The sequence below is a fragment of the Chryseobacterium sp. P1-3 genome, assembly GCF_000738495.1.
Classification (GTDB): domain Bacteria; phylum Bacteroidota; class Bacteroidia; order Flavobacteriales; family Weeksellaceae; genus Chryseobacterium; species Chryseobacterium gallinarum.
In genome coordinates, this window is sequence record NZ_JPEQ01000007.1 from 1 (window position 1) to 57671 (window position 57671).

Sequence of the window (57671 nt, forward strand, 5' to 3'; positions counted from 1 at the left end):
AAGAATTGCTAACCGCTGTGACTAATCACGAAGATAATAAATTTTGAAAGCACTTCACAACGCTCCATTGAGCCGTAAAAAATACAGGTACGCTGTGACTAATCACGAAGATAATAAATTTTGAAAGCACTTCACAACAATTCGTAGAAGATGATTTACAGCAGTTATGCTGTGACTAATCACGAAGATAATAAATTTTGAAAGCACTTCACAACTTGCTATTAAAGGTTTAACCGAACAAACAAGCTGTGACTAATCACGAAGATAATAAATTTTGAAAGCACTTCACAACCATCAGAAATGGCAAATACTGTACTTTCACGCTGTGACTAATCACGAAGATAATAAATTTTGAAAGCACTTCACAACGCAGGTATTATAGACGCTTTGTCAGAGTTTGCTGTGACTAATCACGAAGATAATAAATTTTGAAAGCACTTCACAACAAGTCTGACATTATTGTTATGATATAAACTGCTGTGACTAATCACGAAGATAATAAATTTTGAAAGCACTTCACAACGTAAACGTAAAAAGCTTCTCGCATTGGCAGGCTGTGACTAATCACGAAGATAATAAATTTTGAAAGCACTTCACAACAACTCTGTCAATATTCATAGTATTTTCTGTGTTGTGGTTAATCACAAAGTTAGTGATTTCAACCCAATAAAGTCCCCAGCTTAAAGCAAGGGACTTAACTCTTGCTGATACATTCGAATTATTCTCTGTTTTTAACAAGTACCCAGCCGTTGTACCTGACTGAGGTGTTGGCATTGTTATTTTCATTCCATGAGATTGTGTACCAATAGGTGGCGGTAGGAAGCTTCTTGCCAAATGCGGTGCCGTCCCATTTGAAGTTTCTTATTTTACCGGCCTCATAAAGCTTATTTCCATACCGGTCATAAACTTCAAAAATAAGGTTTCTCTTGTAAGCCAGGGCTGAATAATCAATATTATCATTTTTACCATCTTCGTTTGGAGTAATGGCATTTATCAGGTTAGGAACTGTAATTTCTGCTGCTACGGGAACGCAGTTGTATTGATCTTTTATATAGAAGATATGTTGTCCTCTCGTAAGATTCGTGAAAATATTGACATCCTGCCACTTACCGGTCTGGTCTGCAGCGTACTGATACGGCGGAGTCCCTCCGGTGGCATTGATTGTCGCTGTATTATTGACAATGTCAATTGATCTGATAACAGGATTAGGAGAAGCATGGACTTTTACCGTTTGTTTAGTGGTACATTCTCCAGATTTTAAATTAACCCAATATGTACCAACCCCTACATTGGTGATCTGCTGGGTTGTGGCTCCGGTACTCCATAAATAGGCATTGAAGCCGGGACCGGCATCAAGACTGGTTTTATCCTCAATACAGATTGTTTTATCAATCAATACAGATGAAGTTTTGGGTGGGATAACCTCTAAAGTTACTTTTGCTATCGAAAAACATCCGTTACTGTTGGTGACCCTGATGTAAATTGTGCTATTGGAGGCAATATACGAAGCAGGATTTGCAGTAATTTCATACGTTCCGTTCGTGGCATCTGCCAGTGATGGAAAATACCGTTTGGTAACTCCTGTCTCAGATGTTACATTGGCTGTTGTAAGATTAAAAGAAGCTGTAGAAGGGTTATTTTCAATATAACATGATTTCACGGTAGTATCATTGACTTTCGGAAGGCTGCTTACCGTTACAGTAGTTGGCTGGCTGATTGCATTGCATTGTGAGTTTAAGACAGAGCCCTGAGGTCCTGCTTTAAACCTGATTAAATAATTACCGGCAGGTAACCCCGCAGAATTGAATGTGTAATTAGGATTATGAGTCGGCGTTCCCTGGTCTATCCATGTTGTTCCACCATCACTGCTATATTGCCACTGGTATTCCACAGGGTTGTATGAGCTTCCCGTAAGGGTGGCCGTAAAATCTACAGTAGCATTCTTGTTTGGACACAACGTGGTGCTGGAGCCGGGTAGTGCCTGCATGGTGGCCGGAATACAGGGTTGTACAGTAATGTCATCAATCGCCAGGTCATTACCACAGCCATTACCAACAGAGTTGTTGACAAACTGAAGTTTTACGGATGAGCTGGAAGCATTGTTGAAAATAATAGAATATTGTGTCCAGGTTTGATTGGTCGGAATATTTCCTGTGGCCGAAGTACCCAGCGTGTTACCTGTGGCCGGATCAATTGCCCGGAGTGTAACGTTGGGATATTGATATCCTGTACCGCAGGTGCCGGGAGGGTTAACATTGAGAATCCAAACAGCTAATTTTAAAGTAGTGTTTGGACAAAGGTTGCTCATTGTATATTCAAAAAAAATGGTAGCTGCTGTAGACGGTGCATTAATCAGCATCATCAGCCCATTGGGATTCCCGGTATGATCAGCGGAATTTAAAAAACCATTGCCTCCTGTACTTGGCGTTTTTACCAATCCGGAATAGCCATCCGCCAAAGCGCCTCCACCGGGAGGGCCTGCCGTACCTACAAAAATAGTTGAGGTAGTGGCGCCTGGAGCATAAGTGGATAATGGACCATACCATTTATCAGTTGCGTTGCCCTGTCCGAAAGTTTGATTCACAATCGGGGGTCCCCATGTTCCGGCACAGGTTGGAGGAGCTTGCGCATTAAGTTGCAAAACGCTAAAAATCGAAAATAAGAAAACCAATATAGAACCGGCTTTCTTTCCTGAAAGTAATGTTTTCTTCATATCTTAAAGTGTGTTTTTTTAATGGATATTATATCATAATGGTTATGTATTTAATTGATTTAATATCGAAATTTTAATACTTAATTAAAAGTTGTAGTAAATTTTCAAGGAAGTTGATGTTTTTAGTTTTTATTTATGTTTTTATTATTTATTTTAGTTAATTATTTGAAATTTAATTGTATTTAAAGTGTTTTGTTTGTGAATTTACATAAAAATAATGATATTTTTTAATTAATTATCTTTTTGAAACTTCTATGTCAGGATGGTGATTTTAAATGAAAATAGATTTAATTAGAAAGTAAAAAGAAATAAAAATTTCATTTCTTGATATATGTTAAGATATCGGACAATAGCTTTCTCTATTTTTGTACCCGAAAACAACAAAAATTTCGATAAACTTTTAAAACAATTTAATAATATGAAAAAAACTTAGTGTAATTGCATTAGTAGGAGTAGGATTGCTGGCAGCATCATGTAATAGCAAAGAAAAAATCAGATACGGCTGTAGCTACAGAACAGGCTGTTGCAGAAAGCAAAGGTGAGGTATTGGCTGTAGATACAACGGCTTCAGTAGTAAACTGGAAAGCCTTCCACAAAGGTGGTTTCGCGCCTCGTTGGGGAACTTTAAATATAAAAACAGGTGATCTAAGTATCGAAGGCGGGCAGGTTACCGCTGGAAATTTTACTATTGATATGACCTCAATTAAAGTAGATCCGGCTTCAGTAACAGAAAAAGATAAAAAGCCTGCAGATCTTGAAGCCCACCTGAAAAACCCTGACTTCTTTGATGTAGAGAAAAATCCTGTTTCCGACTTTAAAATTACCAGCGTAGCCGATTTAAAAGAAGCTCCTAAAGATGCAGTTGCAGGAGCAAACAAAACAGTAAGCGGAAACCTTACACTATCAGGAAAAACAATGAATGTAAGCTTCCCGGCTAAAGTAGATGTGGCAGATAATACAGCAGCTATTCAGGCTAAATTTACAGTGAACAGAGCAGATTGGGGAATCAAATTCGGAACGTCAGAAGCAGATCCTGCTGAATGGATGATCAGCAAAGACATCGAAATTGCAATTGATGTAAAAGCTAAAAAATAAGGTATTAAACAAAATAAGTTATAAACCCTTAATAACAATTGAGCTGCCCTATGAGGCGGCTCTTTTACTTTTTCAGATTCATGACTAAATTAAGTAGACAAAAATCAATTCAATTCCCATGAATCCTGAATACGGACACCGTATTCACTTCCAAGGTACAAAGGATTTCCATGTTTTTCAGACCAGAATCCATCGAGGATATCTTTACTCAGGCAACGGTATACGGCAACTCCTTTGTAGATTTTGGAATCGTCTCCTTCATAATTGAAATTAATGACTAAAATATGGTCTTTGTAAAATCCTGTACCGTTTTGGATGTGATTTCCAATAATCCACCGGGCAATAATACGGTTGTTTTCATCAACGGATAATGTTAATATGCCGCGGTAAGTAGCTTCGGAAGTGTCTTCCTGATTGCTTCCCTCAATAGAAAAGGTTCCGGCCAGATCATGTATTGTCATTGGTTTATTGTATGGAGAAGCAAAATTAAAAAATTCCTGCTCATAGTAACATGCAATCGTGTCAATATCTGAAACATCTCTGAGGGAACTTTTCATTAAAAACTTTATTTTTGCTGCAAATTAATTGTAGATGATTCCTTTTCTGCTGATCGCTAACTTTATTACATTCGGGGTTTTTGGATTTGACAAATGGCAAGCCAGGAAACACCAGTGGAGAGTTTCTGAAAATGCCCTTTTAGGACTTTCATTCATCGGACTGTTAGGAGCAGCTTCGGGAATGATTATTTTTAACCATAAAGTTTCCAAAAAATCATTTCTTGTGAAATTTGTTCTCGTTACCGTCATTGATGTTGTACTGCTTTACAGGCTGATAAGACATTAATGAGTACTGGCTAGAGCCTTTTTGATGTATCTTAACTTTTTTTTAGCAATCTATAACAGGCAGGCGGCATTATTTTTTCTGTGCTATTAAGATAACACCTTAAATCATAATATCATGTCAAAAAAGATTGCAATTCTGGCCACGAATGGCTTTGAGGAAAGTGAACTTCAATCACCAAAAGAGTATCTGGAACAACAGGGGTGGACTGCGCACATTGTAAGTCCAACTTCCGGGACAATAAAATCCTGGGCTGAAAAAGATTGGGGAAAAGAATATAACGTAGACAAAACCCTGGATGAAGCATCTGCTTCTGACTATGATGCACTGGTACTTCCGGGAGGAGTAATTAATCCGGATCAATTGAGAACCAATGATCAGGCTTTATCATTTGTGAAAGATTTCTTTATACAGAATAAACCTGTTGCAGCGATTTGTCACGGACCTCAGGTTTTAATCAATGCAGAAGTTGTCAACGGCAGAAATATGACTTCAGTAAAGTCAATCAGCAAAGACCTTATCAATGCCGGAGCCCATTGGGAAGATAAGGAAGTTGTTGTTGACAATGGATTGGTAACAAGCAGAACGCCCAAAGACCTTCCGGCCTTCAACGCCAAAATGGTAGAGGAGTTCAAAGAAGGAAAACATGCGGAACAAGGCGTATAGCCCACGCTGAAATAATAAAGCCCGGATATCAGATCCGGGCTTTTTATATTAATTTTTATCCATTGTCTGAACAGGCCCTTGAAAATGAACCGTACCACATTTTTATTTTTAATAATGAATGTGATATATTGGTGCAGGAATTATATTGAAACAAAGTACAATTGAACATTCTGCAGAACCAGATGTAGCTCGTTTTTTTCAATATCCCAAAGTAGCCGTATCTAAAATTCTCATTATGAAATTGTTAAATATTGCATAAACTTTTTAATTAATTCATTTAAAATCACTATTTTTGCACCCGTAAAAATCCTATATGCAAAACATTAGAAATATTGCGATTATCGCACACGTTGACCACGGGAAGACGACCTTGGTTGACAAAATCATCCACGCTACCAACATTTTCAGAGAAAATCAGGAGAGTGGAGAATTAATTATGGATAATAATGATCTTGAAAGAGAAAGAGGGATCACCATCTTATCCAAAAATATTTCTGTTACCTATAAAGACACTAAAATTAACGTAATTGATACTCCTGGTCACGCCGATTTCGGTGGGGAAGTAGAAAGAGTATTAAAAATGGCGGATGGAGTTATTTTGTTGGTGGACGCGTTCGAAGGGCCAATGCCACAAACAAGATTCGTACTTCAGAAAGCTTTGGAACTGGGACTAAGACCACTTGTGGTTATCAATAAAGTAGACAAACCAAACTGCCGTCCGGACGAAGTTCACGATCAGGTATTTGATTTGTTCTTTAACCTTGAAGCTACCGAAGAACAACTGGATTTCCCAACTTTCTACGGTTCTTCCAAACAAGGCTGGTTCAATACTTCATTAGAACAGACTGAAGATATTTTGCCGTTATTAGATGGTATCTTACAATATGTACCTGCCCCAACTGTAACTGAAGGGAATCTTCAGATGCAGATTACTTCCCTTGATTACTCTTCTTTCTTAGGAAGAATTGCAATCGGAAAAGTAACCAGGGGGGAGCTTAAAGAATCCCAATGGATCGGTCTTGCCCAGGCAGATGGTAAAATCATAAAAGGAAAAGTAAAAGAACTTTACGTTTTTGAAGGATTAGGAAAGAAAAAAGTAACCGAGGTACAGGCAGGAGATATCTGTGCTGTAGTAGGTTTCGATGCATTCCAGATCGGTGATTCTTTCGTAGATCTTGAAAACCCTGAACCATTGGAAAGAACGGCTATTGATGAGCCTACCCTGAACATGACGTTCTCTATCAACAATTCACCTTTCTTTGGTAAAGACGGTAAATATGTAACTTCTAACCACCTGAAAGAAAGATTAACAAAAGAATTGGAGAAAAACCTGGCATTAAGAGTCCAGCAGACTGATGATGCCAATACTTTCCTGGTATTCGGTAGAGGTATTCTTCACTTATCCGTTTTGATTGAAACAATGAGAAGAGAAGGGTACGAAATGACCATCGGACAACCGCAGGTTATCTTAAGAGAAATCGACGGGGTAAGCTGTGAGCCTTACGAATCTTTAGTAGTAGACGTTCCTGAAGAATATGCATCAAGAGTTATCGATCTGGCAACACAGAGAAAAGGTGACCTTCATATTATGGAAACCAAAGGAGAAATGCAGCACATGGAATTCGAAATTCCTTCAAGAGGTCTGATCGGATTACGTTCCCAGATGCTGACTGCTACTGCAGGGGAAGCTATTATGGCGCACCGTTTCACGGAATATAAGCCTTTCAAAGGAGCTATTCCGGGAAGAAACAACGGGGTATTGATCAGCAAAACCACAGGTCCTGCTACAGAATATTCTATTAATAAACTACAGGATAGAGGTAAATTCTTTGTTGATCCGGGTGAGGAAATTTACACAGGAATGATCGTTGGAGAACAAAATAAACCAGGGGATCTTGTGGTAAACATTGTTGAAGCAAAACAGCTGAACAACATGCGTGCAGCCGGAAAAGATAAAGACACCGGTGTTGCGCCAAAAATCCTTTTCTCTCTTGAAGAATGTATGGAATATATCCAGGCTGATGAAGCTATTGAGGTTACTCCGAATTTCATCAGGATGAGAAAGAAAATCCTTTCCGAAGAAGAAAGAAAAAGAGTGGAAAGATCTGCAAAAGCATAATAAAACTCTATATATAAAATCAAAGCCTCGATTTTCGAGGCTTTTTTCTAATCTATCATATATTTTGTTTATTTTTCAAAAGAATATTCAAAATATTAAAATATAATTTAAAGTAGTTTTGCGGCTATGAAAATGAATACATTAAAACTTATCGTTTTATTGGGAGTTGGTGCATCGTATAGTGTTTCGTGTTCTACCCAGAGCGCAGTTTCGAAGACACCTCCCGCTAACAAGACAACAAAACCTATCAACAATACCACCCAACCCAAACCTTCTGTAACGGCAACAAAACCAGCGCCAGGCGTACCACCTGCAGCAGATGAAGTCTTCAGAACAAATCTTCCTGAAATTAAAAGGGAATTCCGTGGAGCATGGATTGCGAGTGTTGCCAATATCAACTGGCCTTCAAGAAACGACCTTACCGTAGACCAGCAGAAAGCAGAAGCCATCAATATGCTTGAAATGCTGAAAAATAACAATTTTAACGCCGCTATTTTTCAGATCAGACCCTCTGCTGACGCATTGTACACCAGTAATATTGAACCCTGGTCTTACTTCCTGACCGGGGAAACCGGAACCGCTCCTTATCCCAATTATGATCCGTTACAGTTTTGGATTGAAGAAGCCCACAAAAGGGGACTGGAACTTCACGTCTGGCTGAATCCATACCGCGCCCACCATACCAATGGAGGCTCTGTAAATAACCTTTCCATGGTTAATAAGCTGTCTGATATTGTGGTAAGATTGAAGAATGGTATGTATTGGTTTGATCCTGCTAATCCTAAAACACAAGGTCATGTTTCCAATGTGGTAAAAGATATTGTTAAAAGATATGATATCGATGCAATTCATTTTGACGATTATTTTTATCCCTATGCTACTTATAACAAAGGAGCTGATTTTCCTGACAATGCAACCTGGAATGCCTATGTAAACAGTGGTGGAACACTGTCCAGGGCAGACTGGAGAAGAGATAATGTGAATAGGTTTGTGGAGCGTATCTACAAAGAAATTCATGCAGAAAAAAGCCATGTAAAGTTTGGAATCAGCCCGTTTGGAATCTGGAAACCGGGATATCCGGCAGGAATTGTGGGATCTTCACAATATGACGAGCTGTATGCTGATGCAAAATTATGGTTAAATAAAGGATGGGTAGACTATTTCTCACCCCAGCTATATTGGCCGATTGATTCGAAAGGTCAGAGCTTCGAGGCCTTGTTAAGCTGGTGGCAATCTGAAAATACAATGAACCGCCATCTGTGGCCCGGGTTAAATACCGTAGAAATAAAAGTATCCGATCGCCCAACGGAAATTAAAAATCAGATTGAAATTTCAAGAAATGTTCTGAAAAAGGATGCCGGAGAAATTCATTGGAGCATTGCAGGGCTTACCAGGAATCCCAATATGCTTCCTGTCCTGAAAAACAGCGTGTACAGTGAAAAAGCATTAATTCCGAAGACCCCGTGGATTAAGGCTGTTCCTTTGCAGACACCTACCTTGTTTATAGCAGATAACGGAAGTTTTGCACAAACAAACTGGAGCTCCGGGAATATGAGTAATGTTTTCCAGTGGGTTCTTTTCAAACAGTACAATGGAGTATGGGAAACGGAAATTTTAACCCTGGATACTCTTTCAAAGGATATCCCTAAGTTTAAAGACGGAAAAAAACTGAATGCAGTTGCTATTAAAGCTATTGACAGATTAGGAAATGAAAGTGATTATATGGCGAGAAAGATTAAATAATTTCAGATCATTCATTAGATAACGCAATCAGTAGTACTATCTATAAAATAAAACCGGTCCTTTCGGGACCGGTTTTATTTTAGAATAACTATAAATTATTAGTTTAATATGTTGAAAATCAGCATTGTTTTAAAGTATTCTGCCTCTTTTTATATAAAAAAATAAGCTTATCGGAATCATTTTTGCTTAGTTAACACCATAATCACCAAAATATAAACATTATGAATACTAAAAGACTTTCCGAAAACATGGAAAAAGCACTTAGTGACCAGATGAACAAGGAAATTCATGCCTCACACGTTTTTTTTATCTTATGGAATCTGGGCTGATGATAAAGGATATCAGGGAATTGCCAATTTCCTTTACCGCCATGCTCAGGAAGAAAGAAACCACTCAATTAAATTCATGGAATATATTTTAAACAGAGGGGGGAAACCAAAAGTAGAAGCTATCCCGGCTCCTCCGGCTGATCCTGAAAACCTTACCGCCTGTTTTGATGGGGTTTTTAAACATGAAGTTGACAATACAACTGCCATTTACAGAATTGTAGATCTCTCTATGGAAGAGAAAGACTGGGCAACCTGGAATTTCATGCAGTGGTTCGTACAAGAGCAGATTGAAGAAGAAACATTAGCCCAGAATCTGATTGATAAATTAAAAATCGCAGGTGGTGACAGAGCTACAGACGAATCTTTATTCACGTTAGATAAAACTTTACAGGACGCACCGAATGACGTTCCGCTGGCTCAGGAAGCCACAGGAGATAACCCATAAAACTCAGCGGATACAATCAGACCGTTTAAAATCTGCCGGAATGCCGGCAGATTTTTTTATTATGAAACTCCCTTAAAAATCACTATCTTTGCGCACTCGTAATTCAATGTTCAGTATGCAATGGCAAAGTAACCGGAACTTTGAATTACCCTAAATCTTAAACTTTGAATTTTACAATATGAAATGTGGAATCGTAGGCCTGCCAAATGTAGGTAAATCAACTCTTTTTAACTGTCTGAGCAATGCAAAAGCTCAATCGGCAAACTATCCTTTCTGTACTATTGAACCTAACCTGGGAACAGTTTCCGTACCGGATCAGAGACTATTTGAACTGGAAAAAATTGTAAAACCAGAAAGAGTATTGCCCGCTGTAGTTGAAATCGTTGATATTGCAGGTCTTGTAAAGGGAGCCAGCAAAGGAGAGGGACTAGGAAATCAGTTTTTAGCGAATATCCGTGAGTGTGAGGCTATCATCCATGTTTTAAGATGTTTTGACAACGGAAATATTGTTCACGTTGAAGGTTCTGTAGATCCTTTAAGAGATAAAGAAATCATTGATATCGAATTACAGCTGAAAGACCTTGAAACAGTAGGAAAAGCTGTTGAAAAAGCTAAAAAGTTCATTAAGTCCGGAAAGAAAGAAGATATCTTAACATATGAAACGCTTCAAAATCTGCAAAAATTCCTTGAAGACGGGAAAAATGCCAGAGAATTTGCTGTAGATGATTTGACAAAGTCAATTATCGGCGAAGTTCAGTTGTTGACTAACAAGCCGGTCCTTTACGTTTGTAACGTAGATGAAAACTCCATCAAGAACGGAAACGAATGGGTGGGAAAGATTGAAGAAATGGCAAAAAACGAAGGCGCTGAAGTAGTTGTTTTGGCAGCGCAGATTGAAGCCGATATCAATGAACTGGAAACTTACGAAGAAAGAGAAATTTTCCTTGACGAACTAGGCCTTACAGAACCGGGAGTCAACCGTCTGATCAGAAAAGCTTATGATCTGTTAAAACTTCAGACATATTTTACGGCCGGAGTAAAAGAAGTAAGAGCATGGACGATAGGGCAAGGGTGGACGGCTCCCCAGGCAGCCGGTGTGATCCACACTGACTTTGAAAAAGGTTTCATCCGTGCAGAGGTGATCAAATATAATGATTATATCCAGTATGGTTCTGAGGTAAAAGTAAAAGAAGCCGGAAAACTTTCTGTGGAAGGTAAAGAATATATCGTTCAGGACGGAGACATTATGCACTTCAGATTCAACGTATAAAAGAAAATATTAAAGTTAGTTATAGTTAAAAAACGTTCCCATATATTTTGGGAGCGTTTTTTTATTGAAGAGCGCCCCTTGCTTTAAGATCCTGTCCAAATAAAAACGCTTCCCGGAGGAAGCGTTTAATATAGTTGTAAACTTATTCAACATCAATGATAGGCTGACATTGTGGTTCCGCACAGCTTAAAGAAATCTTGCTGCACTCTAATGTAGGCAGCCAGCACATTTCTTTTCCACCGGTAATGACTCTTAGTTGTTTTTTATTTAACTTTTTTCCGTGGTTTACATTTTTATTTTCCATTGTTTCAAGATCTTTAATTACATTAATCCAATATAGGTCCCACTATAAGCCTGCATCGACGTTCTGCGCAAGCATCACTGATTTCTGTACAAAAACCGGTTGAAGGATCAACGCATAATCTTAATCCTCCGGTAATAACTTTAAGTTCTTTCTTGTTTAATTTTTTGCCTTTGTTCAAATTTTGATTTTTCATACTAATCGATTTAATGTTGTTATTGATTTATAATTAAGGTCTGCATATTTTTTGACCGCAAAACGGAGAGATCATCGTACAGCCATTGGCATCTGCATGAGATTCACAGGGCCCAGGATAAGGTTCACAAGGTTCGGGAGCCATACAGTCGTACATTCCGCCGGTAATTGTTTTCAGTTCTTTTTTGTTGAGCTTTTTGCCGGTTTTTGTAATCTGGTTTTTCATTGTTTTGGTTTTTAGATAGTTAATGGTGTCTAATGTAGTTAAAATAATTAAAAACATGTCACTTTTTTATAGAAAAAAATGAATATTTGTTTCATTTTTATGTGATTCCAACTTTTGTATATTTGAATTTTACAAATCATTTGTTTATGGAAAAAATTGTGCATACTTCATTGGAAGATTTTTACAGGGAAATGGCAGCCAAGCTGGGTAAAGATCTGGAAAGTATTTTTCCAAAGGGGCTTCATAAAGATATCGGACACTTTAATGTATTTGATATTGCCCAAACTATTGAAAAAGTAAAAAACACTTCCGAAATGCCCTACAATAGGAGGAAATATTATAAAATCAGTTTTATCAAAGGAAAAAACAGGGCAGAGTATGCAGATAAGGTGATTTCCATACAACAAAATGCATTGCTGTTTGCCACCCCTAAGGTTCCGTACCACTGGATTCCGGAAGACCCGCAGCAGTCAGGCAGTTTTTGTGTGTTTACAGAAGACTTTTTTATTAAAGATAAATCCTATAATAGTCTGGAAGACCTGCCTATTTTTCAACCCGGAAATGTGCCGGTATTTGAGATTGATGATGCCCTTGCAGATGAAATAGAAATATTATTTACCAAGATCAAAAAGGAAATCGATTCAGATTATATTTTTAAATATGACCTGATCAGGAATTATGTACTGGAGCTGATCCATTATGGTCAGAAACTACAGCCCGCCACCCAGCTATCAACTGTCAATGATGCTTCTATGCGGGTTGTTTCTTTATTTATAGAACTACTGGAAAGGCAGTTTCCCATTGAATCTTTAGAACAGAGGCTGCAGCTGAAAACAGCAAAAGACTATTCAGACAGGCTTGCCGTCCACGTTAACTACCTTAATAAAAGGCTGAAAGAAAGCACGGGAAAAACGACTACAGAACTGATCAGTGAACGTATTATCCAGGAAGCAAAAATACTGTTAAAGCAAACCAGGTGGAATGTATCTGAGATTTCTTATGCTTTGGGCTTTGAGGAAATCGCTCATTTTTCCAACTTCTTTAAGAGAAAAACTTCATTTACCCCGCTGGAATTCAGATCATGATTTGATTTATGCAAATTTCAGATTGATTCAAGCAAACAAATCCGCCTGAAAATATCCCAACTTTGTCACATCAAAAAATCAAATAAAATGACCACAAAAACAAATATTGCACTGGTTACGGGAGGTAACCGTGGTTTAGGAAAGAATTCTGCAGTTAAAATCGCCCAAAAAGGCCTGGATGTTATTATTACCTATAGAAGCAATAAGGACGAAGCGGAAGCCGTAGTGGAGGAGATCAGGAAAATGGGGAGAAATGCAGTTGCTTTTCAGCTGGATACAAAAAATATTAAAAGCTTCGATGCATTTGTGAAAGAAGTGACGGATTATTTACAGCAAAATACAGGAAACTCCCGGATTGATTATCTTATCAACAATGCAGGAACTGCTTTATATTCACCGATTACAGAAGTTACGGAAGAACAGCTTGATGATATGGTGGATATTCACTTCAAAGGGGTATTCTTCCTGACACAAAAATTATTGCCCGTAATGAATGACGGAGGAGGTATTATTAATATTTCTTCAGGATTGGCAAGGTTTGCAACTCCGGGATCATCTGTTTATGGCTCTGTAAAAGCAGGGGTGGAAATGCTGACGAAATATATGGCCAAAGAGTTAGGAGAAAGGAAAATAAAAGCCAATGTCATTGCTCCCGGCGCAATTGAAACCGACTTTGGTGGCGGAAGAGTAAGGGATAATAAAGAAATCAATGCCGTAGTGGCAGGGGCTACCGCCTTGGGAAGGGTAGGACTTCCGGATGATATCGGTGGCGTGGTGGCATTCTTATGTACTGAGGATGCACGATGGATCAACGGACAACGAATTGAAGTTTCAGGAGGAATGTTTCTGTAAAATTCCGGAGTCCATCTTTTACTAAACAAAAGAACCAGCCGGTTTAGGTTGGTTCTTTTTATTCAATTATAAACTTCCTGGATCCGGAAGGATAATGGGACCATCAGGATCAACAGGTTCTACAGGTACAGGAAGCTGACATTTTTCTTCTCTGCATCCCGGCCCTATAAACTTGCAATAGCCGGAAGAAGTAGCACAAGGATAAGTGCCAAGTCCTCCGTAGATAAATCTTAATTGTTTTTTGCTTAATTTTTTTCTTTTTTCCATGGTTATTTATTTTGATGATTACAATTATATTCTCCTTGCCTGCGAGTTGTTTTTATGTTTTGACTGTGCACAGGATTTTCCCAAAAGAATAGATGCTAATATAAAAAATATTTATGATAAGTCACATGTTGAGGACTTTTTAGTTTGAAAAATCATCATGACAGAGCAAACTATAATTTTCATGGAAAAATTTTCAATATAAAGTTGTTAAACTTTTGAAAGATTTTCAATAGCCTTTTCCAGGGTTTCCTGTTTTTTAGCAAAACAAAGTCTGATCACATTTTCGTTGACTTTATTTTTGTAAAAAGATGAAAAAGGAACGGTAGCTACTTTATGCTGTACAGTAAGCTCCGTTGCAAAATCAAAATCATTCTTTTCTGAAATAGCCGTGTATTTCACTGCCTGGAAATAGGTTCCTTCGCAGTCCAGCAGCTCAAAAGAAGTTCCGGAAAGCCCTTTTCTCAGAAAGTCCCTTTTTTCCTGGAAAAACTGATTAAGGTGATTATAGTGGTCTTCATTCTTCATATATTCTGCCAGGGCAAGCTGAATGGGAGTATTTACACAAAAAACATTAAACTGGTGGACCTTCCTGAATTCAGCTGTTAAATTTTCAGGGGCAGCACAATAGCCCACTTTCCAGCCTGTCACATGAAAAAGTTTCCCGAAAGAAGCTACAAGAAGGCTTCTCTCTTTAAGTTCAGGATATTTGCAAATGCTCAGGTGTTTTTTCCCGTCAAAAACAATATTTTCGTATACTTCATCACTTAAAATAAGAATAGAAGTTCCTTTTACCAACTGGATCAGCTCCTGCAGGTCACTTTCTTTCAAAATCCTTCCTGAAGGATTGTTAGGATTATTGAGAATGATCATTTTGGTTTTATCACTGACCAGTTTTTTTTACAGACACCCAATCGATGGTATAATCAGGTGCTTTCATTTCAAAAAACGTTTTTACAATGCCTCCGAAAAGCTCTACGGTAGGCTCATAACAATCGTAGGCAGGCTCGAAGATAATGACTTCATCGTCCTTTTTTATGAATGCTGCAATGGCTGTAAAAATAGCCTGTGTACCTCCGGCAGTCACTGTGATCTCTGAATCCGGATGATACGTTGCCTTATGGCTGTTTTCTATTTTTCTGGCAATTTCCTCTTTCAGCCCGATCATACCTCCCAAAGGAGCATACTGGTTGAATCCTTTCCTGATAAAATGATCTACATGATTCAGCAATTCCATATCCGGCATGAAATCAGGAAAGCCCTGAGACAGATTGATGGCTTCATTTTCATTGGCGAGCTGTGTCATCTGACTGAAAATCGTGGTTCCCACATTGGAAAGTTTTGATAAAGGAAGTTGTATCATACAATAGGTTTTATTACAGCCGAATTTAATGAAATATTCAAAACCATTTGATTGTATCAGAAAATAAAACTGCGGTTTTTAATAATTTATAGCCTTCCGTTAATCCATCTGCTCAACTCTCGTTAAAAAATCATTCTTCTTACGCACAGAAACATCCAGTACAGAATTATCTGTCATCACTACCTGCCCCCCTTTACCTTTTATATATTCTTTCAGATGCGTAAGATTGATAAGATGCTTATGATGAATTCTGAAAAAATTATGCTCGGTCAGGAATTCCTCAAACTCATGCAGGGTTTTGGAGACCAGGATTTTAGTTTTATCAATCAGGTAGAACGTGGTATAGCTGCTGTCAGCTTCACAGCGTATAATATCATCAATATCAGTGAGCTTGAATCCTTGCAGGGTAGGGAGGCTGATCTTATTTCTTCCGGAAGAAGAACTTATGGCAGTTTTTGTTTTGGCAATGTTTTCCAGTGTTTTATGTACTGCAACAATAAAATCTATTTTCCTGATGGGTTTCAGCAGGTAATCTGCCGCTCCGTTTTTTATAGCCTGAATGGCAAAATTCTCAAATGCTGTAATGAAAATAATCTGTGATCTGATTTCCCTGAATTTTGAAAGTAAATCAAATGCGGTTCCGTCTTTAAGCTGTACATCCAGAAAAAGGATATCCGGAGAATGCCTGGAGAGATAAATATATGCCTCCTCTACACTGGATGCGAGAAAGCTGATCTGGATTTCAGGAAACTCGTTTTGTAGCAAAAGCGAAATATAATCTCTTCCGTCCTGTTCATCATCAATGATGCATGCTTGTATTTTAGTTTTCATAAGGCGTAATATAGAGTTTGATTTGAGTTCCGTGTTTAGATTCCTGTTCAGGAAAGCTTTTGATCTCCAGTGTGATATGAGTCTCAAAAAGTTGTTTAAATGTTTCAATCCTCTTTTGAGATAACCTGACCCCAAATGAACCGGTCTTTGTAATGGATTGATTGACACTGTTTATACCCACTCCGTTATCTTCAATCGTGATACAAAGCGAAGCATTGATATAATCGAAAAAAAATCCCGATTTTTCCTTTTCTGTCCGTGATGCTGGCAATACCATGCTTAATGGCATTTTCCACAAAGGGTTGTATCAGCAATGAAGGAATGACCCAGTTTTCATTCACGGTCTCCGAGACTTTTATAGTGTATTCAAACTGTTCTTTTAAACGTAATTTTTCCATATTCAGGTATAAAGAAAGATATTCTACTTCTTCTTTGACCGGCATAAATGTTTTTTCAGAATAGTACAGGGTTTTCCTGATCATCTGGGAGAAAATATTAAGGTAATTTTCCGTCTCTTCATAATCTTTTTTATACAGCAGGAATTGGATGGAATTCAGGCAGTTGTAAATAAAATGCGGATTAATCTGGGCTTTAATGGCCTGAAGTTCGAGTTCTGCAATTTTCTTTTCATAATATAATGTTTCCAGCTTTTTGTTCCGTTTCTTCTGAAAATACCAGTTAATGAGGATGAAAAGGAGAGCCGTTCCGCACACTATAAGCAACGTTCTGAACCACCATGTCTGCCAGAACTGAGGTTTGATTTCGAAATACAATTCTGTAGGGATAGTTGCCTGCCTACCATTATAGCCCAATCCGAAAACTTTTAATACATATTCGCCCGGTGGAACAGAGTTTAAAATGATTTTGGGAGAGCTGCTGATCAGCCAGCTTTCACCCAGTCCTTCCACTTTATATTTATAACGTATTTTCCCCTGTGATACATAATCCGGGAAACTTAAATTAAACATGATATCATTTTCGGGAGCCTGGCTGATAAACTTTTGATTGACATTGAAAAACTCTTTATGCCCGATCATCACAGAATTAATAATGGCTTTTTTCTCAATCAGCTTTTGTTGCATAAGGAGATCTTTAACAGATAAAATGCCCAGTCCTTTAGAAGTACCTACATAGATGGTGTCATTCTTTATAACACAGCCTGCGACTAAATTAGAAGGCAGTCCGTCCGGCTGGGTAAAATTATTGATTCTGAAACGGGATCCTGTGATTTCAACTCTGCTGAGTCCCGAATTGGTGCTTGCCCAGAAAACCTTTTCATTTTCAACTTCTATTTTTTTGATTTGATTGGTAGGCAAACCTGTATTTTCGCTTAATTTATGCAGGATTTTATGATTGGTGAAAATAATAATTCCATTCCGGTTGGTAGCACCTACATATACGGTACTGCTTAGTTTTTTCAGATCTGTAAAATAATAATCTTCCAGGAACAATTTTTTTTTCTTTTGTCTTAGTATTGAATTTATACAGGTCTTTAAAACTGCCGGCAAAAAGACTGTCCTTGTCATAGGGTAAAGCTGTATACACTCTTTCCTGCCTGATCATTTCAGTATATTGACGGCTGGGATAGTGATAGGAGGTAAGTCCTTCAGAAGAGCAAATGAGAATGGAATTATTGGTATAAGGGACAATACTTTTAAGGTTAAAATCCCCTAAAATCTGCTTTTGCCCTGTAGCCATATTGTATTGTACAAGACTTCTGCTGAGACCGAAGAAGACCATATTACTATCTGAAACAATGGCTTTGTGTTCAATTTTTCTGTTTTCTTCAAATACAAGGTCCCTGATTGTATGGGAATTGTAAATACCGGCTTTAGATTCGTTGTATCCCAGGAGTATGTTATTATCATTTTTCGAAATGGCTGTAATATAGGCAGAATTATTTCGGACAGGCAGATGAACATAGCTCTTCAAAAACTTCTCTGTGATGAAATAAACACCATTATTCCTGGTAGAAAACCAGGTGTTGTTATCTCTGTCAACCATAAGATGGTTAATGATATTTCCGGAAAGAAATGATATGGGAGTGGTCAGTTTCTTATGATCCTTTAAGGTTTCCCTGAAATATAATGCACCTCCTTCTTCTATGCAAAGCCATATCCTGTAATTTTTATCAACAATAACCTGATGAATATTTTCTTTGACAGAATAAGTTTGAATTTTCTTAAAAATAAATTTGTTGCAGAGCTGGTAGATCGTAATTTTTCTTTTCTCTTTAAATATAAAAAAATCGTCTTTTCTGTAGAGTGTCACTTCTTTTCCCAAAGGAATATTGCACGTTGTTTTCTTACCGGTAAAAATATCATAAGCCAGAATGTTTTCTTTACTATTATTCTTATTGGATAAATAAAGCAGATGGGTCGCAGGGTCTAAAGTAAGGGCATAATAAATATCTGAAGAATTGCGAGTGTTGAAATGCAAAGGGATTGTTGTAACTTTTTCATTTTTAAAGACATAAATATTTTCGGGATTATAGCTGGTAAAAATATAAATCGACTGATGATCATAAGAATAGTTGGCATTATACTTAAAATGTATTTTTCTGAGCTCTTTATTGGAATCTGAGTTTATGATTTGACCATTTTTCAGATAAGCAAAATCATTTAAAAAAGGAAATATAAAGATTTCACCATTGTCAAGGGGAAGAGAGGATAGGATTTCAAGGTTCTTTAAACCACTTTTTTTACTGTATTGTATAAATTCTTTTCCATCAAACCTGAAGAATCCGTTATCGCTTCCCACCCAGATAAAGCCATTGTGGTCCTGGCTCAGATTATAGGTATACGAATTATTCAATCCACTCTCTTCACCGTAATTAACCAATCCTGGAATTTGTGGGAAAAAGAACGGACTGAGAAAAATTAATAATAAAAATGAAATAAATAAGGTTGATTTTTTCACTTTTTATTGATATAATCATGTAAATATATAATTTGTACTGATAATATTACAAAGTATTATGATAAATATTAATAAAAAACGGATTGAAAAAAACGGATAATTTTGTATTTTTGTATGTTTGCTGAAATCATATATGTCACAAGAAATAAATCCAACCTATTCCGAAGATAATATCAGAACCCTGGATTGGCAGGAACATATCCGTCTGCGCCCCGGCATGTACATCGGGAAGCTGGGCGATGGCTCCTCTGCTGATGACGGGATTTATATTTTGCTTAAAGAAATCCTGGACAACTCTATCGATGAGTTCAGGATGAAAGCAGGTAAAAGAATTGAAATAAAACTGGACGACGGTAAAGTTACCATCCGCGATTTTGGACGTGGAATTCCGCTGGGAAAAGTAGTGGATGCTGTTTCCAAAATGAATACCGGGGGTAAATACGACAGTAAGGCCTTCAAAAAATCCGTAGGATTGAACGGGGTCGGTACCAAAGCCGTAAACGCACTTTCAGATTATTTCCGGGTGCGCTCTTTCCGTGACGGAAAAATGAAAGCGGCTGAGTTCTCCCGGGGGATTATCAAAGAAAACTTTGATGAAAAAGATACCTCGGACAGAAACGGTACCGAAATTTCATTCATCCCTGACGGAGAAATATTCCTGCACTTTAAATACAGAAAAGAGTATATCGAAAGAATGCTCCGGAATTATGCGTACCTGAATCCGGGATTGAAGATTCTCTTCAACGGAGAAACCTATTATTCGGAAAATGGGCTTAAAGACCTTTTGGAAGAAGAACTGGAAAGCGATATCCTTTATCCTATCGTTCATTTGAAGGATGACGATATTGAAGTGGCCATTACCCATTCTGATAAATCGCAGACAGAAACCTATTTTTCATTTGTAAATGGACAGAATACCACTCAGGGGGGAACTCACCTTAATGCCTTCCGCGAGGCTTACGTAAAAACCATCCGTGAGTTTTTTAATAAAAAATTTTGATGCATCCGATATCAGGAAATCTATTATTGCAGCTATTTCCATCAACGTGGAAGAACCGGTTTTTGAATCTCAGACAAAAACAAAGTTAGGTTCCAACGATATGGGCCCTAATGGTCCTACTGTAAGAACCTTCATTATTGATTTCCTGAAAAGCAAACTGGATAATTTTCTTCATAAAAACCCGGAAATTGCAGAAGCCATTCAAAGGAAGATCCTGATCTCGGAAAGAGAAAGAAAGGAACTATCCGGAATTCAAAAACTGGCAAGAGAGAGAGCCAAAAAAGTATCCCTTCATAATAAAAAAACTGCGTGACTGCAGACAGCATTATAACGATCAGAAAGCCGAAAGAAAGGGCGATACCCAAATATTTATAACAGAGGGAGATTCTGCATCCGGTTCAATTACAAAATCCAGGGACGTGGAAACACAGGCCGTATTTTCACTAAAAGGAAAGCCGCTAAATTGCTATGGGCTTACTAAAAAAGTGGTGTATGAAAATGAAGAATTTAATCTTCTTCAGGCAGCCCTGAATATCGAAGAAAGTCTGGAGGATCTCAGATACAATCAGGTGATTATTGCTACCGATGCCGATGTAGACGGAATGCACATCCGCCTGCTGATGATCACCTTCTTCCTGCAGTTTTTTCCTGACCTGATCAAGAACAACCATCTTTATATTCTTCAGACCCCGCTTTTCAGGGTCAGAAATAAAAAAGAAACACGATACTGCTATACGGAAGCAGAGAGAATAAAAGCCCTGAATGAGCTCGGAAAAAATCCTGAGATTACCCGGTTCAAAGGACTGGGAGAGATTTCTCCCGATGAATTCAAACACTTTATCGGCAAGGATATCCGTTTGGAACCTGTAGTGATAGGAAAAGATCAGACTATTGATCAGCTTCTGGAGTTCTATATGGGTAAAAATACACCGGACAGACAAACCTTTATCCTGGAAAATCTGGTGGTGGAAGATCCGGATATTGATAAAAAGGAAATTTTAGATGAAGTAGCCGGTTGATAAACAAAAGAATCAAATGAGACTAAGTAACCGTAACAAAGCATCAGTTTATAATTTTATAAACACCGTATTGATGATGATGGTCGTATTGGGAATATTAGGATTTCTGGCTAACGAATATAGATTTAATGTATTGGAAAGTGAAAGCTATTTATTAATTATTATTCCCGTTTTAATGCTCATTCTTTTTCATCTGAACGGGCGCCAGATTTTTGAATACGACAGCGATGGGGAAGCATTGAACTTTAAGAACAGGAATATTATCCCTTTTCTGAATAAACCCCTTCACGATGAATTTCCAAAATATAAACTGATCAAATATGATATCATAAGTATCTTCTTTATCAAAAGACTATACATCACCGTTTCAAGTAAGACTAATGGTTCTACCATGCTGAAGTACCAGATTTCTTATCTGACACAAAAAGAAGTAAACGATTTAAAACTCTCTCTGAACAAAGTAGTGAAAGCTAATAAGGAGAAAAAAGATTAAAAAAACAGATGACGACAGAAGAATATTCGCATGAGAGTGAAAGCTTAAAGAAAGTTTCGGGTCTCTATAAAGACTGGTTCCTGGATTATGCTTCTTATGTAATTCTAGATAGAGCCATTCCTTCAGTATATGATGGCTTAAAACCGGTTCAGAGAAGAATCATGCACTCTATGCGTGAATTGGAAGACGGCCGCTACAATAAAGTAGCCAATATCGTGGGAAATACCATGAAATATCATCCTCACGGTGATGCTTCAATTACTGATGCAATGGTGCAGATCGGGCAAAAAGAATTACTGATCGATACCCAGGGAAACTGGGGAAATATCTATACCGGTGACTCTGCTGCTGCTGCGAGATATATTGAAGCAAGGTTAACACCCTTTGCGCTGGAAGTAGTCTTTAATCCAAAAACAACGGAATGGGCTAAATCTTACGATGGCCGGAATAATGAGCCCATCGACCTTCCCGTAAAATTCCCGCTGCTTCTGGCTCAGGGAGTGGAAGGAATCGGGGTAGGACTTTCTACCAAGATACTCCCGCATAATTTTAACGAGCTGATCAATGCCTCTGTAGCCTATCTGAAAGGAAAAAAATTCGAGCTCTTTCCCGATTTTCTGACGGCGGGATATCTGGATGTTTCCGAGTATAATGACGGTCATAGAGGAGGAAAAGTAAGGGCCAGGGCTAAAATTACCCAAACAGATAAGCATACACTGGTTATTTCCGAGCTGCCTTATTCCAAGACAACGAGTGACCTCATTGATTCTATCTTAAAAGCCAATGAGAAAGGGAAAATCAAAATCAAAAAAATTGAAGACAATACTTCAGATAAGGTTGAAATCCTGATTCATATTCATAATGATGTTTCTCCGGATAAAACCATTGATGCCCTTTATGCCTTTACAGACTGCCAGGTAACAATTTCTCCGAATGCATGTGTAATTGTAGGAGATAAGCCTATGTTTATGTCTGTTTCCGAAATTCTGAAAATGAATACGGATCATACTGTTTCTTTACTGAAAAAAAGAACTTGAGATAGAGCTTCATGAACTTCAGGAAAACTGGCATTTTTCTTCATTGGAAAGGATTTTTATCGAAAACAGGATTTATCACGATATTGAAGAAGTAAAAACATGGGAAGAAGTCCTGAAAACCATTGATGAAGGTTTAAAACCACACACCGGACACCTTTTGAGAGAAGTCACGGAAGAAGATATCCTGAAACTTACTGAGATCAGGATCAAAAGGATATCAAGATTCGATCTGGATAAATTTAAAGAGAATATCGCGGCTCTTGAAGGTAAAATAGAACAGGTAAAACATAACCTGGCCAATCTGATAGCTTATGCCATTGATTATTACTTAAATATCCAGAAGAAATACGGAAAAGATAAACAAAGAAGAACCGAACTTAGAATTTTTGATACCATTGATGCTACCAAAGTAGCCGTTGCCAATGAAAAATTCTATGCCAATTTTGAAGAAGGCTTCATAGGAACTTCGTTAAAAAAAGATCAATATCTGTTCGACTGCTCCGATATAGACGATATCATTACATTCCGGAAAGACGGCAGCATGAAAGTGGTAAAAGTGGAAGCCAAAACATTTATCGGGAAAGATATCCTCCATGTAGCGGTCTGGAAGAAAAATGACAAAAGAACGGTGTATAATATGATCTACCGGGAAGGCCGGGAAGGACCTTATTATATGAAACGTTTCTCTGTAACCGGAGTAACCCGGAATACGGACTATCCTTTAGCTTCCGATAAAAAAGGATCCGAAACATTATACTTCTCTGCCAATCCCAACGGAGAAGCAGAAACGGTAACAGTATTATTAAAGCCCAACCCAAGAATCAGGAAGAATAAAATGGAGATCAATTTTTCCGATCTCGCCATCAAAGGACGTGATTCCAAAGGAAATCTCGTAACAAAATACGCGGTAAAGAAAGTAGATCTGAAAGAAGAAGGAGTTTCTACCCTGGCTCCAAGAAGAATATGGTTTGATGATACCGTAAGAAGGCTGAATGCAGATGCAAGAGGTACCTTATTGGGAAGTTTCAAAGGCGATGATAAAATCCTTACCATCAATACCAATGGAGAAGTAAAACTGGTTTCTTTTGATCTGGGGAACCGTTTTGATGATGAATACCTGGTTCTGGAAAAATGGAAACCGGAGCAGCCGATTACCTGTATTTACTATGACGGGGAGAAAGATATTTACTTTATTAAACGGTTTTTACTGGAGAATACAGTAAATGTACAGACCTTCATGCCTTCTGACCATCCTAAGTCTTTTATTGAAAACGTTATAGTGGCCAATGGCGCAACGGCGGAAATTATTTTTGCAAAAGACAAAGGAAAAGAGAGGGAACCCGAAACAGTGAATATTGATGAGTTCATTGCTGTAAAAGGAATAAAAGCAATTGGGAACCAGTTCACGAAATTTAAAGTGAAAGCGATCAATATCACCACGCCTGAACCTGTAGAAGAGGAGCCTGAAGTCTATGAAGAACCGGAATCCACCGGAGATACAGATGAAGATGGAGGAATCATCGGAGACCTGTTTCAGGATGGTGAGTCTGAAAATTAAGAATCAAAATTATGAGTATACCTGTTTTAATCATTATTGCCGTAACCTGTATATTGAGCTACAGAGGGTTTAATGATGTGGCTTTATTTGAGAAATATAAATTCAATGTAGGCGCCATTGAAAACCGGAAAGAATATATAAGGCTGATCAGCTCAGCATTTCTGCACGCAGACTTTATGCATCTTTTCTTCAATATGCTTTCATTGTATTTTTTCCAGGCTGCTGTTACCATGTTTTTTGGAAATATAGGCTTCCTGATCATTTATTTTGGTTCTATGATCCTGGGAAATCTCTTCAGTCTTATCATCTATAAAAAACAGCCCTGGTATTCGGCAATCGGAGCATCAGGAGCAGTGTCAGGAATCATTTTTGCTTCCATTGCCATGGCCCCGAATGAGATCAGTGTTAACTTCCTGCCGGGATGGCTGTTCGGAACATTATATTTCGGGTATTCCGTATACATGATGCTGAATCCTAAGCAATGGGATAATCTGGGCCATGCGGCACACCTTGGAGGAGCTTTTTTCGGTCTTGTTTACTCTATCGCCCTCCATCCGCAGCAGGCTATGGGTAATATCCTCTATTTAGGTGCGATGTCCCTTCCGTTGATCTATCTGGCTTATCAGATTTTTGTCAGGAAACGAATACGATAAAAGAATTATTTAATAAAATACCGAAACCAATGAACACATCAGAATTAAACAGTTTCATCGTGATACTTATCTATGGTTCATTGGTTTTGTTGTCTCTGCTCAAGCTTACCAATCCTTTAAAGGTAAACAGAAAAGCCAATTTCTGGTTCGGAATCTTTCTGTTTCTCTGGTCAACCTTCTGGATGGATGAGGTTTTGTTTCTAATCACAGGAGAAACCGTAGAATTTCATTCCCTGTTTCCCATCCGGATGATCCAGTTTTTCACTCCTGTTGTTTTTTATTTCAGTGTATTGTTTTATACCAACCCTTCCTTTAGATTCAAAGCGGCCGACATCTGGTTTCTATTGCTTCCTGCGGCGTTCCTTATCTGCCTCTTATTGGTAAAATGGGGTTATACAACACCATTTGAGTACCTGAGTGTAATCCTGATCCTGATTCAGGCATTGTTTTATACAGGACTTTCCTATGTGACAATCAGAAGACACCAGCGAAAAATTCAGCAATTTTCTTCCAATACGGAAGGAATTAACCTGAACTGGCTTGAATATATTATTCTCGTCCTTCTTATTGTAAATATCATCTATGTGATATATAATCTGTTTTATGATCCCAAATCGCTGAACTTTTTTTATCAATGCCGTTTTTTTGCTGGTGATTTACTGGGTAGCCTATTACTCTCTGAAACAGAAGGAAATTTACCCCCTGGAAGAAAAACAGCGTCAGGAACTGATCTCCATAGATGCTGATTCTGATACGGAAGAAGTAAAACGAAAGCTGATTTCTGATGATGAACTTGTTAAAATTAAAAAGCAGCTTGAAAAGGTGATGGATGCTCAAAAGCCTTATCTGGACAGTGAGCTGAACCTTATTAAACTGGCGGAAATACTGCTGGTCTCTACTCATCATCTATCCTATGTTATCAATACCGGCTTCGGTAAGAATTTCTTTCAGTATGTTAATGAATACAGAATTGAGCATGCCAAAAAGCTATTGCAGGATTCAGATCATAAATATTCAATCCTGGGCATTGCATATGAATCCGGATTCAATTCCAAGACATCTTTTAATACTACCTTTAAAAAATTGACAGGTAAGACTCCTTCAGAATACAAAAGAATGAGTTCGGGTTTATAAAGTTTTACTTTATTTTATTTACAATTTACTAAATATCAGTCATTTATATGTTTTGTTTGTTGTATTTAAAAATAGGTTCGTTCAGATAATCCTGAACATGTAAAGATGATTTCTATGGTAGTTTTGTATCATAATTTTTTGCTTATGGATACTAAAGAATCATATGCCGTCGTTACAGGAGCAAGTCAGGGATTAGGAAAAGCATTTGCTGAGAATCTGGCCAGGAAAAAGATTAATGTTATTCTGGTAAGTCTTCCTCATCAGAATTTAAAAAACGTTTTGTGAAGAACTGGAAGAGACCTATGGGATCAAAGCGCGGTATTACGAGGTAGATCTTTCTGTGAACGAAAATGTAATGAAACTGGCGGAGTGGATCAACAGGTCTTTTGATATCCATATTCTGATCAATAATGCAGGGTTGGGGGGAACCAAAAAATTTACGGAAGCTACACCTGATTATATTAATACGATTTTACAGGTGAATGTAATGGCAACTTCATTAATGACGCACCAGTTACTTCCCAATCTTTTAAAACAGCCCAAAGCCTATATTCTGAATGTATCAAGTATGGCAGCCTTTTCACCTATCGGGTTTAAAACCGTATATCCGGCTTCCAAAACTTTTATCCATTCCTTTTCAAGAGGTTTGCATGAAGAGCTGAAAGATACGAATGTATTTGTAAGTGTTGTGAATCCCGGTGCTATGAAAACCAATACAGATGTTTGCAAGCGGATAGAAAAACAAGGACTTTTAGGAAAGCTAACCCTCTTAGATCCGGATAATGTGGCCTCTTACAGTATACGTCAGTTATTTAAAAAAGATTCCGTAATTATGGTCAACCCAATAAGCTGGCTGGTCATGAAGATAGTACCGATATGGATCAAACTTCCTTTAATGACCCAGGCTATTAAAAGAGAAATCGAAGCATGAAAAAAGTTTTTGTCACGGGAGTCACCGGGCTTCTGGGAACCAATGTCGTTATTAAATTATTAAAATATGGTTATTCTGTTATTGCTTTGGTGCGCAAGGAAAGCAGCTACCTGGGTGAAAAGAACGAGAATCTGAAGCTGATTAAAGGAGATTTGTCAGCCGATGTATCGCCCTGTCTGGAAGGTGTGGATTATATAATTCACATTGCTGCAGAAACAAGACAAAACCTACCTACATATGATGAATACAGAAAGGTGAATTATGATATCACTTTGAATCTGTTGGTTCATGCCAAAGCCAAAGGGATAAAGAAATTTTTATTCGTCAGTTCAGCCAATACAATGGGATTTGGAAGCGAAGATGAGCCCGGGAATGAAAAAGCTGCCCAGAAATATCCTTTTACAAAATCTTTATATGCCCAGAGTAAATTGGAGGCAGAAAATTTTCTTTTGCAAAACCGGAAAAACATAGATATCATTATTCTGAATCCTGCCTTTATGATCGGAGCGTACGACAGCAAGCCAAGCTCAGGAAAAATTATATTCTGGGCCTGGAAAAAGAAGCTTATCTTTTATCCGAAGGGTGGAAAAAATTTCGTTCACGCTGAAGATGCAGCAGAAGGAATCATCAGGGCAATAGAAAAGGGAAAAGATGGTGAAAAATATCTGTTGGCCAATGAAAATCTGAGCTATAGAAACTTTTTCAGAAAAGTAAATAAAATAACAGGCCAGCATCCCGTTATGATTCCTATACCGGATACCGTATTATCTGTTTTGGGACGGATAGGAGACGTTTTGCGAAAGCTGAATGTGAAGACGAATGTAAGCACTCCGAATATGAAAGCCCTTCGGATCCGGAATTATTATTCTAATCAGAAATCCATGGAAGAGCTCGGACTTCATTACAGGCCGGTAGATCAAGCGATAGAAGAAGCTATTGAATATTTTAAGAATAAAGAATAAAGAATAAAGGTCTTTGATTAAGCAACAGGATTATTTGTCGCTATTTCGAAAAATTTTCAAGCGCTTCTTCAAGCATGGTAACAAAGTTGACATGCCGGGTCTTATTGCTTTCAAAAATAAAATCCTGTAAACTCTTATTTTCATGTTTGCTGAAGTCACCCACAATAGCTAGCCCGATACGGTAGTTGGAAAATTTTTTGCAAAATTTCGCCTGCCAGTTTTGTTTTCAGATCGAAAAAATCGGGAGTGATGTTTTTTTCATATACAATAACTTTATCAAACCCCTGATAATAAATATCACCCATCAGATCCATACCGTCCTGTACTGATTCAATAACTATTTTGTCAGAAATTACTTCGGCAATTTTAACACCATTTACCGTATGTGATTTGATGATCATACTTTTATTGATTGGTTATTTGATTCCATAAATGAACCTGTCATTGTCGGATAAATCTTTTAATAATTCAGCTTTTGACAGGTCTTTGTACAACTCAAGTGTTTCAATACCCAGTTTCTGATTGATTTCTAAAAATAAAAGCCCATGATCTTTTAAGTGCTTCCTGGCATCTTCTGCAATTTTCCTGTAGAAAACCAATGCATCGGAAGTAGGGGAGAAAAGGGCCATTTTAGGTTCAAACTCTTTTACGGAGTCTGCTATTTCAGTTTCTTCTTCTCTGTCTATATAAGGAGGATTGGAAATAATGATATCATAATGTTCCTCCAGTTTAAAAGTAAGATAATCCGCATGAATGAATTCAATATTCAGCTGATGAAAATCAGCATTCCGTTTTGCGGTTTCCAGTGCTTTTGCTGAAAAATCAATCGATGAAACTTCAGCGTCTGGAAAATATTTTTTTAAAACCAGCGGAATCACACCGCTCCCTGTTCCGATATCCAGGATTTTTAATCCCGGGATTTCTAATTCCGAACATTGTATTTCCCGGATTGCCATTTCCAGTAGTTCCTCAGTTTCGGGGCGGGGGATCAGTACGTTATCATCTACAAAAAATTTCATTCCGTAAAATTCGGTTTCTCCTAAAAGCTGTTGGTAGGGTTTTCCCGTTCTCAGAACGGAAATCATATCATTCAGTTGTTTCTCATCATCTGTCAGCAACTGCTGGTCAGAAAACCTCCGTTGCTGAAAATGGTCAAATCCTGTAATCTTATGGATGAAAAGTGAAGATAAAAAAGCACTTTCCGATGCTGTATAAAGATCCGAAAGGGAGGAACTGAAGTGTTTTTTAAATGCTGAAATTGTCATTTATCTTGTAAAAACCAGTTTCGTATCTGTAGATTTCTCTTCATCTATTCTATAACCTTCATAATTAAAAGCTTTCACATCATCCAGGGTTTGGGCCTGAGTTTCTGCGCAAAATCTTACGACAAGACCTCTTGCATGTTTGGTATACACTACGATAGTCTTTAATTTTCCGTCTTTTAATTCATAAAAATCAAAATCAATAACCTTATGATTTAGCTTTTTCCTGTCAATAACCTTTCCGTACTCATTACTGGCCAGATGCAGGAGAATTTCCCCTTTTTTCATCTCAGTATTCAGCTGTCCGGTTATTTTTTCTCTCCAGAATTCATACAGGTTTTTATACTGGTCAAATTGGAAAGGGCGTCCCATTTCCAGCCTGTACAACATAACTTTATCAGAAGGTTTCAGTAATCCATATAATCCGGAAAGCATCCGGTGATTCTTTTGCAGGTAATCTACAGCATCTTTATCAAGAGTTTTGGCGTCCAATCCCCGGTATACTTCTCCTGTAAAGGCAAATAAAGCAGGTGCAGACTCTTTTGCAGTGGGTCTGGATTTCCATTTTTGGTTTCTTTCCCAGTTTTCATCAGCCAGTTTAGAAGATATCTCCATCAATTCGGAAAGATATTTGGGCGATTTTTCTTTTAAATAGGATTGTATAAATGCTGCCTCCTCAATAAATTTTGGTGTGGTAGATCTCAGAAAATCTGTTGAGTTTTCTACATTCATTAATTTGGCAGGGGATGTTATAATTTTCATAATGTTTAAAATACAGATAAGTGCTTACTATCAAAACTATTCATAATCATCAGAGACACAAAGTCTATCATAAAATGACAGCTGATCAGAATAGTGATATTTGAATATTTTTTATAAAAAACAGCCAAAAACGACTCCAATAAAGAAAGGGATGATCACCTGGCTTATTGTTCCGTAAGTACTGTGCAGGAGGCCGAACAAAAGGGCTGAAATAAAAATTCCTAAAACAGGACTGTTATAAATCTTCTCAATCCGGGGCTGTACATACCCCCCGCATCAGGAATTCCTCTACAGCACCCGCCGTAAAGCATGTAAAAAATAATTAAAAAAATAATTATGTCTAAAAAATTGAAGTGAGATCAAAAAAGTTTTTCGCTCATCTTCTCCTGTACCAGAAGCTGCAGAACCACATTCAGAAATGCTCCGCCGATAGCACAGATCAAGTAAAGGCTGATCATTGCTTTTACCCGGAATGCCAGGGAATATTTTTTTTCTCCTTTTAACAAAAAAGAGCCTTTTTCCACAAAATGACTGTACAGAAACAGCATCAGTAAAATGGCCCAGAGTACTATTCTGCTGAGAGAAAAACTGAATGCTGTAATCCCCTTTATTCCCGTAATCATAGAAATAACAGGAAAGACATACAGCATTGCTGCTGCTAACAGTATAAATGTAAGTAAAACACCTATAGAATATTTCCCATGAAGTCCTATCGCCATCCGTCTGCTAAACCTTGAATTTTAAATAATTCCTTTTCCCTGACGGATAATCTCAGGTTCCCCGGAAGTAAGGTCCACAATAGTTGAAGCTACATTGTCTCCATATCCTGAATCAATGACGATATCTACAAGATGATCGTATTTTTCTGCGATCAGTTCAGGATCTGTGGAATATTCAATAATTTCATCATCATCTCTGATGGAAGTGGAAGCAATAGGATGCCCCAGTTTTTCAACGATAAGTTGTGGAATGGAGTGGTCCGGAACACGGATACCGATGGTTTTATGACCTTTATAAGCTAAAGGCAGGCTTTTATTAGCTTCCAGAATAAAAGTAAAAGGCCCGGGAAGATGGCTCTTCAGAAACCTGAATACGGAAGTTTCAATAGGCCTTGTAAAGTCGGAAAGATGGCTGAGGTCATTACAGATTATCGAAAATTTTGCCTTATCCAGCCTGATTTTCTTCAGCTGAGCCAGTTTCTCCATGGCTTTGATATCAAAAATATTACAACCCAAGGCATATATTGTATCTGATGGATAAATAATCAAGCCTCCATTATTCAATGTTTTAATCACCTCGTTCACAAGATTTTCCTGAGGGTTTTCCGGATAAATTTTTAATATTTTTGCCATAGAACAAAGATACAAATAATAAAATAGTTTTTATAAAACACCTTTATTTAAAAAGAAAAATTAGGATTTTAAATAAAAAAATCGTACATTTGCAGTCCAATATCGCGGGATGGAGCAGTAGGTAGCTCGTCGGGCTCATAACCCGAAGGTCATCGGTTCGAGTCCGGTTCCCGCTACTAAGTAAGCGTTGTCGGTAAACGCTCTAAAAATACACCGCGGGGTGGAGCAGTAGGTAGCTCGTCGGGCTCATAACCCGAAGGTCATCGGTTCGAGTCCGGTTCCCGCTACTAAGCAAGCGTTGTCGGTAAACGCTCTAAAAATACACCGCGGGATGGAGCAGTAGGTAGCTCGTCGGGCTCATAACCCGAAGGTCATCGGTTCGAGTCCGGTTCCCGCTACTAAACCAGAGAAGCAATACTATATTGCTTCTCTTTTTATTTTATACAAACCTAGTCCAAAACTCAGTTCTGCTTAATTTTCAACTGTTGCGACTAATTTTTTTATTACCGGTTTTTCGCAGGATTAGTCAGTTTTTAGTGTATTTAGAGGAATCCTTTGATAACACTTAGGTGTCTTACTTATAATCTATTTTTTTATTTAATTCAATGACATTATTGTATTCTTTAAGATCGCTTTGGATTGAAAGTGTACTTTCCCGAAGATTTACCTTTTTGAGTCCTCCACTTCCATCATCTGTCATTACTTTAATACTTTGTGTTTTTGTAAATGAAAAAGGGTCTTTGTAATAATCTTGTTGAAGTTTTGTCAATTCTTCCCAACTTACTTTTTTTCCGCCTTTCATTGAAAACAAATTCTTGTGATTAGATTTTCTAATTTTAACTAATTTAAATAAATAATCATTATTACTATCATAAATTTCGACTACAAGCCCAGGAAGGCCATTAAAAACATATGGTCCTTCTGAAGGCTTGATATTTTCGGAGAACCATGCGGTCCAACTCCTTCCACCGTAATTAACTTCTGCTTTCTGACATTTTATTTCATCAATAATTTTAGTTTCAGAAAAAAAGCTTCCAAGTCAGGGCTTCGTTTACACCAACATAGAAAACATCTCTACTTAATGGCAGAACCATATACTTAAGAAGGGTATTGGTTTTTAAATCCTTTTTTAAATAAAGTTGGTCATTTATATTATTAGGGTATCCCAATCCATAGCCATTGCCATAAAAAATTAAAGAATCAGACTGTCTTCTCATTGCATCTCTAAAAATAGATTCATTGTTTATAATATCTAAAAAATATAATTTAGACCTACTCGAATCTTTTCTACTAGTAGAGGGCTTATATGTAAGTTCGTAAGCTATCGTTAAATTTTGTGCCGAAGTAATAATAAATACTATAAGAAAGATTAGGGCACTATATTTTTTTACCATAGCAATAATATTTTGAACTATTACAAATATAAAATAAAAACTCCCTCAGCGAGAGGGAGCTTGTTTTTTTTAATTATGAAATGATTACATACATCTTAATGCATTCATCCATGAAGTAAAATTACAGTACATTACGTTGCTTACCTTACGGAATTTCGTATTGATAGATGTTTATTGCTTAATATTTTTACAAATAAAAAAATGAAAGAATTTATTAAGGAATGCTTGCTCTTAAAAAGCCAGGATAATGAACAGAATTTTTTATATTCAGACCCAATTTATTATGTCCCCAACTTTTGCTTCTGATCCGTTTTTCCATTTTTTATACTCCTCTCTCATACAGTGCGCACAAGGACGGTAGTGATGCTGTAAAGCCTGCTCTTCATTCAGAAAGAAAACGCGGTTTTCCTTTTTCATCCTTTTACCTGAAGTACATCTCAAGGTTCCGTAAATTTTTAATTTTTTGTTTCCACCCAAACGGATTTCCTTGCGTCGGATCATATTTCTGAATAACGAGTCTGAAAGCTGGGTATGGTATATCATATCTTTATTGCTAAGTGAAATAAAAAACCAGGAAGTTCTAGCTTGCTGCATCATGAAAAATGATACCCAAAGCATAACGGGTTCCTTTTCTAACTTTACTTACTCCATGCTTCATATTGACTCTGTAATATCCTTTTGTCCCTTTTTCAGGCTTAAAATGAGTGGTAAAGATAAGAATATCACCTTTGCGTGGCTGTAGGACAATAGCTTTTGATTGGGCTCTTGGAACCTGTTGGGTAAGAACAAATTCTCCTCCTGTGAAATCCTTTTCAGGCTCACTCAGCATCAATACCATCTGAATAGGAAAATATACCTCACCATATAAATCCTGGTGCAAGGTATTAAAGCCTCCTTCTTCATATTTCAGGATTAGCGGAGTCGCTTTTAGCTGGCCATTATGATGACATTGCTTTAAGAACTCATCATGTTCCTGTGGAAAATGAGTGTCAATATGTAACGCATTAAACCATGAATTGGCAATAGGAGCGAGATAAGGATAAAACCGGTTTCTTAAGGTATTTATTAATGCAGGAAGAGGGTAATTAAAATATTTGTATTCACCCAGGCCAAAACGATGCCGGGCCATTACAACTGTTTTACGGTATAAAGCAGAATGATCATAACCGGATTTTAAAAGTTCACATTCGTCATCCGGTACCATACCTGAAATGAGGGCGTACCCGTTTTGATGCATTTCTTCGGTGATTGCTGTCCAATCAACATTTTCGATTTTTGGGATTATGTCTGTCATTTTTTTTTTAATGTATGACAAAGATCCGATGTCCTGACCAGGTATAAAATCCAAAACGTGTGGTATTTAGGAATTGTAAGTTAAATAAAGGGCAATAATTAATTCAATTGTATGCCTTTCCATCTAAGTTTTTCTCTGTCAGGTAGTATTACTTCTACAATTTCTGAAATTTATTTCTACAGGGATTTTTTCAGAAGTAAAAGACATAGCCTTATTTTTGTGAGGCTCTTATAGATCAGGGTAGGACAGTTGACCTTATAGAGCAGATGCAAAATAATCTCCGCCTCATTTTCTACTTTTTCAACAAGTTTTATGATTAGTACCACAAAACTGCTTTTTTGGGCGGAGATATTTTTGCTGGCAGCAAACAAAAAGAGAACGGCAATTATATGCCGTTCTCTTTTTGTTCTATAGTATATACGATATTTATATTATGGTGCCAGTTGAGCATAAGGAGCCAGTTTATTGTCATCAGACATAGTCTGTCCCAGGAATTCCCTTTTCTGATCGGCTTTCATTCTTCCTGCAGCATCATTGGCATTAAAATAAGCTTCGCTGAGTTTTGTTGCAATTTCTGCCGGTTTGAAATCAAACTTAGTATCACCTTCCACTCCAAGATATCCGTTCTTTCTCGTAAGGTTGGTAATATAGTTGCTGTAATTAATAAATGTATTTCTCAGATACTGGGTGTGATATTCCATACATTTTTTTGCTTTTTTGGAAGAATTATTGAGAATGCAGTTTTTCATATTATTCCTGTATAAATACCATTCAGATTCCAGGATGCCATATTGTTTACCTACAGCAATCTTGCCATTAATGACAATGTTATTGTCTCCTTCTTTAGTAGCAATAGTCTGAAGGTGTTGAATCACCAACGGAACAGTCGCTTCAATTTTTGATTTTGTTTGCTTTAATATGCTGAGATCAGCAGCCGGAGAATTCTTCTTTTGTGCTGTAGTAACATTAAAAATAAGCAGTAATAGTACAATCAATAAATTATATCTTTTCATGAGAAATTTTTAAAGCACTAAAATAAATATAATTTCCCGGTTAAAACAAATTCATTTTAATTTTTGTTTAATAAAAATTAACAAGTTTTAAGAAATTTCATTTGAAACTTTTATTTTTCTATTGATTATATAGGCATAAGAATAAGTATGTTGAAAATTTAATATATTGTATTTAAATTTATATATCTGATTTTCAGTAATTTATATATTATTAAGTTGTTATCACTAAAAAAAATAGTTGTTTGAATCAGATTTATTTCTACATTTGTATAACTAATTTCTTAGTGATATGAAATTACATTGATTTTATATCACAATAATGATAAAATGAACAGGATATGAAAATTCAGACTTTAACAAAGGCAGAAGAGCAGGTAATGCAGTATTTATGGAAATTGGAAAAAGGGTTCCTTAAAGATATTTTAGATCTTTTTCCGGAACCGAAACCTCATACCAATACTGTTTCTACTATTTTAAAAGTATTGAAGGATAAAGAATTCGTAGACTATCGTGTTTACGGAAGGCAGCATGAGTATTTTCCACTGGTTTCAAAAGAACAGTATTCAGGAAAAACAATGAAAAGCCTTGTAAAAAATTATTTTAAAGGATCTTATAAAAGTGCCGTTTCATTTTTGGTAGAAAAAAATGAAATGACAGTAGAAGATCTGGAAATGCTGTTAGACGAACTTAAAAAGAAAAACTAATACCTATGGAAACCCTGCTTCTGTACTTTGGAAAAGTGATTGTATGTTCAGGTGTAACGTTTTTGTACTATCAGTTGTCTTTAAAAGACAAGACGTTTCATCATTATAACAGATTTTATCTGTTGTCTGCTATGCTGATATCGCTGCTGCTGCCGCTTATCGAAGTAGATTATTTTACGATAGAAGTGAATAATGATATGTATATGCTTCTTGATAAAATTCAAAATTTTTAATACAGAAAAAAAAATTAGACAATGGTAACTTTTATTTTAACATTATTTTTTCAGCTCTGGGACTGGTTTCTTTCTATTTTTTAGGAAAACTGCTGTACGGGATTTTTAAAATCGAGCAGTTTAAGAAACAATTCAAAAGAGAAAGTTTTGACGGTATTAATTTTTACCGTACAGACTTAACCGAAGCTCCGTTTTCCTACTTTAAAAATCTTTTCTGGAAGAATACCATCACCTTGAATTCTGATATCGGAAAACAAATTTTAAAGCATGAAATGGTACACATTGAACAGAAACATTCATTTGATAAAATTTTTATCGAAGTGATTACTTCTGTTTTCTGGTTCAATCCGTTCTTTCATATCATCAAAAAAGAAATTAATCTCATCCATGAATACCTGGCTGATAAAAAGGCCATAAAAAATTCGGACACCAAAGCATTTGCGCAGATGCTTTTAGCAAGCCACTTTTCCGGAACACAGTTGCCTGCCACCAGTCCGTTTCTAAGTTCAAACCTTAAAAAAAGACTTAAGATGTTACAAAAACCCAAAACCAGATTCGGATATGCGCGAAGAATTTTTGCCTTGCCGGTTTTATTTACAGTTGCGTTCGTCTATATGGTAAATGCAAAGAATAAAGAAATTGAAGAAAAAAATATTTCAATCCAAAAAGCAGTTTCCCGGATTATAAAAGATACGGTAAGGTCTGAAAGAAATGTACAGACAAATATCAATGAGCCTTCATCTAAACCATCTGATAACGAAAAAAGGTTAGCAGAAATAGAAAAAAAGATGAAGGAGAAGGAAAAGGAACTGAATCTACTGAAACCTGAGACTGCCAGCCTTTAATAAAAAAATCGAAGAAATAAACGAGCTTGCTTTGGAAATAGGGGATCTTGCAGCAGAAAAAGCAGATAAAAGGCTGACTGACTATTTTAAATCTCCTGAATGGACAAACAAAATGCAGTCTCTTGAAAAAATGGAGATTGATATGCCGGAACTTTCCGATATTGATATCGATGTTTCTTTCCCTGATCCGCCTCAGCCACCTGTAGCTCCGGGAGCTCCGGGTGCCCCTAAAGCCCCCAAAATCAGTATTTTTAAATCAGGTAAAACGGTATATTATGAAGGCTTAAGCAAGGAAGAAAAAGAGGATATCCGTAAAGCTATGAAAGAGGCCGATAAAGCAAGGCGCCAGGCTGACAGGGCAAGAAAGGAGAGCGATAAGATGAGGAAAGAAGCGGATAAAGCAAGACAGGAAAGTCAGAAAATGAGGCTTCAGGCTGATAAAATGAGAATAGAAGCTGATAAAGCCAGAGCGGAAGCTCAACAAATAGCGGCGGAAACAGCAAAGGAATTCAAAAAATTCAATTTTATCACAACCCATAATCCTCCCAAGGTAATCGTAATGCAGGCCGATTATATTAAAAAAGACGGAAATGGAAACATTGCCATGAATGGTGTGAAAAAATTTAATGTAAATGGCATGGACGATGCAAGATACTATGTGGACGGAACCGAGGTATCTAAAAAAGAAGCCATGTCTGTGGATCCTAAAAGTATTGCAAGTATTAATATCAATAAAGAAAGTCTGGTAAAAGGCACAAAAAGCGAAGTCAGAATTCAGACAAAGAAATAAAGTTCCATTAAGCTTTGACAATGATAAATTGGCAAAGCTTTTTATTGACAATATATTATGAAAAATAAAATTCTATTTTGTATGTTTTTGGGGATCCTGGTCCAGGCACAGGTCAACAGGTTCTTTTATGAGTATAAATTTATCCCGGATTCCGGCAATAAAGAAGATGTGAAAAAAGAAATGATGCTTCTGGATATAGATAAAAACGGATCAAATTATTATAGTCATGATAAATTTGTAGCCGATTCTATCGGAAGGGCTGAAATAGAAAAACAGATCAAATCCGGAGGAGGAAGTATAAGTGTAAACAAAAGAGAAAATCCCGGACAGGTATCTTATAAAGTAACCAAACAATACCCTGAGTTTAAGACCTATCTTTTCAGAAGCATCTCTATGGACCGCTATAAAATCCGGGAAGACAAAAAACCGGAATGGAAAATATTACCGGACAAAGAAAAGATTGGAAATTATAATGCTCAAAAAGCTGTCACCAATTTTGGAGGAAGAGAATGGACCGCCTGGTTTACCCAGGATATTCCTTTTCAGGATGGGCCATATAAATTTTACGGACTTCCGGGGCTTATTGTAAAGATTGAAGATGCCACCGGTTCCCACAGCATGACACTTGTAGGAAATAAAACCATAAATACGCCCAATGCAGAAAAGGATATACAGCTTCCTGAAAATGTAAAAATACTGGGTGTAGGAGGAAAGGAAATTGAAGTTACAAAAGAACAGTTTAAAAAAGCCTGGAAAGCTTATGTAAACGACCCAACAAAGAATATGCGGGAGCTGATGATGAATAGCGGGGGAAATTCCAATATGAAAGTAGCTTTTAAAGTGAAAACTTCAGACGGAAAAGAAATTTCAGATCCCAATCAGGTTTTCAGGGAAATGGAAAAAAGGACCAAGGAAAGTCTCCTGAAAGATAATAACCCGATTGAACCGGATCTGGTGAATTAAAATTATTCATTTTTATATAAAAACAGAATGCTTTGGAAGTGTTCTGTTTTTGTTTTAATAGCAACGAATAAGGTGACAAAAATATAATTACTTTATTATAACATTTCTTATCTTTCAATACGTAACCACAATTGATATTATCCCTATGACAGAAAAAGAAAAAATGTGCAGCCGGGCTGTTATACAACGCCAATTATGATAAAGAACTGATTCGGGAGCGGATAGCCTGCAAAGATCTGTGCCAGGAATATAACGGGCTGAAAAATTCAGACTCTGAAAACAGGTACAGGCTTCTCAAAAGAATTATCGGAAATATAAAAGAAAATATCTGTATAGAGCCTGCTTTCTGGTGCGATTACGGTTATAATATCAAAACGGGGGAGAATTTCTATGCCAATCATAACCTCGTTATTTTAGATTGTGCCAGGGTAGAATTCGGTGACAATGTATTTATTGGCCCAAACTGTAGCTTTTATACAGCCGGGCATCCATTGGATGTCAAACAAAGAAATGAGGGTCTGGAATATGCCCGCCCGATTAAAGTTGGCGATAACGTATGGCTCGGCGGTAATGTGGTGGTGCTTCCGGGAGTCTCTATAGGAAATAACTCAGTGATCGGCGCAGGAAGCGTAGTCACTAAAGATATTCCGGATAATGTGGTAGCAGTAGGAAATCCTTGTACAGTTGTAAAAAGTATCATTCAGGAAAATTAAAACTCCCAATTAAAATAATAATGAAAAAACTAATTATCACATTTACTCTGCTATCAGGATTAATAGTGAACGGACAGAATCAACGGTTTATGTATGAATATAAATATATTATAGATTCTACAGCAAAGGATAAACCGGAAACCGAAATTATGCTTTTGGATGTTATCCCGGCGGGATCAAAATTCTACAGTAAAGACTCCTTCGAATCGGATTCTCTGATGACAGCTTCTATGGAAAAACAATTGAAGGCCGGAAGCTCTGAAATAAATTTTTCGGGAATCAAATTGAAAGGAAAAATCGCCTATAGTGTCGAAAAGAGTTATCCTGATTATTCAGTTAATTTTTTTTACGAACCTGTCTGCTGATGAATATATGGTGCAGGATAAAAGAAGACAGGAATGGAAAATTCTTCCGGAGAAAGAAAAGATAGGAGAGTTTACCGCTCAGAAAGCCATCTGTAATTTTGCCGGCAGGAAATGGACGGCCTGGTTTACCACGGATCTTCCTATTCAGGATGGTCCTTACAAATTCTATGGTCTTCCCGGATTGATAGTAAAACTTGAAGACGCCACCCATAGTCATTTATATGAATTAAAGGGGAATAAAAAGCTTCCGGTAGATTACAAATGGCAGAGTACAAAGGAAAAAGAAAGATTTAATGCTCTTGTTACGATAAGTGAGGAAAAGTACAGGAAAGCGTTTAAAGAATATCGTGCCGATCCGATGAAAAGTGAAAAAGAGATGCTGGCCAGAGGTTTTATCCTTCAGGAAATAGATGCATCAGGAAAGCTGGTAGACTCTGAAAAAGGAAGAAAAGACAAAGAAATAAAAATGTTGAATGACCTGAAAAAACAAAATAATATCCTTGAACTGGATTTATTGAAATAACAGCTGCTATCATAAATAAATCCCGGAACAATGTCCGGGATTTTATATTCTTAATGATGGCTTATTATTAAGCCAGTTTTTGAGAATCTGAAACAAACTGAGCAAGTCCGCTGTCCGTTAGCGGATGCTTTAATAAGCTCAGGATCGGAGGCAGTGGAGAAGTGATTACATCCGCACCGATTTTAGCACAGTCAATAATATGCATTGAATGACGGATAGAAGCTGCCAGAATTTCGGTTTCAAACATATAGTTGTCGAAAATCAATCTTATCTCCTGGATAAGGTTTAATCCATCAGTAGAAATATCATCTAACCTTCCCAAGAAAGGAGAAACATAGGTAGCTCCGGCTTTTGCTGCTAAAAGAGCCTGCCCCGGAGAGAAAATCAGAGTACAATTAGTTTTGATTCCTTTATCAGAAAAATATTTTAAAGCTTTGATCCCGTCTTTAATCATTGGAATCTTCACAACGATATTTTCGTGAATGGCAGCCAATTCATCTCCTTCTTTGATCATTTCTTCATAAGTAGTAGAAAGTACTTCTGCAGAAATATCCCCGTCTACAAGTTCGCAGATCGTTTTATAATGGTTTTTGATTGCTTCAGCTCCCTGAATTCCTTCCTTAGCCATTAATGAAGGGTTGGTAGTAACACCATCTAAAATTCCAAGGTCTCTTGCTTCTTTGATTTGCTCTAAATTAGCTGTGTCAATAAAAAATTTCATTTCGTTAAATAGATTTATTGGTGCAAAGATAGCGAATTAATTCAGTTTTGAGACATGAATTTTAAGTTACAGGGTTCTACTTTGAGGCATGCAAAGGCCAGAACTGATGGGTTTAATGTGAGCTGAAGAGTGGCGGAGTCAGGGAAAAAATATTTTTTTATTTAATTCTAAACTAAACAGTTAATTTTGCTTCTAGCTTCTAGCTTCTAGCTTCTAGCCACATTGTACATTTGGAAAATCCATTTAAATTTGTTTCTCATGGAAAGTCATAGTTTTACAGCTCGCCTTGATATTATTGGAATCAATCCTTTTGTTTTTGTTCCCGAGGAAGTTCTGGCCTTTATTTTCACCCAATCCGGAAGGAATAAAAGCCCGATTCCGGTGAAAGGGACAGTGAACGGGAAGGAATTTACCCAAAATCTGATGAAATATCTTGGAGAATGGAGACTGTATATTAATTTAACAATGCTGAAAAACTCTCCTCAGAGAGTAGGTGAGGTCATTGAAGTAACTTTAGCATATGATAATTCTGACCGGATTATTTCCATACATCCTCAATTAGAAGAAGCCATTAAAAAAAAGTGCTGTTGCCAGTGCAAACTTTGATAAACTGATTCCATCCAGAAGGCATGAGCTGATCCGGTATATCAATAACCTGAAAACAGAAGCCGGTATCCAGCGAAATATTGAAAAAATCATCCGTCATTTGCATGGTGAAACGGATTTTTTCGGAAAGAAAATTGAATAGAATCCGTAGGCAAAAAAAATAAAATCCGGAAATTTTCCGGATTTTATGCTATGAATTTAAAGCTTTGCTAAGTTTTATAGCATCCTGATTGGTAGGATCGTATTGAAGAGATTTAGCAATATGCTCTTTTGCTTTATTCCGATCAGTCTGCTGTTCTGTAAAGGCCAGATAAAAATATGCGTAGGCCAGATTTTTCTTATTCTGTTCCACTTCTTCAGGTTTTACAGTTGCAATATATTTTTCGTAAGCAAGTTTTGCGTTGGCATCATCTTTAGCAGCCTGATAGGCATAGGCCTGGCTGTAATATGATGGAGCCCAGTCCGGTAATAAAACAGATATCTTTTTCCAGGTGTCAATGGCGTTAGTCCAATCTGAGGCTTCCTGATAGGCTGTTGCCAGCTTTGCCAGTGCATCAGTATCTTTTGGATTAGCCTCAACCTGTTTTTTAAGTCCTTCAATTGTTGGGTTGCTTGATTGTGCAGCAGCAGTATTCGTGGTGTTCGCTGTATTATTAGTGCTGTCTGTCTTCGTAGTTTGTGCATTTACCAGACTTACAGCTCCTGTAAGAATTAAACCTAAAAATAAACTTTTACTATTAACTTTCGACATTTTCATAATCTTATATTTTATAATTCTGTTTTCTCAAATTCAATAATAATTCCAGAAAAATCTAAATTTTAGAAGCTTTAGGTTTTTTTAGAAAATATTAACGGGATTACTGTTTTTTTTAGTTTAATTTTTGATTCTTCCTGATTGAGGTTATCTTTGTAACCCAACTTTAATTTCATTATATGAACATCATACTTGCTTCAACCTCCACACTTTTCGGAGGAGAATATCTGGAATACCTGAGAGAAGAACTTATTACATTATATGCAGGAACTGACGAAATTATTTTTATCCCTTTCGCAAGACCGGGTGGAATTTCTCATGATGATTATACGGCAAAGGCGCGTTCTTTCTTTAAAACGATGAATATCAAAGTAAAGGGTCTTCACGAATTTAAAGACAAAAAAGAAGCTCTAGACAAAGCAGAAGGATATTTTACAGGAGGCGGAAATACCTTTTTATTGGTAAAAACCCTCCATGAAGAAGGGTTGATGTCTGTTTTAAAAGAAAATGTGTTCCTCGGAAAACCGTATCTGGGGTGCAGTGCAGGAAGTAATATCGGAGGCCTGAATATGAAAACGACAAATGATATGCCTATCGTTTATCCACCGAGCTTCGATTGCATGGGATTGGTTCCGTTCAATATCAATCCTCACTATCTTGACCCGAATCCTGACTTAAAACATAATGGAGAAACAAGAGAAACCCGTATAAAAGAATTTCTGACCCAGAATGATGTCAAAGTAATAGGCTTAAGAGAAGGTAACTGGATCAGAAGAACAGGGGATTCTATTACGGTGGAAGGAAGTGAGCTGACAAGAATTTTTGAAAAGGACCGTGAACCTTATGAAATAGAGCCCGGCAGTTTCCTGTCTGAATAACTCTTATTTTGTTTATATTTGATTAAAATTAAAACTATAAGTGCTCTGTGAACGACATTTGAAGAATAAACACTTTACAGGGCAACTGTAGTACAACCTGTCTTAAATCACAATCAATGAAAAAAACACTTACTGTTCTCATCTTCTCCGTACAGTTTTTTTTCTGCCCAGAATATCGCTCAGAGACTGGATAAGGTAACCAAGGACCTCATGGATTCTTCCGGCGCCATTGCTTCTAACCTGTCATTTTATGTATCAGACGAAAATGGAAATTTCATATACGAATATCAGGGAAGCAAGGGATTATCTACTGCTTCCACACAGAAAATATTTACTGCCGGTGCAGCGTTGGAAACATTGGGGAAAAGCTATACCTACAAAACGACTTCAAGCTATTCCGGAAGTTTGTCCGGTGGCATTTTAAACGGAAATCTTTTTATCAGTTCAAATGGAGATCCCACATTGGGAAGCTGGAGGTATGAAGCTTATAAACCGGAAAGTTTTAAAAAGAAACTGATGGAAGCCATTAAGACCGCCGGAATTACCAAAATATCGGGGGATGTGGTCATTGACGATTCTTATTTTGATCATCAGACCATTCCGGGGGGATGGCCATGGGATGACCTGGGGAATTATTACGGAGCAGGTGTATGGGGAGTCAACTGGCGGGAAAATCAATTTGATATTAACATTAATGGGACGGAATTTAAAAGCTTTTCTTATCCTCTGGAAGGGGTAAAATGGCTTAATGATCTTAGCACAGGAGGAAGCTCTGACCAAAGCCTGATTTTTACAGCTCCTCATTCCAATACAGCGTTGATCAACGGAATGCTTCCCACAGGAAAGACGGTAACTGTTTCAGGTTCTGCCCCGAATCCTCCTTTACAATTGGCTGCAGAAGTAAAGCAATGGCTGAAAGAGTCCGGAATTGAAATTTCAGGAAAGGTGGTTACCAATTCCCAGCTTGAGCTGGATGGAAAACCGGTTTTGGAAGCTCCTAAAGATAATGTGATTCTTACTTATCAATCACCTACCTTAGACAAAATAGTGTACTGGTTTTTAAGAAAAAGTGTGAACCTGTATGGTGAAACCTTTATTAAGACCCTGGGGAAAGAAAAGAAAGGGAATTCAAGCTTTAAAAGCGGGGTTGCTTTCCTGAAGGAATTTTGGAAATCAAAAGGAATCAATCCGAATATGATCAATTTTGCCGATGGAAGTGGACTTTCACCTCAAAACTATGTTGCAGCCAAAGCGGAAGTGCAGGCCTTGTTATATGCAAAAAAACAACCATGGTTCGAGGCGTATTACGATGGTTTCCCGGTTCAGGAAAACGGAATGAAGATGAAGAGCGGTACTATGAGAGATACCAAATCTTTTGCAGGGTACCAGACAGCAAAAGACGGAAAGAAATATGTGTTTTCAATTATTATCAACAACTATCAGGGAAACGGAAGTGCAGAGCTGCAGAAAATTCTGAATGTTTTAAAATAAATAGCTTTGAGAAAATCCATACTGGCCAGACTGAATAACTGGATAATTTTTGTTATAATGACTACCCTGGTGATCGCCATTGTGGTAGCTTCTACATCACTTATTAATTTTCTTAGAAAAGAAGAGATTAAAAGAATCAATCTTCTTTCTAAAGCTATAAGAATTCAGCAGGAAGTTAAATCTCCGGATACGGATGTTTTAGATCTATTACCTGAAATTCTTAATATAAATAATACCATTCCGTTCATTGTAACAGATAAATACAGAAACCCTATAATTGATATAGGATATTATAGGAATATTCCTGAGAGTATCATTAAAAACCCTGTGAAGCTGGAACAGCTTATGAGGAATATGGAAAAAAATTATGATCCTATTGAGATTAAGGTACCTGATGGAAATAATCAGTTCGTCTATTACGATAATTCTCGTTTGCTTAATAATTTACGTTATTCTCCTTATATCTTAGGCTTATTTATTCTATTGTATTTCGGATTCTCTTTTTGGTTTTTTAAAACCATAAAAAAAACGGATGAAGGATATCTCTGGGCGGGGCTTGCTAAAGAAACTGCCCACCAGATCGGAACTCCTTTATCATCCATGATCGGATGGATGGAAATTATGAAATTGGAACACCCGGATTCCGAAGGGGTATACGAAATTGAAAAAGATATTGAAAGATTGAGAACTATTTCTGAAAGGTTTTCAAAAATAGGTTCTATTCCTGAATTGAATGATATGAACTTAAATCAGACCATTCAGGAAAATTACGATTATTTAAAAACAAGAATTTCAAAGAAAATCAATTTTACCCTGCATCTTCCTACTTATATGCTTTTAGTGCCTCATAATAGGATTCTGATGAGCTGGGTGATTGAAAACCTGGTTAAAAATGCGGTAGATGCTATGAAAGGGGAAGGAACCATAGTAATGTCGGTTTTTGAAAGAAACAAAAATATTCTGATAGAAGTAAAAGATAATGGAAGTGGTATGACAAAGCAACAGGCAAGAAATGCTTTTAAACCCGGATATTCTACAAAAAAAAGAGGTTGGGGTTTAGGCTTGTCTCTGGCTAAAAGAGTAATTCAGGAATATCATAATGGAGATATTAAAATCGCCCAAACAGAAGTGGCGAAAGGAACTATCTTTAGAATTATCATTAAAAAACAATAATACCCATATTAACATAAATTAATACGGGCAATTTTGTTTAGTGATAAATTTTATCCCTCTACTTCTACGCCAAGAATAGAATAAGTTTTTACAGTCCCATCGCTATACCATCTTTGGAACCATTTTCCATAAGTACAAGGATTACCTGCATAGCCTGTAAACATTGTGGTCTTTACGACTTTAGGCTGGTCAATGGGATGATGTTGTTTTTATCTCTGAGGAAAAGAAATTCAAAGAAATTTTTTAATGTAAAAAAATGGTAGGTGCCAAAAAAAGCGGAGAAACATTCCCCGCTTTCTTCTTATTTTTTACCAGTAAGCCACTGATCTTGCAGTTTCTGTTCTGCCGGGCTTGGATTCGTTTTATAGCTGAGGATTTCCATCGTCATCTTGTCCAGGATAGCTTTTCCCTTTAAGGTCATTTTTTCTTTCTTTCCTGCATTATCCCTTAAAATAGTAACACTCACTTCCTGACCATCCTTGATGGTTCTCGTATAGTTGATGAAATCCTGAATCTTTTGAATATCCACTGTTTTTCCGTCCAGGGCAAGTACCTGATCGGTGATTTTGAATCCGATGCTTTTGGCAAATGGCGACAACGCTGAGTTTTCGTCAAAAGCAAATGCTTTGGTCTTTTCATCAAAACCGGTCTGATTCGGATCTTTAATAAACCAGAAAATAGGCTGGCTTTCCTGTTTCTTGATCTCTACTCCTACCATGTTCAGGTATTCTGCATAAGGAGTAGGCTGGTTGCCCGCAATATATTTGTTGTAAAAGTCTTTTACCTGGGAATAACCTGTTACTGCTACCAGCTCATCAATCAGTTTATCATCCTTGAAAGGCTTATTTTCGCCAAATCTCTGAGACAATTTTCTGATCATATCGCGATATCCCATTTCTCCGTTGGAAAGTTTTCTCAGCTCAATATCCAGACACATGGCCAGAAGAGCTCCTTTTTCATATACATTTCTGTATTGGTCTTTGTAAGGTTCCTTCAGAATGTTTTTACTCATTACCGTAAATGGCATGGTGTCATCATAGTTTTTTGAATTGGCGATTTTTTCGTTCATTCTTTGTAAAAATTCATTTTTATTGATCAGCCCTTCCTGAATCTGGAACAGGTTAGCAAAATATTCGGTTCCTCCTTCATACATCCACAGATGCTGAGACATTTTAGGATCTGCATAATCGAAGTAATGAATTTCTTCAGAATGTGTTTTCAAAGGATTTACCGTATGGAAAAACTCGTGTGAAACCACATCGGTGATTGTTTTGTCGATTGCATCTTTAGGCATCGCTTCCGGAAGAACAACACTTGTGGATTCATGATGTTCCAATGCCCCGAAACCTTTGATCTGAGGACCGTCTCCACCGGAAAGATAAAGCATGATTGCATACTTCTTATTGGTGTTCATATCCCCTAAAAATTTCTTCTGGGCAATGACCATTTTTTCAAGATTATCTTTAAAATCGGAAGCCTTGTATTTTCCTGTAGGAGAATAAACACCCAATACAAGTTCCATACCGCCTGCATTGAAGGTGATATAATCTGGTTTGGTGTACATCAGCGGAGAATCGGTTACTTTTGCATAATTAGCCAATGTAAACGTATCGGTAGATTCAGACTTATCCTGGTCTACGAGAGCCGTGGTTCCATAGAAATCGGTTGGTTTCTGAATGATAAGCTGATAGGGTACATCCTGCATATTATCAATATATCCGATAAAACCATGGGTGTTAAGTAAATACACCTTACCCTGCTCGATATCAGTTCCGGATGGTGAAAAAACGGCTTTATGTTTTGAAGTATCCATTTCATCATCAAAGCTGTCGTTCACCAGGTAGGTGATTTTATTTAAATTTTGAGCATTTTTCAACGAATAAGTATTGTCATTCACTTTCGTATATGTCAATTCCTTTCCTTTGTTATCATAGAATTTGATCCCCTCTATAAACCTTCCGTAATCATCTTCAGAATAGGTACCCGGAACCGTTTTAGGGAAATGAAATTTTATATCCCCTGATTTCATTTTCGGGAACTCCATGGTAACGGCTACTTTATCATCTTTTACGTTGACAAGGTCAATCGTTGTTTTTATAGATTGGGCATTCGCTAAAAAAGCGGCAAAAAGGCCTAAGCTAAGTGCTGTTTTTCTCATTGAATTTATATTTATAATGAAGTAGTTGTTTTTTTGCTCATTTTGTTACGAAAATGAATATTAAACTTTTCTTAAAATTTATAAACGAAAGGCAAATCTGCGGTTTGCAAATTTGCCTTTTTATACTTTACTGAACGTTTTTATAATGAATATAATAGTTTGGATTAAGCTCAACAGGAGTATTTTTCTTCAACTTGACTGTTTGCCAGCTTTCCGTCGGAGTAATGGCTTGATCTCCGTTAATGATTACAGGCAATTTCAGGTTTTCAACTACATCTGTATACCGGAATTTTAAACTGTCTCCGTTTTGAGAATACTCCAGGGTTGGAATTTTTATCGTTCTCAGGTATTGATTAAAAACACTTGAAAAATCAATTCCTGATTTTGCTGAAATGTAATCTTCAATCTGTTTTGTAGTAACGGTCTGATGATAAAACTCTTTGCTTAGGCCTCTTAAGATCTGCCTGAATTTTTCATCGTTATTGATGACCTGCCTTATCGTATGGAGCATATTGGCTCCTTTCGGATACATATCACCACTTCCTTCGTTTCTTACCCCATATTGTCCAATAATAGGAACATCATTCTGGATAACATTTCTGAGGCCGATCATATAAACGTCAGCCGATTTTTTGTCTAAAAATTTCTCTGTAAAAAAGAACCTCGGAATACATCGTAAAACTTTCATGGATCCACATATCCGCCTGATCTTTGGCAGTAATGTTATTGGCAAACCATTCATGGCCGCTTTCATGGATGATAATATAATCCCACTTTAGCCCGATACCTGTTCCAGAAAGATCTTTTCCACGATAGCCGTTCTGGTATCCGTTTCCATATGCAACATTACTTTGATGCTCCATTCCCAGGTACGGAGAATCTACCAATTTATAAGAGTCTTCATAAAATGGGTAAGGACCGAACCAGTATTCGAAAGCCGAAATCATAGGTTTTACCTGCTGGAATTGTTTTTGTGCCTTATCCAGATTATAATCCAGCACCCAGTAATCTAAATCCAGTTTTCCCTTTTCCCCGTTGAATGTATCTTTAAAATTGACGTACTTTCCAATGTTAGGAATAATAGAATAAGCATTGATCGGGTTTTTAACCTGCCACGTGTAGGTTGTTTTATTACCGTCGGTTTTTTTGTCAATAAGCCTTCCGTTTCCGACTCCCACAAGGTCATTCGGGGTAATGATTTTCATGATAATCCCATTATCAGGCTCATCGCTCCAGATATCTTTGGTAGGAAGCCAGATAGAAGCTCCGATGCCTTCGTCAGCAACGCTCATCCATGGATTTCCTTTCTCATCTTTGGTGAAAACCCAGCCTCCGTCCCACGGCGCATTTTTAGCAATAAGAGGATTCCCTGAGTAGGTAACATCAATGGTGTATTTTTCCCCTTTTTTAAATTTTTTATTGGCAGTAATAAAAATAAAGTCACCTTCTTGTTTCCAGTCTTTAATAGAAAAATTTCCTTCTACCTTATCAGCTTTCATGGGCTGCTGAAGATCAATCTGGAATACCGGATTGGTAATGTCTTTGATGATTTCAAAACTTATTTTGTTGTTTCCCCTGATACTTTTTTGGGCAAAATCAGGCTCTACGGAGAGATCGTATTTTTTAACATCCCAAAAAATTTCTGAACTGAGTATTACTGCCTTTTAAAGTGTCCTGCCTGGTGAAAACCTTATCTTTTTCAAAAAATTGTCCAAAAGCAAGTCCTGATGCAAGAATAAGGGTATATGATAATTTTTTCATTTTGAAATCTAATTAATAATCTTTTCAAAAATAGAAAATTTAATTAACAGCAAAATTGTGAAAATGTAAAAATGTGAATAAATAAAGTAAAAAGACGAGCTATAATGATAGTCTTAAATTTTAAAAAAATGCACATAAGAAATCATGGGATACAACAAAATAGCCGGGGTTCAAAACTGAACCCCGGCTATTTTTTAAAGTATATTTTCTGTCTTAATAATCTTTTGTATCCTGATTATTCTTGCACGGCAGGAAGATTACTGTTGCTCTTCTGAATTTTTTTTGTACGTGATACTACACATCATAATACTGAATTCATATAATACAAGCAGTGGGAAAGCTGCCATAAGCATACTCAAAACATCTGCCGGAGTAATAATGGCCGCTACCACCATAATCAGAACAATGGCATGACGGCGATAGGTTTTCATAAACATTGGAGTGAGAATTCCAATGCTGGTAAGGAAATAAATCAGAATGGGAAAAAGAAAAATAACTCCCATACCTAAAACCACCTGTAAAAACAGGGTAGTATAATCACTCAGATCATAAAGCGGAACAATAATATCCGAAATTTTAAAAATCACTCCAAAGTTAACAGCGAAAGGCAGGATTAAAAAATAGCCACATAAAACTCCTGTCATAAAAAGAATCCATACAGCATTGATGATATAGATAGAATTCTTTTTCTCCCTCGGATGTAAAGCGGGACTGATGAAACGCCACAATTCCCAGACAATATAAGGGAAAGCCGCTACCATTCCTCCAAAAATAGAAACAGCCATCATCACATTAAATTGCTGGTAAAGTCTCTGTACACGTACAGGAAAATCTTTGGGGAGGTGAATGCTGTCTTCCCCCAAAAGCAATCTGGAAAAATGGTTAACAATTCTGAAAGTAGGAAAATCATTCCTCGTAGGGCCAAAAAAGATATGGTCCATAATCCAGTTGATATTGAAACCAACAGCAAAAGCAGCAATTATAATAGCAATAATCGAGCGGACGAGATGACCTCTTAGCTCTCCAATGTGCCCAAGAAAGGACATGTCTTTTTTATCCTCCATATCGTAAAATCTACACCTGTAAAAGGTAAGCTGGTTTAAGTCTGCGAAATTATGAAATAATAATCAGTATTTAGAATTTATTGGTCATGATTTTGTTCAAGTTTACAAAGCACTTTCCGGCGAAATACCTACACTGTTGTTTTCATATAAAAAAACAGATAATAAAAGCTATTATCTGTTGTTAAAAAAATGATTGTATTCCTTATTTTTCCAGGATTTCAAGAACCTTTTCACCTACTGCTCCCCCGGATTGCGGATTCTGACCTGTAACCAATCTCTCATCTGATACGGCGAAAGGTACAAAGTCCTGATCTGCTTTTACATAGTGAGCTCCTTTGCTTTTCAATACATCTTCTGTAAGGTAAGGCACATGATCTGCGAGTTCTGCAGCAATCTCTTCGGAATTTGAAAACCCTGTTACCGTTTTTCCTTTAATCAGCAGTTCTCCATCAGATAATTGAATGTTGAAAAGCCCGGCAGCTCCGTGACATACCGAAGAGATAATCCCTCCGTTTTCATAAATTGTACGGGCTATTTCCTGAATAGCTCCGTTATCAGGGAAATCCCATATCACACCGTGCCCTCCGGTATAATAAATAACACTGTAATCTTCAGGCTTGATCTCTTCCGGTTTCAGTGTATTGCCCAGTTTTTCTCTGAAAGTGGGATCAGCATAATATTTCCAGTCAACCGGCTGTACAAACATCTGCAGGGAAACAGGATCAAGTGGGGTATATCCTCCTTTAGGGCTTACAAAATCAATTTCATAGCCTTTTTCATGCAGCTTTTCATAAAAATGAACAGCTTCTCCCAGCCATAAACCGGTTGCCCTGTCCATACCGGGATATTTTTCTACGCTTGTTACAACAATTAATGCTTTCTTTTTCATGGATTTATCATTAAAAATTATACACAAAGATTGTCATTTTCTGAGGATTAGTATAAGGACATACCTCAAAAAAAAAGATGTGATCCATGTCACATCTTTATGAATATAGCCGGCTTAATGTTTCTCTTGAAACTCCCAGATAACTGGCAATGAGCTGTTTGGGAATGTGATCTATAAAACCGGGGTATTGTCTGATAAAATCTTCATAACGTTCTTTGGCAGATTTACTCATTAACGAAAGAATCCTCTGCTGCAGAGCCACATATCCAAAGTTCGATTTTACCCTGAAAAAAACGCTCCATCAAGGGAACTTCTGAGCAAAGAAGAGTAAGACTGGTATAAGATAGGGCGTAAACCTCTGAATCTTCAATACAATCCACAGCTAAAGAGGAGATTTCTTGTTTAAAAAATCCTGCAAAATCTGAAATCCACCAGTTAGGCGCCGCAAACTGCAGAATATGTTCTTTACCTGAATCATCTATCACACTGCTTTTGAGAAAGCCTTTTTCAATCAGGTATATCTCATGAACGGGTTGATTTTCCTGAATCAGGAATTGTCTTTTCCGGAATTTCTTTTGGGTAAAAAAAGTCCGTACGGTTTCAAACTCTTCATCACTAAGGTCTGTTACCTGCCTGATATGGTTTTTCAAAAACTGGCTCATGAGAATGGATTAATTTATTCCTTCATCAAGCAGCTTATGCAGATCGATAATACCAAAATACTTCCCGTTTTCAGTGACAACAAGCTGCCCGATATTGTTTTCTTTTAATACTTTCATAGCTTCTTTAGCAAGCGCATCTTTTTCAATGGTTCTGGGATTTGCAGACATGATGTCTTTAGCAAGAACTTTACTGATGTCTTCTTCCTTCATGAGCATTCTTCTCAGATCTCCGTCTGTAATCACCCCGATAATCCGATCACCATTGGTAACTACTGTAATACCATGGCTGGAAGCACTGATAGAAATAATAACATCTCTGATGGGTGCATTTTCAGTCACCTGTGGCTTTTGAGAGGACAGAAATTGCTCTACCTTGGAAGTAAGATTTTTTCCGAGGCTTCCACCCGGATGAAATTTGGCAAAATCATTAGCTTTGAACTCATTGAGCTCCATTAGCGCTACAGCCAACGCATCTCCCAATGCCATCTGGATAGTAGTAGAACTTGTGGGAGCCAGTTTATTAGGGCAAGCTTCCACATCAACATGAGTATCCAGAATAACTTCAGAAAATTCAGCCAGCTTACTGTTTTTATTTCCTGTCATTCCGATCAGGGCAGAAGAGTAATCTTTTAAGTAGGGAACCAGGTTGGCTATTTCCGGAGAATTCCCGGAATTGGAAATGCACAGTACTACATCCTGTTTCTGTATCACCCCCAGATCTCCGTGGATAGCTTCTGAAGCATGAAGGAACTGTGAAGGAGTTCCGGTAGAGTTGAGAGTAGCTACAATTTTGTTTCCTACATGGGCAGATTTTCCTATTCCTACTACAATCAGTTTCCCTTTTGCTGAATGAATGATCTCCACAGCGCGGGCAAAATCGTCATTTATTCTGTTTTTTAATTTTTCTAATTCTGAAATCTCAATTTCTAAAGTACTTTTAGCAATTGTTATAATGTTGGTTCTATCCATTTTATGAAGATAATGTATACAAAAAAGTTCTTAAAAAACGTTATATTTTAAAAAGAATATTTAATATAAATTTTATTTTTTATAAATTCGTTCGCTTTTATTTTAAGCAGAAATTTTATAACTTTGGGTTATATGCAAATTTAGCAATAGAAAATTAGATGAGCGCAAAAAAAGCCAATTTATCAGGCGAATTGAAAAAGTATTTTGGATTTTCTACATTTAAAGGACAGCAGGAACAAATCATTGAAAACCTTTTAAACGGGAAAGATATTTTTGTACTGATGCCCACAGGAGGTGGGAAATCATTATGTTATCAACTTCCGGCACTGATTTCCGAAGGTACGGCAATCGTCGTTTCGCCCTTAATAGCATTAATGAAGAATCAGGTAGATGCAGTGAATGGCCTTTCATCTGATGATGGGGTAGCACATGTATTAAATTCATCATTGAATAAGACACAGACAAAACAGGTTTTTGATGACATAAAAAGCGGGAAGACCAAGCTTTTGTACGTAGCTCCGGAATCATTGATTAAAGATGATTATCTGGACTTTTTGAAAGAAGTTAAAATTTCTTTCTTCGCGATTGACGAGGCGCACTGTATTTCAGAGTGGGGGCACGATTTCAGACCGGAGTACAGAAATTTGAAAATGATCATTGATAAAATCGCAAATGTACCGGTGATTGCTTTAACGGCTACTGCCACTCCCAAGGTCCAGGATGATATCCAGAAAACTTTGGGAATGACTAATGCAATGGTTTTTAAAGAGAGCTTCAACCGTCCGAATCTGTATTATGAAGTATGTCCTAAAATTAATGTAGATAAGGAAATTGTTAAATTTATCAACCAGCATAAAGGAAAATCAGGAATTGTATATTGCCTGAGCCGGAGAAAAGTAGAAGAGTTTGCTCAGCTATTGCAGGTAAACGGAATCAATGCACTCCCTTATCATGCAGGACTTGATCAAAAGATAAGAGTTGCCAATCAGGATAAATTCCTGATGGAGGAAGTAGATGTCATTGTGGCAACCATTGCTTTCGGAATGGGAATTGATAAACCGGACGTACGTTTTGTGATCCATTACGACTTCCCAAAATCGCTGGAAAGTTATTACCAGGAAACCGGAAGAGCAGGAAGAGACGGAGGTGAAGGACACTGTCTGGCTTTCTACGATCCTAAGGATATTGAAAAACTGGAGAAATTTTTAGCCCAAAAACCTGTTTCAGAAAGAGAAATAGGATTGCAGCTTCTGAATGAAGTGGTAGGGTATGCCGAAACTTCAATGAGCAGAAGACAATATATCCTTTATTATTTCGGAGAGAGCTTTGATCCTGTGAATGGAGAAGGTGCAAAAATGTGTGATAATTCGTCTAATCCCCCAAAATTGAAGGACGCTACTTCCGATTTGAAAAAAGTTTTGGAACTTATCAGCAACACCGGAGAAAAGTTTAAAGCCAAAGATCTGATTTCTGTTATTGCAGGAAAAGAAACAGCGGTAACCAAGTCTTACAAGCTGGAACAAAATCCTTATTTCGGCTTTGGAAAAGAAGAGAAAGACAATTATTGGAAAACGATCCTGAGACAGGCAACTGTTCAGAATTTTTTACAGAAAGATATTGAAACCTATGGGGTTTTAAAGATTGCAGAAAAAGGCAAAAAAATGCTGGAAGGCAAATCCAAAGAAGTCTTTTTAATTGCTGAAGACCGGGAATTTGACCTTACTCAGGCTAAAGCCGATAGCGATCAGATACAGATGCAGGCGGGAGGAGGTCTGGATCAGAATCTCTTTAATCAATTAAAAGAGCTGAGGAAAAAAGTTGCCAAAAAACATGGGATCCCTCCCTATACGGTATTTATGGATCCGAGTTTAGAGGATATGACGGTTCAGTATCCTATCACTGTGGAAGAAATTATGAAAATTTACGGGGTAGGAGAAGGAAAAGCTAAAAAATACGGTAAGGAATTCGCAGATTTCATAAAAACCTATGTAGAAGATCACAATATAGAACGTACCCAGGATATGGTATTGAAACAGGTGGCTAATAAATCCAGCCATAAAGTTTTCATCATCCAGAGTACTGATAAGAAAATCGACCTTGAGGATATTGCGAGAGCTAAGAATCTTTCCATGGATGAGCTTTTGAAAGAAATGGAAAGAATTGTTTACCAGGGAACCAAGCTCAATATTGATTATTATATTGAAGATAATTTTGATGAAGACATTGTAGATGGTTTCATGGAGTTTATGAATGAATCCGAAAGTGATAGCATGAAGGTATTGCTGGATGAATTCGGGGATGAGCTTTCCGATGAAGAGGTAAGGATGCTGAGAATTAAATTCATTAGTGATGTTGCCAACTAAAGAGGAAATATCATTTATTTAAACTGTTTTTTAGAAAGAATAATAAAATATTGAGCAGAGCTGAAATTTTCTTCAGCTCTGCTTATTTATTACAGGGTCATCAAGAATAGAGGCTATTTTCAAAAAGTTGGGAATGAGCAACTTTTACACTTGATCAGAGCCTAGCTTTTTAACCCGGAATAAGTATTTTTGTGAATTATCGGTCGGGTTGTGGAGCTGACCGTAGCTGATTAAAAAATCTTCGTTTCATCAATATTTGACACGTAATGAAACTTTTTAGTAACTTTAACTGATGAAAAAAATATCTGTCATATTTATTCTGCCGGACTTAGAAACCGGAGGTGCAGAAAGAATTGTTACTACTATAGCGAATCATCTTTCCAGGGATCGGTTTGATCCTAAGATCTTGCTGTTGCGTAAACAGGGCGGATATCTCAATTTCCTGAAAAAAGATGTTGAAATTATAGACATCAATACCGAAAGAATCAGACATTCATTAAAACCGATTTTAGGAGAAATTTACAGAAGGAAACCTGATGTTGTATTTTCCGGTTTTGGAGAAGTGAATGCTTACCTGGCGTTGTTTATCAAGCTTTTTCCCAGAACGAAATTTATTGCCAGGGAAACTAATGTAGTTTCACAACATGTGACAAGGAAGGAAATAAAATTCTTTTATAATTTTTACAATAATTATCAAAGAATTATTGCTCAAAGTGATGATATGATGAAAGATCTGATTGATAATTTTAATATTAAAAAAAAGAAAATCATCAAGATCAATAACCCTGTCGATTTTGAATTTATAGATGATAAATTGGCATTATCCATTAAGCCGGAAAGCTATAAATACAACTATAAACATGTAGTGGCTATTGGTAATTTATCAGCCAGGAAGGGCTTTGATAACCTGTTGAAAGTTTTTTCAAGGCTTAAAAATGAAAATATCCTTCTCCATATTCTGGGGGATGGAAAAGACAAAGAGGTTTTGCTTCAGATGAAAGAGTTTTTAGGATTGAAAAATGTTATTTTCCATGGCAGACAGGAGAATCCGTATCAGTTTCTAAAGTATGCGGATCTGTTTATCCTTTCTTCAAGATATGAAGGATTTCCCAATGTACTTTTGGAAGCGGGTGCTTGTGGAACTTACTCGCTGGCCAATAACTGTCCGGGAGGAATTAACGAAATCATCCAGCACAATGTGAATGGTGAAATTGCCAATATTGAAGATTATGAAAGCTTTGCCCAAAAGATAATCAACGTGATGCACCAGGATAATAATCGTGATGCTATAAAAAAACTCGATTAAATCTAGGTTTTCAAAAAATATTATTCTGGATAAATACGAAAAAGTACTACTGGACCTTATCAAATAATATGAATAAATTTGAAGAACTGAAACGGAACCGATATATCAAAAAGATGCATTCCAATGCCATCGCGATGTCTACCAGGCAGATTGACCTCCGGGAAGGATGTTTGAAGATGGAATATTTTTATGATCAGATTGAATATATTCAGTCTCTGGAAGGAGTTGATATTGATATTTTCGAAGAGTTTTCTTCAAAAACCAGCTTTTTCCCTTTATCCAAAGAACGGGAGGTTTATAATCAGGAATATTTATCTAAACTGGATGCCAGATTATCAGCAATTACAGATCAATACTATGATCGGGTAGTACAGAAATGTGAAGAACTTATTAATAAACTGCAGTATATCAAAACGGTTATCTAATGTTGATATTGGGAAGCGTTGCTTTTTCGGGGATCATTATTGCATTCATGTGCATAGCATTGCTGTTTTCCAAAAAGAAAAATGTTTCTTCAGATTATTACCTTATGGTTTGGCTGTTGGTAGGGGCCGCTAATCTTGCCTATTATTTATTTCCATCTTTACTTCCTGAGAAAGTTCAGGCTTTCGGGTTTGCGC

The 57671-nt window shown here is 37.1% G+C and carries 63 protein-coding genes, 3 tRNA genes, 7 pseudogenes and 1 CRISPR repeat array (1 of these 74 running past the window's edge); of the genes and pseudogenes, 39 read left to right on the forward strand and 34 right to left on the reverse strand.

Translation table 11 applies throughout. The features are described from left to right. Positions 1-14 precede the first annotated feature (14 nt). Positions 15-600: a CRISPR direct-repeat array (repeat unit 47 nt; unit sequence GCTGTGACTAATCACGAAGATAATAAATTTTGAAAGCACTTCACAAC). Between the two features lie 118 nt (positions 601-718). Further along, positions 719-2713, reverse strand: coding sequence for a T9SS type B sorting domain-containing protein (locus tag HX13_RS08465; RefSeq protein WP_050020733.1), 1995 nt, complete (start codon positions 2711-2713; stop codon positions 719-721). Between the two features lie 546 nt (positions 2714-3259). Between HX13_RS08465 and HX13_RS08470 the strand changes: the two genes are divergently transcribed. Beyond that, entirely contained in the window at positions 3260-3808 is a 549-nt protein-coding gene (locus HX13_RS08470; protein ID WP_238555179.1) for a YceI family protein, read from the forward strand. A gap of 104 nt (positions 3809-3912) precedes the next feature. Here HX13_RS08470 and HX13_RS08475 read toward each other — a convergent pair whose 3' ends face one another. Further along, entirely contained in the window at positions 3913-4269 is a 357-nt protein-coding gene (locus HX13_RS08475; RefSeq protein ID WP_050021381.1) for a hypothetical protein, read from the reverse strand. Positions 4270-4399: 130 nt separating this feature from the next. On the opposite strand from HX13_RS08475, the gene HX13_RS08480 reads away from it, so the two are divergent. The 6 genes from HX13_RS08480 (at position 4400) to ychF (ending at position 11220) form a co-directional block, all read left to right on the forward strand. Then, complete coding sequence (locus tag HX13_RS08480) at positions 4400-4651, forward strand: DUF1294 domain-containing protein (RefSeq protein WP_050020734.1); 252 nt, start codon at positions 4400-4402, stop codon at positions 4649-4651. A 114-nt stretch (positions 4652-4765) separates the two neighbouring features. After that, positions 4766-5314, forward strand: a complete 549-nt coding sequence (locus HX13_RS08485) for a type 1 glutamine amidotransferase domain-containing protein (RefSeq protein WP_050020735.1) — start codon at positions 4766-4768, stop codon at positions 5312-5314. 313 nt (positions 5315-5627) lie between these two features. Further along, positions 5628-7433: a translational GTPase TypA gene (gene typA, locus HX13_RS08490; RefSeq protein ID WP_050020736.1), complete on the forward strand. Its 1806-nt coding sequence runs from the start codon at positions 5628-5630 to the stop codon at positions 7431-7433. A 126-nt stretch (positions 7434-7559) separates the two neighbouring features. After that, a complete protein-coding gene (locus tag HX13_RS08495) occupies positions 7560-9176 on the forward strand; it encodes a glycoside hydrolase family 10 protein (protein ID WP_050020737.1) in 1617 nt (538 codons plus the stop codon). A gap of 288 nt (positions 9177-9464) precedes the next feature. Next, positions 9465-9950 carry a ferritin gene (locus HX13_RS08500; RefSeq protein ID WP_238555180.1) on the forward strand — a complete coding sequence of 162 codons (486 nt, stop codon included), beginning with the start codon at positions 9465-9467 and terminating at the stop codon, positions 9948-9950. 178 nt (positions 9951-10128) lie between these two features. Continuing rightward, a complete protein-coding gene (gene ychF, locus HX13_RS08505; protein WP_050020738.1) occupies positions 10129-11220 on the forward strand; it encodes a redox-regulated ATPase YchF in 1092 nt (363 codons plus the stop codon). Positions 11221-11362: 142 nt separating this feature from the next. On the opposite strand, the gene HX13_RS22770 is transcribed toward ychF, so the two are convergent. From HX13_RS22770 to HX13_RS22775, 3 genes are read right to left on the reverse strand one after another with little or no spacing between them, the layout of a single operon-like run. Then, positions 11363-11524 (reverse strand): hypothetical protein, encoded by a 162-nt coding sequence (locus HX13_RS22770; protein WP_167336375.1) that lies wholly within the window; start codon positions 11522-11524, stop codon positions 11363-11365. Between the two features lie 22 nt (positions 11525-11546). Further along, on the reverse strand, positions 11547-11717 hold the full coding sequence (locus HX13_RS21965; RefSeq protein ID WP_128572282.1) for a bacteriocin: 171 nt from the start codon (positions 11715-11717) through the stop codon (positions 11547-11549). 33 nt (positions 11718-11750) lie between these two features. Continuing rightward, positions 11751-11942 (reverse strand): bacteriocin, encoded by a 192-nt coding sequence (locus HX13_RS22775; RefSeq protein WP_128572284.1) that lies wholly within the window; start codon positions 11940-11942, stop codon positions 11751-11753. A gap of 146 nt (positions 11943-12088) precedes the next feature. Between HX13_RS22775 and HX13_RS08515 the strand changes: the two genes are divergently transcribed. Together HX13_RS08515 and HX13_RS08520 are read left to right on the forward strand one after the other, a co-directional pair. Continuing rightward, the gene (locus HX13_RS08515; RefSeq protein WP_050020740.1) at positions 12089-13027 is read left to right on the forward strand and encodes a helix-turn-helix domain-containing protein; all 939 of its coding nucleotides are present in this window, start codon (positions 12089-12091) and stop codon (positions 13025-13027) included. Between the two features lie 87 nt (positions 13028-13114). Beyond that, on the forward strand, positions 13115-13879 hold the full coding sequence (locus HX13_RS08520) for an SDR family NAD(P)-dependent oxidoreductase (RefSeq protein ID WP_050020741.1): 765 nt from the start codon (positions 13115-13117) through the stop codon (positions 13877-13879). Positions 13880-13945: 66 nt separating this feature from the next. Here the strand turns inward: HX13_RS08520 and HX13_RS08525 are convergent, their stop codons facing one another. The 5 genes and pseudogenes from HX13_RS08525 to HX13_RS08550 form a co-directional block, all read right to left on the reverse strand. Then, positions 13946-14146: a hypothetical protein gene (locus HX13_RS08525; protein ID WP_050020742.1), complete on the reverse strand. Its 201-nt coding sequence runs from the start codon at positions 14144-14146 to the stop codon at positions 13946-13948. Positions 14147-14353: 207 nt separating this feature from the next. Continuing rightward, positions 14354-15506 (reverse strand): annotated as a pseudogene (locus HX13_RS08530) (methionine aminotransferase). 99 nt (positions 15507-15605) lie between these two features. Continuing rightward, positions 15606-16337 carry a LytR/AlgR family response regulator transcription factor gene (locus HX13_RS08535; protein ID WP_050020743.1) on the reverse strand — a complete coding sequence of 244 codons (732 nt, stop codon included), beginning with the start codon at positions 16335-16337 and terminating at the stop codon, positions 15606-15608. Between the two features lie 191 nt (positions 16338-16528). Beyond that, positions 16529-17788 carry a histidine kinase gene (locus HX13_RS08545; protein WP_050020745.1) on the reverse strand — a complete coding sequence of 420 codons (1260 nt, stop codon included), beginning with the start codon at positions 17786-17788 and terminating at the stop codon, positions 16529-16531. Then, positions 17685-19178 (reverse strand): two-component regulator propeller domain-containing protein, encoded by a 1494-nt coding sequence (locus HX13_RS08550; RefSeq protein ID WP_185113600.1) that lies wholly within the window; start codon positions 19176-19178, stop codon positions 17685-17687. The genes HX13_RS08545 and HX13_RS08550 overlap by 104 nt, the downstream gene beginning before the upstream one ends. Positions 19179-19389: 211 nt before the next feature. On the opposite strand from HX13_RS08550, the pseudogene HX13_RS08555 reads away from it, so the two are divergent. The 9 genes and pseudogenes from HX13_RS08555 to HX13_RS08585 all read left to right on the forward strand — a co-directional run bounded on the left by HX13_RS08555 (position 19390) and on the right by HX13_RS08585 (position 28043). Beyond that, positions 19390-21275, forward strand: a pseudogene (locus tag HX13_RS08555) (DNA topoisomerase IV subunit B). A 16-nt stretch (positions 21276-21291) separates the two neighbouring features. Continuing rightward, complete coding sequence (locus HX13_RS08560; RefSeq protein ID WP_050020747.1) at positions 21292-21768, forward strand: hypothetical protein; 477 nt, start codon at positions 21292-21294, stop codon at positions 21766-21768. Between the two features lie 8 nt (positions 21769-21776). Next, positions 21777-24363 (forward strand): annotated as a pseudogene (locus tag HX13_RS08565) (DNA gyrase/topoisomerase IV subunit A). 11 nt (positions 24364-24374) lie between these two features. Continuing rightward, positions 24375-25016 (forward strand): rhomboid family intramembrane serine protease, encoded by a 642-nt coding sequence (locus HX13_RS08570; protein ID WP_050020748.1) that lies wholly within the window; start codon positions 24375-24377, stop codon positions 25014-25016. 29 nt (positions 25017-25045) lie between these two features. Then, complete coding sequence (locus HX13_RS23850; protein ID WP_238555181.1) at positions 25046-25762, forward strand: hypothetical protein; 717 nt, start codon at positions 25046-25048, stop codon at positions 25760-25762. Continuing rightward, entirely contained in the window at positions 25668-26150 is a 483-nt protein-coding gene (locus tag HX13_RS23855; RefSeq protein ID WP_238555182.1) for a helix-turn-helix domain-containing protein, read from the forward strand. The genes HX13_RS23850 and HX13_RS23855 overlap by 95 nt, the downstream gene beginning before the upstream one ends. Before the next feature lie 144 nt (positions 26151-26294). Next, positions 26295-26435, forward strand: a complete 141-nt coding sequence (locus HX13_RS25450; protein ID WP_262483513.1) for an SDR family NAD(P)-dependent oxidoreductase — start codon at positions 26295-26297, stop codon at positions 26433-26435. Between the two features lie 22 nt (positions 26436-26457). After that, entirely contained in the window at positions 26458-27081 is a 624-nt protein-coding gene (locus HX13_RS08580) for an SDR family NAD(P)-dependent oxidoreductase (protein ID WP_316931296.1), read from the forward strand. Then, on the forward strand, positions 27078-28043 hold the full coding sequence (locus HX13_RS08585) for an NAD-dependent epimerase/dehydratase family protein (RefSeq protein ID WP_050020749.1): 966 nt from the start codon (positions 27078-27080) through the stop codon (positions 28041-28043). The genes HX13_RS08580 and HX13_RS08585 overlap by 4 nt, the downstream gene beginning before the upstream one ends. Before the next feature lie 40 nt (positions 28044-28083). Here the strand turns inward: HX13_RS08585 and HX13_RS25985 are convergent, their stop codons facing one another. The 7 genes and pseudogenes from HX13_RS25985 to HX13_RS08610 form a co-directional block, all read right to left on the reverse strand. Then, on the reverse strand, positions 28084-28206 hold the full coding sequence (locus tag HX13_RS25985) for a DUF4180 domain-containing protein (RefSeq protein ID WP_316931278.1): 123 nt from the start codon (positions 28204-28206) through the stop codon (positions 28084-28086). Further along, complete coding sequence (locus HX13_RS08590; RefSeq protein WP_316931279.1) at positions 28199-28444, reverse strand: DUF4180 domain-containing protein; 246 nt, start codon at positions 28442-28444, stop codon at positions 28199-28201. Before HX13_RS08590 ends, HX13_RS25985 begins: the two co-directional genes overlap by 8 nt. Positions 28445-28459: 15 nt before the next feature. Continuing rightward, the gene (gene prmC / locus HX13_RS08595) at positions 28460-29308 is read right to left on the reverse strand and encodes a peptide chain release factor N(5)-glutamine methyltransferase (RefSeq protein ID WP_050020750.1); all 849 of its coding nucleotides are present in this window, start codon (positions 29306-29308) and stop codon (positions 28460-28462) included. Next, entirely contained in the window at positions 29309-30067 is a 759-nt protein-coding gene (gene yaaA, locus HX13_RS08600) for a peroxide stress protein YaaA (RefSeq protein ID WP_050020751.1), read from the reverse strand. Positions 30068-30178: 111 nt separating this feature from the next. Further along, a pseudogene (locus tag HX13_RS26310) lies at positions 30179-30325 on the reverse strand (type II CAAX prenyl endopeptidase Rce1 family protein); the annotation flags it as partial. Between the two features lie 101 nt (positions 30326-30426). Beyond that, positions 30427-30786 (reverse strand): hypothetical protein, encoded by a 360-nt coding sequence (locus tag HX13_RS08605; protein WP_050020752.1) that lies wholly within the window; start codon positions 30784-30786, stop codon positions 30427-30429. A gap of 21 nt (positions 30787-30807) precedes the next feature. Beyond that, positions 30808-31419, reverse strand: a complete 612-nt coding sequence (locus tag HX13_RS08610; protein ID WP_050020753.1) for an L-threonylcarbamoyladenylate synthase — start codon at positions 31417-31419, stop codon at positions 30808-30810. A 103-nt stretch (positions 31420-31522) separates the two neighbouring features. Between HX13_RS08610 and HX13_RS08615 the strand changes: the two genes are divergently transcribed. The 3 genes from HX13_RS08615 to HX13_RS08625 all read left to right on the forward strand — a co-directional run bounded on the left by HX13_RS08615 (position 31523) and on the right by HX13_RS08625 (position 31817). Further along, a tRNA-Met gene (locus tag HX13_RS08615) sits at positions 31523-31595 on the forward strand. 38 nt (positions 31596-31633) lie between these two features. After that, a tRNA-Met gene (locus HX13_RS08620) sits at positions 31634-31706 on the forward strand. 38 nt (positions 31707-31744) lie between these two features. Then, positions 31745-31817: transfer RNA gene (locus HX13_RS08625), tRNA-Met, on the forward strand. A gap of 176 nt (positions 31818-31993) precedes the next feature. On the opposite strand, the gene HX13_RS23860 is transcribed toward HX13_RS08625, so the two are convergent. From HX13_RS23860 to HX13_RS08650, 6 genes and pseudogenes are all read right to left on the reverse strand, one after another. Further along, the gene (locus HX13_RS23860) at positions 31994-32221 is read right to left on the reverse strand and encodes a hypothetical protein (protein ID WP_238555183.1); all 228 of its coding nucleotides are present in this window, start codon (positions 32219-32221) and stop codon (positions 31994-31996) included. Next, a pseudogene (locus HX13_RS23865) lies at positions 32222-32431 on the reverse strand (GLPGLI family protein); the annotation flags it as partial. Between the two features lie 7 nt (positions 32432-32438). Continuing rightward, positions 32439-32813, reverse strand: a complete 375-nt coding sequence (locus HX13_RS23870; RefSeq protein ID WP_238555184.1) for a hypothetical protein — start codon at positions 32811-32813, stop codon at positions 32439-32441. A 267-nt stretch (positions 32814-33080) separates the two neighbouring features. Next, entirely contained in the window at positions 33081-33356 is a 276-nt protein-coding gene (locus tag HX13_RS08635) for an Ada metal-binding domain-containing protein (protein ID WP_050021382.1), read from the reverse strand. Positions 33357-33393: 37 nt separating this feature from the next. Beyond that, on the reverse strand, positions 33394-34107 hold the full coding sequence (locus HX13_RS08640) for a 2OG-Fe(II) oxygenase (RefSeq protein WP_050020754.1): 714 nt from the start codon (positions 34105-34107) through the stop codon (positions 33394-33396). Positions 34108-34538: 431 nt separating this feature from the next. Beyond that, a complete protein-coding gene (locus HX13_RS08650; RefSeq protein ID WP_050020756.1) occupies positions 34539-35120 on the reverse strand; it encodes a hypothetical protein in 582 nt (193 codons plus the stop codon). 338 nt (positions 35121-35458) lie between these two features. On the opposite strand from HX13_RS08650, the gene HX13_RS08655 reads away from it, so the two are divergent. From HX13_RS08655 to HX13_RS08690, 9 genes and pseudogenes are all read left to right on the forward strand, one after another. Further along, positions 35459-35824, forward strand: a complete 366-nt coding sequence (locus tag HX13_RS08655; protein WP_050020757.1) for a BlaI/MecI/CopY family transcriptional regulator — start codon at positions 35459-35461, stop codon at positions 35822-35824. Positions 35825-35829: 5 nt separating this feature from the next. After that, complete coding sequence (locus HX13_RS23875; RefSeq protein ID WP_050020758.1) at positions 35830-36057, forward strand: hypothetical protein; 228 nt, start codon at positions 35830-35832, stop codon at positions 36055-36057. A 233-nt stretch (positions 36058-36290) separates the two neighbouring features. Continuing rightward, a complete protein-coding gene (locus HX13_RS23880) occupies positions 36291-36902 on the forward strand; it encodes a M56 family metallopeptidase (protein ID WP_050020759.1) in 612 nt (203 codons plus the stop codon). A 31-nt stretch (positions 36903-36933) separates the two neighbouring features. Next, positions 36934-37692 carry a hypothetical protein gene (locus HX13_RS23885; protein WP_050020760.1) on the forward strand — a complete coding sequence of 253 codons (759 nt, stop codon included), beginning with the start codon at positions 36934-36936 and terminating at the stop codon, positions 37690-37692. Positions 37693-37749: 57 nt separating this feature from the next. Next, the gene (locus tag HX13_RS08675) at positions 37750-38655 is read left to right on the forward strand and encodes a GLPGLI family protein (protein ID WP_050020761.1); all 906 of its coding nucleotides are present in this window, start codon (positions 37750-37752) and stop codon (positions 38653-38655) included. A 173-nt stretch (positions 38656-38828) separates the two neighbouring features. Further along, positions 38829-38960 (forward strand): annotated as a pseudogene (locus HX13_RS25455) (maltose acetyltransferase domain-containing protein); the annotation flags it as partial. A gap of 186 nt (positions 38961-39146) precedes the next feature. Next, positions 39147-39368, forward strand: a complete 222-nt coding sequence (locus HX13_RS23895) for a DapH/DapD/GlmU-related protein (RefSeq protein ID WP_238555186.1) — start codon at positions 39147-39149, stop codon at positions 39366-39368. 20 nt (positions 39369-39388) lie between these two features. Further along, positions 39389-39733 carry a hypothetical protein gene (locus tag HX13_RS08685; protein ID WP_128572287.1) on the forward strand — a complete coding sequence of 115 codons (345 nt, stop codon included), beginning with the start codon at positions 39389-39391 and terminating at the stop codon, positions 39731-39733. Beyond that, the gene (locus tag HX13_RS08690) at positions 39675-40256 is read left to right on the forward strand and encodes a GLPGLI family protein (RefSeq protein WP_128572289.1); all 582 of its coding nucleotides are present in this window, start codon (positions 39675-39677) and stop codon (positions 40254-40256) included. The genes HX13_RS08685 and HX13_RS08690 overlap by 59 nt, the downstream gene beginning before the upstream one ends. A gap of 67 nt (positions 40257-40323) precedes the next feature. Here HX13_RS08690 and fsa read toward each other — a convergent pair whose 3' ends face one another. Next, complete coding sequence (fsa, locus tag HX13_RS08695) at positions 40324-40977, reverse strand: fructose-6-phosphate aldolase (protein WP_050020765.1); 654 nt, start codon at positions 40975-40977, stop codon at positions 40324-40326. A 258-nt stretch (positions 40978-41235) separates the two neighbouring features. Here fsa and HX13_RS08700 point away from each other — a divergent pair, with 258 nt between their 5' ends. Continuing rightward, positions 41236-41583 (forward strand): DUF1905 domain-containing protein, encoded by a 348-nt coding sequence (locus tag HX13_RS08700; RefSeq protein WP_238555187.1) that lies wholly within the window; start codon positions 41236-41238, stop codon positions 41581-41583. A gap of 7 nt (positions 41584-41590) precedes the next feature. Then, positions 41591-41725: a YdeI/OmpD-associated family protein gene (locus tag HX13_RS23900; RefSeq protein ID WP_238555288.1), complete on the forward strand. Its 135-nt coding sequence runs from the start codon at positions 41591-41593 to the stop codon at positions 41723-41725. A gap of 48 nt (positions 41726-41773) precedes the next feature. On the opposite strand, the gene HX13_RS08705 is transcribed toward HX13_RS23900, so the two are convergent. After that, positions 41774-42340, reverse strand: coding sequence for a tetratricopeptide repeat protein (locus HX13_RS08705; protein ID WP_050020766.1), 567 nt, complete (start codon positions 42338-42340; stop codon positions 41774-41776). Positions 42341-42516: 176 nt separating this feature from the next. Here HX13_RS08705 and pepE point away from each other — a divergent pair, with 176 nt between their 5' ends. The 3 genes from pepE to HX13_RS08720 all read left to right on the forward strand — a co-directional run bounded on the left by pepE (position 42517) and on the right by HX13_RS08720 (position 45879). Beyond that, entirely contained in the window at positions 42517-43215 is a 699-nt protein-coding gene (gene pepE / locus HX13_RS08710; protein WP_050020767.1) for a dipeptidase PepE, read from the forward strand. Positions 43216-43425: 210 nt separating this feature from the next. Next, a complete protein-coding gene (dacB, locus tag HX13_RS08715) occupies positions 43426-44706 on the forward strand; it encodes a D-alanyl-D-alanine carboxypeptidase/D-alanyl-D-alanine-endopeptidase (RefSeq protein WP_128572291.1) in 1281 nt (426 codons plus the stop codon). A 6-nt stretch (positions 44707-44712) separates the two neighbouring features. Beyond that, the gene (locus tag HX13_RS08720; RefSeq protein WP_050020769.1) at positions 44713-45879 is read left to right on the forward strand and encodes a sensor histidine kinase; all 1167 of its coding nucleotides are present in this window, start codon (positions 44713-44715) and stop codon (positions 45877-45879) included. A gap of 301 nt (positions 45880-46180) precedes the next feature. Here the strand turns inward: HX13_RS08720 and HX13_RS08725 are convergent, their stop codons facing one another. The 9 genes from HX13_RS08725 to HX13_RS08750 form a co-directional block, all read right to left on the reverse strand. Next, complete coding sequence (locus HX13_RS08725) at positions 46181-48037, reverse strand: peptidase M61 (protein WP_050020770.1); 1857 nt, start codon at positions 48035-48037, stop codon at positions 46181-46183. A gap of 127 nt (positions 48038-48164) precedes the next feature. Next, the gene (locus HX13_RS23905; protein WP_238555188.1) at positions 48165-48650 is read right to left on the reverse strand and encodes a hypothetical protein; all 486 of its coding nucleotides are present in this window, start codon (positions 48648-48650) and stop codon (positions 48165-48167) included. A gap of 7 nt (positions 48651-48657) precedes the next feature. Then, positions 48658-49692, reverse strand: coding sequence for a M1 family aminopeptidase (locus tag HX13_RS23910; protein WP_316931297.1), 1035 nt, complete (start codon positions 49690-49692; stop codon positions 48658-48660). After that, on the reverse strand, positions 49661-49798 hold the full coding sequence (locus HX13_RS23915) for a hypothetical protein (RefSeq protein WP_238555189.1): 138 nt from the start codon (positions 49796-49798) through the stop codon (positions 49661-49663). The genes HX13_RS23910 and HX13_RS23915 overlap by 32 nt, the downstream gene beginning before the upstream one ends. Before the next feature lie 257 nt (positions 49799-50055). Further along, positions 50056-50862, reverse strand: a complete 807-nt coding sequence (gene tatC, locus HX13_RS08735; protein ID WP_050020771.1) for a twin-arginine translocase subunit TatC — start codon at positions 50860-50862, stop codon at positions 50056-50058. A gap of 202 nt (positions 50863-51064) precedes the next feature. Further along, a complete protein-coding gene (locus HX13_RS08740) occupies positions 51065-51751 on the reverse strand; it encodes a type 1 glutamine amidotransferase domain-containing protein (RefSeq protein ID WP_050020772.1) in 687 nt (228 codons plus the stop codon). Between the two features lie 97 nt (positions 51752-51848). Next, positions 51849-51983 carry a hypothetical protein gene (locus HX13_RS25990; protein ID WP_316931280.1) on the reverse strand — a complete coding sequence of 45 codons (135 nt, stop codon included), beginning with the start codon at positions 51981-51983 and terminating at the stop codon, positions 51849-51851. After that, positions 51976-52413, reverse strand: a complete 438-nt coding sequence (locus HX13_RS08745; RefSeq protein WP_316931281.1) for a cyclic nucleotide-binding domain-containing protein — start codon at positions 52411-52413, stop codon at positions 51976-51978. The genes HX13_RS25990 and HX13_RS08745 overlap by 8 nt, the downstream gene beginning before the upstream one ends. A 9-nt stretch (positions 52414-52422) precedes the next feature. After that, the gene (locus tag HX13_RS08750; RefSeq protein ID WP_050020773.1) at positions 52423-53382 is read right to left on the reverse strand and encodes an SIS domain-containing protein; all 960 of its coding nucleotides are present in this window, start codon (positions 53380-53382) and stop codon (positions 52423-52425) included. A gap of 158 nt (positions 53383-53540) precedes the next feature. On the opposite strand from HX13_RS08750, the gene recQ reads away from it, so the two are divergent. From recQ to HX13_RS08770, 4 genes and pseudogenes are all read left to right on the forward strand, one after another. Next, positions 53541-55745, forward strand: a complete 2205-nt coding sequence (gene recQ / locus HX13_RS08755) for a DNA helicase RecQ (protein WP_050020774.1) — start codon at positions 53541-53543, stop codon at positions 55743-55745. 292 nt (positions 55746-56037) lie between these two features. Further along, positions 56038-57118 (forward strand): annotated as a pseudogene (locus tag HX13_RS08760) (glycosyltransferase). A 1-nt stretch (position 57119) separates the two neighbouring features. Further along, positions 57120-57476, forward strand: coding sequence for a DUF2489 domain-containing protein (locus tag HX13_RS08765; RefSeq protein WP_050020775.1), 357 nt, complete (start codon positions 57120-57122; stop codon positions 57474-57476). Then, positions 57476-57671 carry the start of a helix-turn-helix domain-containing protein gene (locus HX13_RS08770; RefSeq protein WP_050020776.1) on the forward strand. Its footprint extends 941 nt past the window's final position, so only the first 196 of its 1137 coding nucleotides appear in the window; the start codon lies at positions 57476-57478; its stop codon lies beyond the right edge, outside the window. The genes HX13_RS08765 and HX13_RS08770 overlap by 1 nt, the downstream gene beginning before the upstream one ends.

Coding starts and splice junctions, on each gene's coding strand:
- HX13_RS08465 (WP_050020733.1), bottom strand. CDS start 2,713: ATGAAGAAAACATTACTTTCAGGAAAGAAAGCCGGTTCTATATTGGTT.
- HX13_RS08475 (WP_050021381.1), bottom strand. CDS start 4,269: ATGACAATACATGATCTGGCCGGAACCTTTTCTATTGAGGGAAGCAAT.
- HX13_RS08480 (WP_050020734.1), top strand. CDS start 4,400: ATGATTCCTTTTCTGCTGATCGCTAACTTTATTACATTCGGGGTTTTT.
- HX13_RS08485 (WP_050020735.1), top strand. CDS start 4,766: ATGTCAAAAAAGATTGCAATTCTGGCCACGAATGGCTTTGAGGAAAGT.
- typA (WP_050020736.1), top strand. CDS start 5,628: ATGCAAAACATTAGAAATATTGCGATTATCGCACACGTTGACCACGGG.
- HX13_RS08495 (WP_050020737.1), top strand. CDS start 7,560: ATGAAAATGAATACATTAAAACTTATCGTTTTATTGGGAGTTGGTGCA.
- HX13_RS08500 (WP_238555180.1), top strand. CDS start 9,465: ATGCCTCACACGTTTTTTTTATCTTATGGAATCTGGGCTGATGATAAA.
- ychF (WP_050020738.1), top strand. CDS start 10,129: ATGAAATGTGGAATCGTAGGCCTGCCAAATGTAGGTAAATCAACTCTT.
- HX13_RS22770 (WP_167336375.1), bottom strand. CDS start 11,524: ATGGAAAATAAAAATGTAAACCACGGAAAAAAGTTAAATAAAAAACAA.
- HX13_RS21965 (WP_128572282.1), bottom strand. CDS start 11,717: ATGAAAAATCAAAATTTGAACAAAGGCAAAAAATTAAACAAGAAAGAA.
- HX13_RS22775 (WP_128572284.1), bottom strand. CDS start 11,942: ATGAAAAACCAGATTACAAAAACCGGCAAAAAGCTCAACAAAAAAGAA.
- HX13_RS08515 (WP_050020740.1), top strand. CDS start 12,089: ATGGAAAAAATTGTGCATACTTCATTGGAAGATTTTTACAGGGAAATG.
- HX13_RS08520 (WP_050020741.1), top strand. CDS start 13,115: ATGACCACAAAAACAAATATTGCACTGGTTACGGGAGGTAACCGTGGT.
- HX13_RS08525 (WP_050020742.1), bottom strand. CDS start 14,146: ATGGAAAAAAGAAAAAAATTAAGCAAAAAACAATTAAGATTTATCTAC.
- HX13_RS08535 (WP_050020743.1), bottom strand. CDS start 16,337: ATGAAAACTAAAATACAAGCATGCATCATTGATGATGAACAGGACGGA.
- HX13_RS08560 (WP_050020747.1), top strand. CDS start 21,292: ATGAGACTAAGTAACCGTAACAAAGCATCAGTTTATAATTTTATAAAC.
- HX13_RS08570 (WP_050020748.1), top strand. CDS start 24,375: ATGAGTATACCTGTTTTAATCATTATTGCCGTAACCTGTATATTGAGC.
- HX13_RS23850 (WP_238555181.1), top strand. CDS start 25,046: ATGAACACATCAGAATTAAACAGTTTCATCGTGATACTTATCTATGGT.
- HX13_RS25450 (WP_262483513.1), top strand. CDS start 26,295: ATGGATACTAAAGAATCATATGCCGTCGTTACAGGAGCAAGTCAGGGA.
- HX13_RS08585 (WP_050020749.1), top strand. CDS start 27,078: ATGAAAAAAGTTTTTGTCACGGGAGTCACCGGGCTTCTGGGAACCAAT.
- HX13_RS08590 (WP_316931279.1), bottom strand. CDS start 28,444: ATGATCATCAAATCACATACGGTAAATGGTGTTAAAATTGCCGAAGTA.
- prmC (WP_050020750.1), bottom strand. CDS start 29,308: ATGACAATTTCAGCATTTAAAAAACACTTCAGTTCCTCCCTTTCGGAT.
- yaaA (WP_050020751.1), bottom strand. CDS start 30,067: ATGAAAATTATAACATCCCCTGCCAAATTAATGAATGTAGAAAACTCA.
- HX13_RS08605 (WP_050020752.1), bottom strand. CDS start 30,786: ATGGCGATAGGACTTCATGGGAAATATTCTATAGGTGTTTTACTTACA.
- HX13_RS08610 (WP_050020753.1), bottom strand. CDS start 31,419: ATGGCAAAAATATTAAAAATTTATCCGGAAAACCCTCAGGAAAATCTT.
- HX13_RS23860 (WP_238555183.1), bottom strand. CDS start 32,221: ATGAAAGGCGGAAAAAAAGTAAGTTGGGAAGAATTGACAAAACTTCAA.
- HX13_RS23870 (WP_238555184.1), bottom strand. CDS start 32,813: ATGGTAAAAAAATATAGTGCCCTAATCTTTCTTATAGTATTTATTATT.
- HX13_RS08635 (WP_050021382.1), bottom strand. CDS start 33,356: ATGATATACCATACCCAGCTTTCAGACTCGTTATTCAGAAATATGATC.
- HX13_RS08640 (WP_050020754.1), bottom strand. CDS start 34,107: ATGACAGACATAATCCCAAAAATCGAAAATGTTGATTGGACAGCAATC.
- HX13_RS08650 (WP_050020756.1), bottom strand. CDS start 35,120: ATGAAAAGATATAATTTATTGATTGTACTATTACTGCTTATTTTTAAT.
- HX13_RS08655 (WP_050020757.1), top strand. CDS start 35,459: ATGAAAATTCAGACTTTAACAAAGGCAGAAGAGCAGGTAATGCAGTAT.
- HX13_RS23875 (WP_050020758.1), top strand. CDS start 35,830: ATGGAAACCCTGCTTCTGTACTTTGGAAAAGTGATTGTATGTTCAGGT.
- HX13_RS08675 (WP_050020761.1), top strand. CDS start 37,750: ATGAAAAATAAAATTCTATTTTGTATGTTTTTGGGGATCCTGGTCCAG.
- HX13_RS08685 (WP_128572287.1), top strand. CDS start 39,389: ATGAAAAAACTAATTATCACATTTACTCTGCTATCAGGATTAATAGTG.
- fsa (WP_050020765.1), bottom strand. CDS start 40,977: ATGAAATTTTTTATTGACACAGCTAATTTAGAGCAAATCAAAGAAGCA.
- HX13_RS08700 (WP_238555187.1), top strand. CDS start 41,236: ATGGAAAGTCATAGTTTTACAGCTCGCCTTGATATTATTGGAATCAAT.
- HX13_RS08705 (WP_050020766.1), bottom strand. CDS start 42,340: ATGAAAATGTCGAAAGTTAATAGTAAAAGTTTATTTTTAGGTTTAATT.
- pepE (WP_050020767.1), top strand. CDS start 42,517: ATGAACATCATACTTGCTTCAACCTCCACACTTTTCGGAGGAGAATAT.
- dacB (WP_128572291.1), top strand. CDS start 43,426: ATGGATTCTTCCGGCGCCATTGCTTCTAACCTGTCATTTTATGTATCA.
- HX13_RS08725 (WP_050020770.1), bottom strand. CDS start 48,037: ATGAGAAAAACAGCACTTAGCTTAGGCCTTTTTGCCGCTTTTTTAGCG.
- HX13_RS23905 (WP_238555188.1), bottom strand. CDS start 48,650: ATGATCGGCCTCAGAAATGTTATCCAGAATGATGTTCCTATTATTGGA.
- HX13_RS23915 (WP_238555189.1), bottom strand. CDS start 49,798: ATGAAAAAATTATCATATACCCTTATTCTTGCATCAGGACTTGCTTTT.
- tatC (WP_050020771.1), bottom strand. CDS start 50,862: ATGGAGGATAAAAAAGACATGTCCTTTCTTGGGCACATTGGAGAGCTA.
- HX13_RS08740 (WP_050020772.1), bottom strand. CDS start 51,751: ATGAAAAAGAAAGCATTAATTGTTGTAACAAGCGTAGAAAAATATCCC.
- HX13_RS25990 (WP_316931280.1), bottom strand. CDS start 51,983: ATGAGTAAATCTGCCAAAGAACGTTATGAAGATTTTATCAGACAATAC.
- HX13_RS08745 (WP_316931281.1), bottom strand. CDS start 52,413: ATGAGCCAGTTTTTGAAAAACCATATCAGGCAGGTAACAGACCTTAGT.
- HX13_RS08750 (WP_050020773.1), bottom strand. CDS start 53,382: ATGGATAGAACCAACATTATAACAATTGCTAAAAGTACTTTAGAAATT.
- recQ (WP_050020774.1), top strand. CDS start 53,541: ATGAGCGCAAAAAAAGCCAATTTATCAGGCGAATTGAAAAAGTATTTT.
- HX13_RS08765 (WP_050020775.1), top strand. CDS start 57,120: ATGAATAAATTTGAAGAACTGAAACGGAACCGATATATCAAAAAGATG.